The sequence below is a fragment of the Neobacillus sp. MER 74 genome (genome assembly GCF_023714155.1).
Window position 1 is genome coordinate 1 of record NZ_JAMAUV010000016.1, and the last position, 57,671, is coordinate 57,671.

General features: G+C 40.0%; 45 protein-coding genes and 1 riboswitch (1 of these 46 running past the window's edge). Of the genes, 23 read left to right on the forward strand and 22 right to left on the reverse strand.

Annotated features, from left to right (window positions below; all coding sequences use genetic code 11):
• Positions 1 to 149: 149 nt before the first annotated feature.
• Positions 150 to 665 carry a hypothetical protein gene (locus tag M3610_RS20600; protein ID WP_251462058.1) on the forward strand — a complete coding sequence of 172 codons (516 nt, stop codon included), beginning with the start codon at positions 150 to 152 and terminating at the stop codon, positions 663 to 665.
• Between the two features lie 266 nt (positions 666 to 931).
• On the opposite strand, the gene M3610_RS20605 is transcribed toward M3610_RS20600, so the two are convergent.
• The 3 genes from M3610_RS20605 to M3610_RS20615 form a co-directional block, all read right to left on the reverse strand.
• Positions 932 to 1,123, reverse strand: coding sequence for a hypothetical protein (locus M3610_RS20605; protein WP_251462062.1), 192 nt, complete (start codon positions 1,121 to 1,123; stop codon positions 932 to 934).
• Between the two features lie 192 nt (positions 1,124 to 1,315).
• Entirely contained in the window at positions 1,316 to 1,885 is a 570-nt protein-coding gene (locus M3610_RS20610) for a recombinase family protein (RefSeq protein WP_251462065.1), read from the reverse strand.
• Between the two features lie 308 nt (positions 1,886 to 2,193).
• Positions 2,194 to 3,360, reverse strand: a complete 1,167-nt coding sequence (locus M3610_RS20615; protein ID WP_251462067.1) for an ROK family protein — start codon at positions 3,358 to 3,360, stop codon at positions 2,194 to 2,196.
• 238 nt (positions 3,361 to 3,598) lie between these two features.
• On the opposite strand from M3610_RS20615, the gene xylA reads away from it, so the two are divergent.
• The 10 genes from xylA to M3610_RS20665 all read left to right on the forward strand — a co-directional run bounded on the left by xylA (position 3,599) and on the right by M3610_RS20665 (position 19,821).
• Complete coding sequence (gene xylA, locus M3610_RS20620; RefSeq protein ID WP_053363079.1) at positions 3,599 to 4,921, forward strand: xylose isomerase; 1,323 nt, start codon at positions 3,599 to 3,601, stop codon at positions 4,919 to 4,921.
• Positions 4,922 to 4,951: 30 nt separating this feature from the next.
• Entirely contained in the window at positions 4,952 to 6,451 is a 1,500-nt protein-coding gene (gene xylB, locus M3610_RS20625; protein ID WP_251462069.1) for a xylulokinase, read from the forward strand.
• Between the two features lie 131 nt (positions 6,452 to 6,582).
• Positions 6,583 to 8,652, forward strand: coding sequence for a beta-glucosidase family protein (locus M3610_RS20630; RefSeq protein WP_251462071.1), 2,070 nt, complete (start codon positions 6,583 to 6,585; stop codon positions 8,650 to 8,652).
• 199 nt (positions 8,653 to 8,851) lie between these two features.
• Entirely contained in the window at positions 8,852 to 10,240 is a 1,389-nt protein-coding gene (locus tag M3610_RS20635; RefSeq protein WP_251462073.1) for a glycoside-pentoside-hexuronide (GPH):cation symporter, read from the forward strand.
• Positions 10,241 to 10,567: 327 nt separating this feature from the next.
• Positions 10,568 to 11,593, forward strand: a complete 1,026-nt coding sequence (locus M3610_RS20640; protein ID WP_251462075.1) for an aldose 1-epimerase — start codon at positions 10,568 to 10,570, stop codon at positions 11,591 to 11,593.
• Positions 11,594 to 12,046: 453 nt separating this feature from the next.
• Entirely contained in the window at positions 12,047 to 12,361 is a 315-nt protein-coding gene (locus M3610_RS20645) for a hypothetical protein (protein ID WP_251462076.1), read from the forward strand.
• A 290-nt stretch (positions 12,362 to 12,651) separates the two neighbouring features.
• Complete coding sequence (locus M3610_RS20650) at positions 12,652 to 16,380, forward strand: S8 family serine peptidase (protein WP_251462078.1); 3,729 nt, start codon at positions 12,652 to 12,654, stop codon at positions 16,378 to 16,380.
• 333 nt (positions 16,381 to 16,713) lie between these two features.
• The gene (locus M3610_RS20655; RefSeq protein WP_251462082.1) at positions 16,714 to 17,310 is read left to right on the forward strand and encodes a DUF5317 domain-containing protein; all 597 of its coding nucleotides are present in this window, start codon (positions 16,714 to 16,716) and stop codon (positions 17,308 to 17,310) included.
• Between the two features lie 172 nt (positions 17,311 to 17,482).
• The gene (locus tag M3610_RS20660) at positions 17,483 to 19,333 is read left to right on the forward strand and encodes a diguanylate cyclase (protein WP_251462084.1); all 1,851 of its coding nucleotides are present in this window, start codon (positions 17,483 to 17,485) and stop codon (positions 19,331 to 19,333) included.
• A gap of 98 nt (positions 19,334 to 19,431) precedes the next feature.
• On the forward strand, positions 19,432 to 19,821 hold the full coding sequence (locus M3610_RS20665; RefSeq protein WP_251462087.1) for a VOC family protein: 390 nt from the start codon (positions 19,432 to 19,434) through the stop codon (positions 19,819 to 19,821).
• A 304-nt stretch (positions 19,822 to 20,125) separates the two neighbouring features.
• Here the strand turns inward: M3610_RS20665 and M3610_RS20670 are convergent, their stop codons facing one another.
• The 5 genes from M3610_RS20670 to M3610_RS20690 all read right to left on the reverse strand — a co-directional run bounded on the left by M3610_RS20670 (position 20,126) and on the right by M3610_RS20690 (position 24,492).
• The gene (locus M3610_RS20670) at positions 20,126 to 20,863 is read right to left on the reverse strand and encodes an energy-coupling factor transporter transmembrane component T family protein (protein ID WP_251462089.1); all 738 of its coding nucleotides are present in this window, start codon (positions 20,861 to 20,863) and stop codon (positions 20,126 to 20,128) included.
• Positions 20,860 to 22,431 (reverse strand): ABC transporter ATP-binding protein, encoded by a 1,572-nt coding sequence (locus M3610_RS20675; RefSeq protein WP_251462091.1) that lies wholly within the window; start codon positions 22,429 to 22,431, stop codon positions 20,860 to 20,862. Before M3610_RS20675 ends, M3610_RS20670 begins: the two co-directional genes overlap by 4 nt.
• A complete protein-coding gene (locus M3610_RS20680; RefSeq protein WP_251462093.1) occupies positions 22,409 to 23,002 on the reverse strand; it encodes an ECF transporter S component in 594 nt (197 codons plus the stop codon). Before M3610_RS20680 ends, M3610_RS20675 begins: the two co-directional genes overlap by 23 nt.
• Complete coding sequence (gene tenA / locus M3610_RS20685; RefSeq protein ID WP_251462095.1) at positions 22,999 to 23,682, reverse strand: thiaminase II; 684 nt, start codon at positions 23,680 to 23,682, stop codon at positions 22,999 to 23,001. The genes M3610_RS20680 and tenA overlap by 4 nt, the downstream gene beginning before the upstream one ends.
• Before the next feature lie 110 nt (positions 23,683 to 23,792).
• Positions 23,793 to 23,896: riboswitch (TPP riboswitch) on the reverse strand.
• Between the two features lie 119 nt (positions 23,897 to 24,015).
• Complete coding sequence (locus M3610_RS20690; protein ID WP_251462097.1) at positions 24,016 to 24,492, reverse strand: hypothetical protein; 477 nt, start codon at positions 24,490 to 24,492, stop codon at positions 24,016 to 24,018.
• A gap of 443 nt (positions 24,493 to 24,935) precedes the next feature.
• Here M3610_RS20690 and M3610_RS20695 point away from each other — a divergent pair, with 443 nt between their 5' ends.
• The gene (locus tag M3610_RS20695; protein WP_251462099.1) at positions 24,936 to 28,628 is read left to right on the forward strand and encodes a polysaccharide deacetylase family protein; all 3,693 of its coding nucleotides are present in this window, start codon (positions 24,936 to 24,938) and stop codon (positions 28,626 to 28,628) included.
• A gap of 484 nt (positions 28,629 to 29,112) precedes the next feature.
• Here the strand turns inward: M3610_RS20695 and M3610_RS20700 are convergent, their stop codons facing one another.
• The gene (locus M3610_RS20700; RefSeq protein WP_251462101.1) at positions 29,113 to 29,823 is read right to left on the reverse strand and encodes a hypothetical protein; all 711 of its coding nucleotides are present in this window, start codon (positions 29,821 to 29,823) and stop codon (positions 29,113 to 29,115) included.
• A 541-nt stretch (positions 29,824 to 30,364) separates the two neighbouring features.
• Here M3610_RS20700 and ahpC point away from each other — a divergent pair.
• Together ahpC and ahpF are read left to right on the forward strand one after the other, a co-directional pair.
• Complete coding sequence (gene ahpC, locus M3610_RS20705) at positions 30,365 to 30,928, forward strand: alkyl hydroperoxide reductase subunit C (RefSeq protein WP_098573889.1); 564 nt, start codon at positions 30,365 to 30,367, stop codon at positions 30,926 to 30,928.
• A 214-nt stretch (positions 30,929 to 31,142) separates the two neighbouring features.
• Positions 31,143 to 32,672 carry an alkyl hydroperoxide reductase subunit F gene (gene ahpF / locus M3610_RS20710; protein WP_251462108.1) on the forward strand — a complete coding sequence of 510 codons (1,530 nt, stop codon included), beginning with the start codon at positions 31,143 to 31,145 and terminating at the stop codon, positions 32,670 to 32,672.
• A 66-nt stretch (positions 32,673 to 32,738) separates the two neighbouring features.
• Here the strand turns inward: ahpF and M3610_RS20715 are convergent, their stop codons facing one another.
• Entirely contained in the window at positions 32,739 to 33,518 is a 780-nt protein-coding gene (locus M3610_RS20715) for a YhfC family intramembrane metalloprotease (protein ID WP_251462109.1), read from the reverse strand.
• Between the two features lie 194 nt (positions 33,519 to 33,712).
• A complete protein-coding gene (gene bglA, locus M3610_RS20720; RefSeq protein WP_251462111.1) occupies positions 33,713 to 35,152 on the reverse strand; it encodes a 6-phospho-beta-glucosidase BglA in 1,440 nt (479 codons plus the stop codon).
• Between the two features lie 273 nt (positions 35,153 to 35,425).
• Between bglA and M3610_RS20725 the strand changes: the two genes are divergently transcribed.
• Positions 35,426 to 36,136: a GntR family transcriptional regulator gene (locus tag M3610_RS20725; protein WP_251462112.1), complete on the forward strand. Its 711-nt coding sequence runs from the start codon at positions 35,426 to 35,428 to the stop codon at positions 36,134 to 36,136.
• A 110-nt stretch (positions 36,137 to 36,246) separates the two neighbouring features.
• Here M3610_RS20725 and M3610_RS20730 read toward each other — a convergent pair whose 3' ends face one another.
• Both M3610_RS20730 and M3610_RS20735 read right to left on the reverse strand, forming a co-directional pair.
• Positions 36,247 to 37,422, reverse strand: coding sequence for a NupC/NupG family nucleoside CNT transporter (locus tag M3610_RS20730; RefSeq protein WP_251462114.1), 1,176 nt, complete (start codon positions 37,420 to 37,422; stop codon positions 36,247 to 36,249).
• 1 nt (position 37,423) lies between these two features.
• A complete protein-coding gene (locus M3610_RS20735) occupies positions 37,424 to 38,062 on the reverse strand; it encodes an AmiS/UreI family transporter (protein ID WP_251462116.1) in 639 nt (212 codons plus the stop codon).
• Positions 38,063 to 38,542: 480 nt separating this feature from the next.
• On the opposite strand from M3610_RS20735, the gene M3610_RS20740 reads away from it, so the two are divergent.
• Both M3610_RS20740 and M3610_RS20745 read left to right on the forward strand, forming a co-directional pair.
• On the forward strand, positions 38,543 to 39,208 hold the full coding sequence (locus tag M3610_RS20740) for a hypothetical protein (protein ID WP_251462120.1): 666 nt from the start codon (positions 38,543 to 38,545) through the stop codon (positions 39,206 to 39,208).
• Positions 39,209 to 39,240: 32 nt separating this feature from the next.
• A complete protein-coding gene (locus M3610_RS20745; protein ID WP_251462123.1) occupies positions 39,241 to 40,764 on the forward strand; it encodes a glycine betaine uptake BCCT transporter in 1,524 nt (507 codons plus the stop codon).
• 312 nt (positions 40,765 to 41,076) lie between these two features.
• Here the strand turns inward: M3610_RS20745 and M3610_RS20750 are convergent, their stop codons facing one another.
• Entirely contained in the window at positions 41,077 to 41,367 is a 291-nt protein-coding gene (locus M3610_RS20750) for a hypothetical protein (protein ID WP_251462126.1), read from the reverse strand.
• 166 nt (positions 41,368 to 41,533) lie between these two features.
• On the opposite strand from M3610_RS20750, the gene M3610_RS20755 reads away from it, so the two are divergent.
• The 3 genes from M3610_RS20755 to M3610_RS20765 all read left to right on the forward strand — a co-directional run bounded on the left by M3610_RS20755 (position 41,534) and on the right by M3610_RS20765 (position 44,669).
• Positions 41,534 to 42,730, forward strand: coding sequence for an MFS transporter (locus tag M3610_RS20755; protein WP_251462129.1), 1,197 nt, complete (start codon positions 41,534 to 41,536; stop codon positions 42,728 to 42,730).
• A gap of 233 nt (positions 42,731 to 42,963) precedes the next feature.
• Positions 42,964 to 43,167 carry a DUF3311 domain-containing protein gene (locus M3610_RS20760; RefSeq protein ID WP_098573872.1) on the forward strand — a complete coding sequence of 68 codons (204 nt, stop codon included), beginning with the start codon at positions 42,964 to 42,966 and terminating at the stop codon, positions 43,165 to 43,167.
• On the forward strand, positions 43,167 to 44,669 hold the full coding sequence (locus M3610_RS20765; protein WP_098573870.1) for a sodium:solute symporter family protein: 1,503 nt from the start codon (positions 43,167 to 43,169) through the stop codon (positions 44,667 to 44,669). The genes M3610_RS20760 and M3610_RS20765 overlap by 1 nt, the downstream gene beginning before the upstream one ends.
• 61 nt (positions 44,670 to 44,730) lie before the next feature.
• Here the strand turns inward: M3610_RS20765 and nagZ are convergent, their stop codons facing one another.
• Positions 44,731 to 46,476, reverse strand: coding sequence for a beta-N-acetylhexosaminidase (gene nagZ, locus M3610_RS20770; RefSeq protein ID WP_098573868.1), 1,746 nt, complete (start codon positions 46,474 to 46,476; stop codon positions 44,731 to 44,733).
• 326 nt (positions 46,477 to 46,802) lie between these two features.
• On the opposite strand from nagZ, the gene M3610_RS20775 reads away from it, so the two are divergent.
• Entirely contained in the window at positions 46,803 to 47,993 is a 1,191-nt protein-coding gene (locus M3610_RS20775; protein ID WP_251462132.1) for an MFS transporter, read from the forward strand.
• 89 nt (positions 47,994 to 48,082) lie between these two features.
• Here the strand turns inward: M3610_RS20775 and M3610_RS20780 are convergent, their stop codons facing one another.
• Positions 48,083 to 48,430: a Na-translocating system protein MpsC family protein gene (locus M3610_RS20780; protein WP_251462135.1), complete on the reverse strand. Its 348-nt coding sequence runs from the start codon at positions 48,428 to 48,430 to the stop codon at positions 48,083 to 48,085.
• Positions 48,431 to 48,814: 384 nt separating this feature from the next.
• Here M3610_RS20780 and M3610_RS20785 point away from each other — a divergent pair, with 384 nt between their 5' ends.
• Complete coding sequence (locus M3610_RS20785) at positions 48,815 to 49,489, forward strand: trimeric intracellular cation channel family protein (protein ID WP_251462150.1); 675 nt, start codon at positions 48,815 to 48,817, stop codon at positions 49,487 to 49,489.
• A 113-nt stretch (positions 49,490 to 49,602) separates the two neighbouring features.
• On the opposite strand, the gene M3610_RS20790 is transcribed toward M3610_RS20785, so the two are convergent.
• From M3610_RS20790 to M3610_RS20810, 5 genes are all read right to left on the reverse strand, one after another.
• On the reverse strand, positions 49,603 to 51,066 hold the full coding sequence (locus M3610_RS20790; RefSeq protein WP_396953665.1) for a sodium:solute symporter family protein: 1,464 nt from the start codon (positions 51,064 to 51,066) through the stop codon (positions 49,603 to 49,605).
• Positions 51,066 to 51,254 carry a DUF3311 domain-containing protein gene (locus M3610_RS20795; RefSeq protein ID WP_251462155.1) on the reverse strand — a complete coding sequence of 63 codons (189 nt, stop codon included), beginning with the start codon at positions 51,252 to 51,254 and terminating at the stop codon, positions 51,066 to 51,068. Before M3610_RS20795 ends, M3610_RS20790 begins: the two co-directional genes overlap by 1 nt.
• Positions 51,255 to 51,566: 312 nt before the next feature.
• Positions 51,567 to 52,658, reverse strand: a complete 1,092-nt coding sequence (locus M3610_RS20800) for a tartrate dehydrogenase (protein ID WP_311315845.1) — start codon at positions 52,656 to 52,658, stop codon at positions 51,567 to 51,569.
• Positions 52,659 to 52,676: 18 nt separating this feature from the next.
• On the reverse strand, positions 52,677 to 54,128 hold the full coding sequence (locus M3610_RS20805) for an aldehyde dehydrogenase family protein (protein ID WP_251462157.1): 1,452 nt from the start codon (positions 54,126 to 54,128) through the stop codon (positions 52,677 to 52,679).
• Positions 54,121 to 55,203, reverse strand: coding sequence for an aromatic ring-hydroxylating oxygenase subunit alpha (locus M3610_RS20810; RefSeq protein ID WP_251462159.1), 1,083 nt, complete (start codon positions 55,201 to 55,203; stop codon positions 54,121 to 54,123). The genes M3610_RS20805 and M3610_RS20810 overlap by 8 nt, the downstream gene beginning before the upstream one ends.
• 285 nt (positions 55,204 to 55,488) lie before the next feature.
• Between M3610_RS20810 and M3610_RS20815 the strand changes: the two genes are divergently transcribed.
• Entirely contained in the window at positions 55,489 to 56,862 is a 1,374-nt protein-coding gene (locus tag M3610_RS20815; RefSeq protein ID WP_251462162.1) for a sigma-54 interaction domain-containing protein, read from the forward strand.
• Positions 56,863 to 56,945: 83 nt separating this feature from the next.
• Here the strand turns inward: M3610_RS20815 and M3610_RS20820 are convergent, their stop codons facing one another.
• Positions 56,946 to 57,671 carry the 3' portion of an endonuclease I family protein gene (locus M3610_RS20820; protein WP_251462165.1) on the reverse strand. The gene runs 87 nt beyond the window's last position, so only the last 726 of its 813 coding nucleotides appear in the window; its start codon lies beyond the right edge, outside the window; its stop codon occupies positions 56,946 to 56,948.

Sequence of the window (57,671 nt, forward strand, 5' to 3'; positions counted from 1 at the left end):
GATTAGGTGTTCGGTGTGGTAACCTCACTTTTAACCTAATTTCACGGGGGTGGCAAGTTTTTTGCATTTAAATCCCTTTAAATCAAGGATTATTAACTTTTTTAATATAAAAGTTTTGACAATACGATAATCCAGACAGGGAGACGTGTATGAAAGAAGTAATTTTGTCTGAATTAGGCAAATTAGTGGGATTAAAATTACAGGATGCAGGAAGAGCATCTAACCTATTTTGGGTGGGTTTTGGGGAAATAATTCAAATTATTAGGAGAGGAAAAACCCAAGAATCAGCAGAGTACGCACTACATATTCAATGTTCATGGAGAATTACCTTGAAAAACAAAATTGTTGTAGCTTCACGGGATTTCTATTCTCCAAGCTCGGAATGGGATGGAGACATTGAGGACTTCGATTGGGATATACAAGGTAACAATAGATTTGATGAACGACTTAAAATATTTATAAAGGACAAAGGACGATTAAAGGTAAAGAAAATTGAAACTGATGAGGTTGGTGGATTAAAGGTCTTTTTATCAGATGGTTATAAATTAGAGGCATTTCCTGATAGTTCAGAAGACGATGAACAAAGTGAACACTGGAGGTTTTTTAACAGAAAAGATAATAGTCCTCATTTTGTTGTTACTGGACTGGGAATTGAAAAGGTTTGAACTTCAACATTGTGAAGAAATGTACTTAAAGTAACGTGGGCGTTAGTTCAACAAAGTCAGCGATCATTATCATTATATTGATCTTCCGCAAATCGGACGCTTTTCTTGCATAAGGAAGTGTTCATTGACTCCAAACGTTTTATCAGGCATTTTGCCTCACTCTCCTATGGTTAACATATAAATACAGATATATTAATATGTTAACCATGTTAACCTAAGTTAACTAAGAAAAATATCATGTTTGCCTTAATTTTATTGTCTTGCAATCAGACAGAACAAACGATATAAATATAAAAACGACTATTAGAAGGTTCTTCACCTTTATAAAAATACCTTCCACACCATTCGCATACCGGATATTTATTGTGATTGCAATTATGACAAAACCAATCCCCGTCATCATTTCGGTCCATGTCAACATTATCACCGCAGCTTGGACAATTTGGTACGATATTCATTGTTTCACCCTCCTTTTTAGGCGTTTCTTTGTCTATTTTCGATTCCAGGGAAGCTTCCAGTATGCTGCCATTACTTTAGGGAAGCACTTCGTACAATACCAGTTATCATGCTCTTTTTTTGGTAGCTGCTGCATTTCTGATTGTGGAAACCATTAAGCACAGTAGATACACATTCGCTTTTCGACCGCCACGTTAATCGCCAATCTCTTTTGCTTTCGCATAAATGGTTGATCGTGGGACTCCTGTTTGCTTTGCAATATCATTTACACTCAATCCATTCTTATCACGTTCAGCAAATAGCTTCAATGCCCTTTTGATTTCCTTTGTATCCTGACCTTTTCTTCCTAAGTGCTTTCCTTGTTCCTTTGCCCTCTCCCTGCCTTCTTTGGTCCGTTCGTTGATTAAATCCCTCTCAAATTCTGCGATTGCGCCCAACATGGTAAACATTAATTTTCCGGCTGCTATAGAGAAGTCAATTTGTTCCTTGATGAAAACAACACCGATGCTTTTTTCTTGCAGGCCATGGACGATATTATGTAAATCTCTTGTGGATCTCGCCAGACGGTCAATCTTATAAACCACTAACTTATCACCTTCTCTTAAATACTCCAGTGCTTTCTGGAGTTCAGGCCTTCCGGTATTCTTTCCACTTTTCTTTTCGTAAAAAATCTTTGTGCATCCATACTTTTCTAGTTGTTCAACTTGTAAGGCATGATCCTGATCCAAGGTGCTGACTCTCGCGTATCCAACAAGTTCACCCATTTTTGATAACTCCCGTCTAAAAGATATATAACTTCCTGTACATTGATTATATACTAGCTTTTAGACGGAAAACAAGAAGGAAAAGAAAGAAAAAATCGATATTTTCGCAGTGTACAAAACTTACAACTTTTAGATACATAGATTTTTAGATTTATAAAGACTTTTGCCCCTTCAGGGGTACGGAAACGATTATGGATTTCAAGGGCCACTAAGGAAAACAAAATCAAATATCAAAAATTAGATGGGGGCCAGGAGAACCATCCCAGAATTAGGTTGCTGGCCACAAGATTGTGGCCAGCAACCTAATTCTAAATTTTTTTATTGAAAAAATGGGCGATTGAGAAGGATGTGGCTCCTAGGGCTGTAGAGTAATGATTTAGATTTGAATAACGGATTTCAATTTGATCCTCTTGGCCTTGATAAATCGAAAGCCTGTCCTTTAAAACATGTTCGATGGGATTGGTCATCCAACCTTGAAACATACTTATTCGATTGCCAATAATAATCACACTCGGATTAAATGTATTGATAATATTAATCAGTCCGTAGCCGATATTTTCGCCTAAGGTCGTTAGCAGTTGTAACACTTTCGGATTGCCCATTTTCGCTTCATTCAAAAGGAAGCTTAAATCCGTTTTCAAGTTCATTTGCTCTGCGGCTTCTAATAAGGCCCTTTCTGAAGCGTAAAGCTCCCAGCACCCCCGGTTGCCACAGGAACATTTCTTCCCATTCATATCAATCGTAAAATGACCCATTTCTCCCGAAACACCAGTAGAGCCCTTATAAAGGTCGTTATTAATAATGATCCCCGTTCCAATTCCAACTCCAATGCTGACATAGATCTGGTTTGCGATGCCAATCCCAGAACCGTATACTCGTTCTCCGAGGGCTCCTGCATTGGCTTCATTTTCAATTTGAACAGGGAGTTGAAATTTTTCTCCTACTATTTCTTTTAAATCAATATGTTTCCATTTTAAGTTGGGCGCAAAGGTAATGATAGTTTTTTGATTCACTAGTCCTGGAACACCTATCCCAATCCCGATAATCCCATAGGGGCTTTCAGGGGCTTTATCGATTAAGGTTTGGATCACTGTAAAAAGTTGGTCTGTTACATAGGATAATTCCGTTTCTAACAGATCCACTCTCATCTCTTCGACGATATTTCCTTTAAGGTCTGTCAGAATCCCTAACAGATAATTCACCCCTAAATCAATGCCAATGGAATAGCCTGCGTGATTATTAAAGTAAAGCAGGATTGGCTTTCGCCCGCCGCTAGATTGACCTTCACCAATCTCATATATAAACGAATCTTCCAATAGTTCGGAAACCATTGTCGACACCGTTGCTTTATTTAAACTGGTTTCTTTTGAAATTTGCGCACGGGAAATAGGAGCTTTCTCTTTAATTGTTTCAAATACAATTGATTTGTTGATTTGTTTCACAAGATATTGATCTCCAGTTCGTATTCTTTTCATTTTAATAAGCCTCACTTTTATATCGGAACCTTTTGTTCTATTTTAGCATAGATACGAAACTTTGTTTAACCTCTTTACTATCATATTCGTTATTTATGATAAAAGATTGACTGAATGGAATTGAAGATTGATGATTAAATCAGTAATTATTATGTTGACAGCGTTTTCTCTGGGGGTTAAACTAAGTTTATAGGTTAAACTAAGTTGAGGAATTTCATCTTTGAGGGGAGAATAAAAAATGACTTACTTTGCAAACGTAGACAAGATTAAATATGAGGGTCCAAAATCGAATAACCCTTTTGCTTTTAAATTCTATAATCCAGAAGAAAAAATCGGCGGCAAAACGATGGAAGAAATTTTGCGATTTGGTGTTGCCTACTGGCATACATTTACCGCTGACCTTTCAGACCCATTTGGAAGCGGTACTGCGATTCGTCCATGGGATAAATTCACTGGCATGGATCAGGCAAAAGCTCGTGTGGAGGCAGCCTTTGAATTTTTTGAAAAACTGAACGTGCCTTACTTCTGCTTCCATGATGTGGATATTGCACCAGAAGGAGCGGATTTGAGAGAATCCAATCAAAATCTGGATACAATCGTTGCGATGATTAAAGACTATATGAAGGACAGCAAAACGAAATTACTATGGAATACCGCCAATAATTTTACAAACCCGCGTTTCGTCCATGGGGCAGCATCTTCTAATAACGCCGATGTCTTCGCTTACTCAGCAACGAAGGTGAAAAAAGGCTTAGAGGTCGGGAAAGAACTAGGTGCTGAAAACTATGTTTTCTGGGGCGGCCGTGAAGGGTATGAAAGCCTATTAAATACAAACATGAAATTAGAATTAGACAATTTAGCAAGACTATTCCATATGGCTAATGATTATGCGAAGGAAATTGACTTTGATGCCCAATTTTTGATTGAGCCAAAACCAAAAGAGCCAACAAGCCATCAATATGATTTTGATGTCGCAAGTGGTTATGCTTTCCTACAGCATTATGGTCTACAAGATACATTTAAATTTAATATTGAAGCGAACCATGCAACGTTAGCTGGGCACACGTTTGAACACGAATTACGTTATGCCCGTATTCACGGTATGTTAGGTTCAGTTGATGCCAACCAAGGACATCCACTATTAGGATGGGATACAGATGAATTTCCAACAGATTTGTATTCTACAACATTAGCGATGTATGAGATTCTTAAAAATGGCGGACTTGGCCGTGGCGGATTGAATTTTGATGCAAAAGTTAGACGTGGTTCATTTGAATTAGAAGACTTATTCCATGCACATATCGCGGGAATGGACAGCTTTGCGGTGGGGCTGAAGGTAGCGCAGAAATTAATTGACGACAATGTATTAGATGGATTTGTGGAAGACCGTTATAAGAGCTTCAACGAAGGAATTGGCAAGGAGATCATGGAAGGGAAAGCCGACCTTCGTCAACTAGAAGAGTATGCACTGGGATTATCAGAAATCAAGAACGAATCTGGTAAATTAGAGCGTATTAAATCGACGATTAATCAATATATCTTACAAGCTTACGCTGAATAATAGGCAACGATGATATAGGAGATGTTTACGATGAAATATGTCATTGGGATTGACTTAGGGACGAGTGCCGTCAAAATTTTATTAGTCAATCAACATGGTGAAGTCGCTCAAGAGGTAACGAAACCCTATCCCTTAATTCAAGAGAAATCAGGCTATAGCGAACAGAATCCGCAAATCTGGGTTGATCAGACAATCTCTGGATTGTCTGATCTGCTCCAATATTTTGAAGGAGATGTTCAAAATATTGAAGGAATCAGCTTTTCGGGGCAGATGCACGGCTTGGTTTTATTGGATGAAAATAGGCAGGTCTTGCGAAATGCGATTCTATGGAATGATACAAGAACGACTGAGGAATGTCAGGAAATCTATGCGCGGGTTGGGAAGCAACGTTTATTGAAAATTACAAAAAACCTTGCGTTAGATGGTTTTACCTTACCTAAAATTCTTTGGGTGAAAAATAAGGAACCTGAAATTTTTAATCAGGCGAAAACCTTTCTCTTACCAAAAGACTATGTTCGCTATAAGTTGACTGGCAAAATTGGTATGGATTATTCAGATGCAGCAGGAACACTTTTATTAAATATAAGTGAAAAACAATGGAGTAAGGAAATATGTAATCTACTGGATATTAATGGGGATTTATGTCCTCCATTGGTGGAATCTAGTCAGGAAGTAGGGTGTTTATCGTCTGAAGTAGCGTATGCAACTGGTTTATCATCAACTACCCGGGTATTTGCAGGCGGGGCAGACAATGCTTGTGGCGCCATTGGTGCGGGGATCTTGGAAGATGGAAAAACATTAGTAAGTGTTGGTACGTCGGGTGTCGTTTTATCTTATGAAGAAACAAACAACAAAGATTTTCAAGGAAGAGTTCATTATTTTAATCATGGTGCACCGAATGCCTTTTATACAATGGGGGTCACACTGGCAGCAGGACATAGTTTGACTTGGTTTAAACAGGTTTTTGCTAAAGAGGAAGAGTTTGATGAATTGTTAAGAGATATAAATGATGTGCCTATTGGCTCAAATGGACTAATGTTTGCACCTTATATTTCAGGTGAAAGAACCCCACATGTGGATGCGGCGATACGTGGAAGTTTTATCGGGATGGATAGTTCCCATGAAAGAAAGGATTTTGTACGAGCCATATTGGAAGGGATTACATTTTCATTGCATGAATCGGTTGAAATTTTTCGGGAAAATGGCAAAAACATAGATACTATTATCTCTATCGGGGGTGGAGCAAAAAATGAAGTTTGGCTTCAAATGCAAGCAGATATCTTTAATGCTAGAATCATAAAATTGCATAGTGAACAAGGTCCAGGTATGGGAGCAGCAATGTTAGCTGCATATGGATGCGGCTGGTTTAGCACATTGAAAGAATGTGCAGATGAATTTTTAATGGCCGAAAGATCCTATTATCCTAAACCGGAAAATGTACAGAAATATAAAAGATTATATCAATTATATAAAAAGATTTATCCAGCAACAGTTCTACTAAATAATGAATTGATGGAGTTTAGAAATTAAGACATAAGGTTCCTGCCTGTAGGGTAAAATATAGTTTTTTCGATACGTTATTTCACATATGTATCACTTTAAAATATTAATTTTCTTATACAAAATAAAAGCGAATACATTATTGAATGGAGGAAAACAAAGTGTCAAAACAAAAGGTGAAAGTGAACAAACAACATCGATTATCTTATACTGAAAAGGCAAAAGCAATTGTAAAGCAAATGACTTTAGAGGAAAAAGTATATTTAATGAGTGGGAAAGTCTCCATGGAACAGATGTTAGATGATTTTGCTCAAAGGCACTATAATTGGATACCCTATCCTGCTGGTGGAAACGAAAGACAAGGAGTACCAGAAATGAAGTTTGTTGATGGACCACGCGGAGCGGTATCTGGTAATAGCACGTGTTTCCCGGTTTCTATGTCAAGAGGAGCTACATTCGATAAAGACCTTGAAAAACGGATTGGAAATGCTATTGCAAAAGAGATTCGCGCTCATGGGGGTAATTTATTTGGTGGAGTTTGTATTAATCTTCCATATAATCCAGGTTGGGGTAGGAGCCAAGAAGTATATGGAGAAGACTCATTCCAATTAGGAGCAATGGGATCATCATTAGTTAAAGGGATTCAAGAAGAAAACGTCATTGCGTGTGTAAAACATTTTGCCTTTAATAGTATGGAATTAGCACGGTTTAAAGTAAGTGTATTAGCCGATAAACGTACGGAACGTGAAGTCTATTTGCCACACTTTAAGGATTGTATTGATGCAGGTGCAGCAAGTGTCATGAGTGCTTATAACTTATACCAAGGAACACATTGTGGACATAATGATTATTTATTAAATCAGGTTTTGAAAGATGAATGGGATTTTGATGGTTTTGTCATAAGTGATTTTGCATGGGGAATAAAAGATACCGTTGAAGCTGCAAATGCAGGAATGGATATTGAAATGTGCCATACAAAATTCTTTGGTGATAAGCTAGTTGAAGCAGTGAGAAGTGGCCAAGTAAGTGAAGAAAAAATTGATGAGGCTGCAATAAGAATTGTGCGAACTTTACTCGCATTTACGAAGGCCGACAATAAGAATTACAGCAAGGATGTAATTGCAAGCAAAGAACATATTGCCTTATCCTTAGAAACTGCTGAAAAATCAATGACATTGATGAAAAATGAACATCAAGTATTGCCGTTTTCCAAAGCAGATACAAAGCGAATAGCTGTAATTGGTGATCTGGTTAATAAAGGAAATATTGGCGATCATGGCTCAAGTAGAGTTTTTCCACCATACATTGTGTCACCACTAGCGGGAATTAAAGATTTGCTTCCAAATACCGAGGTTTTCTTTGACAATGGAGAAGACGTGGAAAAAGCAAAGAATCTAGCTAAAACTGTAGACGCAGTTGTCTTTATTGTGGGATATGATCATGATGATGAAGGTGAATCTATCACGAACGAGGATGCTGATTTACAAGCTGGAGGAGACCGTAAGAATCTTGGTTTACACGATAAGGATATTGAACTAATAAAAACTGTTGGACCCGTTAATAAAAACTCTGTTGCAGTTCTCATTGGTGGAAACATGATTATGATTGAAGAATGGAAGAAAGATGTTTCCGCCATTCTAATGGCTTATTATCCTGGTATGGAAGGAGGGACTGCAATAGCCAAAACATTGTTTGGTGATGTTAATCCAGGGGGGAAATTACCGTTTATTGTACCAGTTAGCGAAAGCCATCTTCCAAAGGTGGACTGGAATGCAAATGAAATAAAATATGAATATTACCATGGTTATACCAAATTGGATAAAGAGGGAATTGAGCCTTCATTACCATTTGGGTTTGGTTTATCTTACACGAACTTTACTATATCGAATGCATCCTTTGAATTAATGAACGGTAATATTGTTGCAACTTGTGAGGTTGAAAATACAGGAGAGCTAGCAGGTGATGAAGTCGTTCAAATGTATATCGGCTTTAGTAATTCTAAGATTGATAGACCTGTAAAAGTATTACGTGGATTTGAACGTATCACACTTGAGTCAGGTCAAAAATCGACCGTTGAAATTTCATGTCCAATAGAAAAAATTAAGTGGTTCAATCCTGATACAAACCAATGGGAACTTGAAGACATAGACTATGACGTTTACATTGGAAACAGTAGTGCAGAAAAGGATTTAATTCGTGGAAGTTTTAGCTTAGTGGGGAATCAAATCTAATAATAACAATAACTAGTTTCACCACCTTACAGTATTGGATGAATGTTCTTGTCACCATTTGACATCTTTCATTTTGGTGACAAGAATTTATACTCAAAGCAAATGAAATTAAATAGTTTTACGTTTTATGATCTTAGAAAAGATACAGTAGTAAACATAACTAAAAATGAAAACATTCTCGCTATCCGGAGGGGATACTATGGCAATGAATGAAGAAACTTTAAAAAGACATACTGATTCTTCTGCCTCAAATCAAAAGTTATCATTATTAGAAAAGGTAAGTTACGGTTTAGGGGATACAGCCTCAAATTTACTATTTACGGTTGTTACGACTTATTTAACCTTTTATTTTACAGATGTATATGGAATTAAGGCTGCTGCTGTTGGGACCTTGTTATTAATTGCGAGAATTGTAGATATGTTAGATAGTCCAATTTTTGGGATATTGATAGATAAAACAAATACTAAGTGGGGAAAATCAAGACCTTGGATTCTATGGTCCTGTATTCCATTTTCAATTGTTGTCATCCTCTTATTTATGGGACCAGATTTAAGTGATTCTGGAAAATTGGCCTACGCCTACATTTTCTATATTGCGGCTAATGTATTATATACAGCAGTTAATAATCCGTTAACTACAATGCTACCAAGTTTGACTCTTGATATTCAAGAAAGAACGGTTGCTAATTCGTTCCGAATGTTTGGCGGACAATTTGGTGCATTGTTGGTTAACTTGACTTTATTACCACTTGTCGCATACTTCGGAGGTGGAGATCAACAAAAGGGTTTCTTCTATACAATGACTCTTTTCGGTGTCATAGGACTAATCATGTTCTTTATCACATTTTTAAACACAAAAGAACGTGTACAGGATATAAATGGAACGAAATCTTTAGCTTTAAAAGACAGTATCAAAGCAATTAAAGGTAATCAACCATGGATTGCTGGTGTTTTACTTGGAGTTGTATTCTTCATTCTGTATGTCATGAAATTGTCCTCAGGAATTTATTATATTACTTATAATCTTGGTAAACCTGGACTTGTTTCATTAGTAAACACACTTGGCACGTTAACACTGGTAGGGATTATCGCTGTTCCATTTTTATCTAAGAAGTTTAGTAAAAAGAAATTGATTATCATTGGAATGTTAATAAATATTATAGGCCAATTAATCATTTATTTTGGTGGACAAAGTACAGCAATCCTTCTGACTGGAGTAATCGTAGGAGCAATAGGTTTTGGATTACCGATAGGGTTATTGTTTGCATTAATAGCAGATACAGTTGACTATGGCGAATGGAAATCAGGTGTCCGTGCCCAGGGGCTACTTGCTTCAACAGCATCTGGAATTGCAATTAAATTAGGTTCAGGACTTGGTGGGGCCATCCCAGCCTGGTTACTTGCAGCCGGAGGTTACGTTGCCAATAAACCTCAAACACAATCTTCACTTCATATGATTTCACTAAATTTCATTTGGTTGCCAATTATCTTAAGTATATTGTCAATTTTAATCTTGGCTTTCTTATACAAATGGGAAAAGCCATATAATGAAATTATTGCAGAATTGGAAGTAAGAAGAGCGCAATAATAATAATTGGAGATTGAAAATTGGGAAAGGAGCTATTCCTAAAAGGAAATGGTTTCTTTTCTTAATATTAAACTTTTTAGTATTGGAAAATTCTACTTGAAATCCTTTGAGTCACGTGAATTTAAAAAAAACGTGGAACATTTAGGTAACTAGGAAAGTTTAGTCAAATCTGAGAAATTGTCTTAACAAAAATTATTTATATATTTAATTCTAAAGTGATTATTTTGCTCTTCATTCTACAGATTAATTCAAAGGAACAGTTTCATTTATGACTACTTACTTTCTTATGCAAATAGAAATTTTTAATTAAATAGGGAGAGTAATAAAATGATATATCAGAGCGATAATCGGATAACCAAAACAATATTTAATGGAATAAATGCTTATGAATTAAATGTTTATCCCTATCAGGCTATTATTTTGCCAGAATGTGGTGGAAATTTGATTGCTTTTCGAGATGTTGAAAATAATTACAGCTTCCTTCGGGAGCCAGCGGATAATCAGATGGATGATTTCAAGGAAAACCCGTTTTTATATGGAATTCCTGTCTTATTCCCGCCTAATCGAATTGAAAACGGAAGGTTTTCATTTTTGAATCATACTTATAAATTTCCAATTAATGAACCTGTAAATAAAAACCATTTACATGGATTCTTTTACAATCATTGTTGGGAAGTATCTGAAACAACTTCGTCAGAAATAGAAAGTACGATTGAACTTTCACTAAAAATTGATAAGCAATCAGATATTTATCGTTATTTTCCCCATTCTTTCAGAATATCCCTTCGTTATACACTGTCAGAAAACGAATTAGTTCAAAACGTAACCATATTAAATGAAGGCAAAGAATCTATGCCATTAATGCTAGGTTTTCACACAAGCATTAATGCTCCCTTTTCAAAAAATAGTACGATGGAAGATTATAATTTGCAATTATCCATTAAAGAAAAAATCGAATTAAATGAGCGATCACTGCCTACAGGAAAGCGGTTGGATTTGGAAATTACTGAAAAAAGGCTTTCCACAGAAGGAAATTCGCCTTTCTTTCAGCAACTTGATCACCATTATGCGGCCCAAAAAGACCAACCAAATCGAATGGTTTTAACAGATAAAAGAGAAAAAATTTCTCTCATCTATGAAACAGGTTCGAAATACCCTTTTTGGATGCTCTATAATAGAGATGCCAAAAGCGGTTTTTTTTGCCCGGAACCTCAAACCAATATGGTGAATGGACCAAATGTACCGATTCCTTTGGAGCAAACAGGTATAATTGAATTAAAAAGCGGGGAATTCTGGTCTGCCCATTCCCGTTTTTACACGATAAAGCATAAATTGAGAAACAGAAGAGCCTGATAGGGGTAGCTTCAGGAAAATACGGTTTATCTATACTATGAAAATTAGGGGTATTTAAAGTATTCGAAGAAGAAAAATCGAGTGAAAAAATACATTGAATACTTGATATCTTAACTCAGTAAACAACGTATTCAATGTAGTGATGTCTTGACACTGAGAAGGCATCAAATACCTTATCTTAGATAACAAATGCTTGAGAACGAATGTAATGTATCCCTTTGTCAAGACACAAAATTCAACTTTTTAAGATAAACTTCCCCCTTCCTGTTTCGTTTTATTTCCAGTGATTTTCCGGAAATTCATTAGCCTCCTTTTCCAAAAGATTAAAAAAATGGACAAGGGAATGGGTTCAACTGCTCGCTCAGCATCCTCCCCCTGTTACAAGTATAAAACCCTGTTTTCGGAACATACTTGTAACTGGACAAGGGAATGGGTTCAGTTGCGAAGCGATGCATGGCTCCGAACTGTTACTCATTCTTTTTTTCTTTGATAGGAAAATGCCTTTACGGCTCGGTTCTCACCGGCAAGGCCCCGACCCCTTCCAGTGCGCTGATTACCTATTTAATCAACCAGGGGCTGTCCATTATTGAAAATCATCTGTCCACAAATCGCGGAAGTAAATATCTCCAGCTCATTGCTGCTTACTATGAAGAAAAACAGGATTACGCATCGGCCAATCATTATCTTCATATTGCCAACCAGCACCTGAAGAATCAACTATTCCATATTGGGTCTCCCGTTGAATTAAAAACTGCGAGAGTACGATAGATTTACACGACAATTGCCTCGCCGCAATTGTCTTTTTTTGTCGGGTCGCTCAAATTGTCCCAAGTTGATCGATTAAATCTGATAGGATTTAAACCCATTTCTTTTAAAAATAGCATCGAAAGTCCCGTTTCTATCCCCCCATAAAAATAGGAATTTTCCCGATAAACAGTCTAGTAAAACCGCTCTATACTTTTTAACTAGAAAGACCCTTAAAAGCCCCACACCCATTTTTAAAGGAGGATTGTGAAATCTAGTAAACAAAAATTTTCAAGAAGAGGAGAATGTGAAAAATGAGGAAGCCAACCTTTAAGAAATACTTTGCAGCGATGATGACCACAGCACTGATAGCCGTTCCAACAATTCAGGCGTTTGCCGATGACACGACCAAGAGTTCCTTACCTGCAACAACTTCGGATGTACAGGCCTTGAATGTGTTAGCAAATAAGGACAAACATGTGATTACGCTGATTACCGGTGATGTGGTCACGGTGACAGGACTGGCAGATGGAAAAAGTGTCATTAGTGTGGAACCGGCTGATCCTGCACAAAGCGGAGCACGGATCTTGACCCTTGCCAAGGATACATATGTAATCCCAGATCAGGCGATGCCCTATTTAGCTTCCGGCTTTTTAGATAAAGATTTATTTAACGTCACATCCCTTATTTCAGACGGGTATGATGATGCCAGCCAAAACACATTGCCTGTCATCGTTCAATATGCACCATCGAAAACGAAGTCATTTGACTCCAAACCTGCTCCGAAAGGTTCTAAGAAAACGCATGAACTGGAGAGCATTCACGGAGCAGCACTTTCTGCTAATAAAAAGGAAGCAAAGAAGTTCTGGCAAGATATTACGAAGAATACTCAGCAAGCTAAAACTTCAAAGGCGGTGCTGGCCCCAGGCATTGAGAAAATCTGGCTCGATGGCAAAGTGGAAGCCACACTCGCACAAAGTGTTCCACAGATTGGGGCACCTGCGGCCTGGAATGCGGGGTACGATGGCAAAGGCGTTAAAGTAGCTGTCCTTGACACCGGTATCGATTCAGAGCATCCCGATGTAGCAGGCCAGTTAGAAGAAGCCGTGAGTTTCGTTCCTGGTGAAGATGCGCTCGACCATCATGCACATGGTACCCATGTTGCTTCTACTGTACTTGGAACAGGAGCAGCTTCCGGAGGTCTCAACAAAGGGGTCGCACCAGGAGCCAGTCTCCTCGTAGGGAAAGTGCTAAATAATGATGGCTTCGGTCAGGATTCCTGGATTATCGATGGAATGGAATGGGCTGCACACAAAGCCAAGATTGTCAGCATGAGTTTGGGAAGCAGTGAGTCAAGTGATGGCACGGACCCGATGGCTCAAGCTGTCAATAACCTAAGTGCAGAAACAGGTTCCCTGTTTGTTATTGCGGCTGGGAACACGGGTGCTGAAGGCATCGGCTCACCAGGTGCGGCAGATTCTGCCCTCACAGTCGGTGCGGTTGATAAATCTGATCAACTTGCTTGGTTCTCCTCTAAGGGACCACGTTTTGGCAGTTCAGGATTAAAGCCTGATCTTACCGCCCCTGGTGTAGGGATTAAAGCGGCGCGCTCTCAATATGCTGCACAAGGCAGCGGCGATTATCTGACGATGGATGGTACATCAATGGCCACACCGCATGTGGCCGGTGCAGCAGCGATTCTCTCTCAGCGTCATCCTGATTGGACTGGGGCTGAATTGAAAGATGCTCTGATGAGTACAACGAAGAAACTCGACGATATTAAACCATTTGAGGGTGGAACTGGACGCCTTGATGTGGCGGCCGCTACATTAGGTACAGTTCGTGCAACAGGATCATTGGATTTTGGCTTCTTTGATTGGCCGCATGAAGGGGATGTCCCTGTCCAGAAGACGATTACGTATACGAATGATGGCGATCAGGAAGTAACTCTGGACCTGTCAGCAGACTTTACAGATGGCAGTGGTTCAGATACCCCTGCTGGATTGCTTAAACTTTCAACAAACAAAGTAACAGTTCCAGCTCATGGGAATACGAAAGTAACTGTAACCGTTGACCCGCAGTTTGGCGCTCCTGGTGCTCGTTATCAAGGACAGATCTCTGCTAATTTAGATGGCAAAACCGTAGCGCATACCGCGTTAGGGATGATTAAAGAAGAGGAAAAATATCCTCTCACCATTAAAGCAATTGACCGAGATGGGTCCCCCGCCCTTGCTTACATTAACGTCCTTGGTCCGGATGGTGATCCGCAGTTTATAGCTGTCGACGGAACAAAGGAATTACGACTGGTGCCTGACACCTATTCCGTGATGTCCTTGATGGATGTCGATGCTGATACGGATCACGCCGGAGTGGCATTGGTCGGTGACCCTGAGGTTAAGCTGGATGGACCTAAAACCGTGGAGCTTGATGCCCGAAAGGCTAATGAAATCACAGCAAAAGTTCCAAAAGAGAATGAAGCTAATTTTAGAAAAATGGAGTATTTCCGCACGATTGACGGGAACCCGGTCAATGACATCTACCTTATGCCGGTGTGGATTGATAAAATGTACGCTGCTCCAACGAAGGCTGTAAAAGATGGCGAATTCACAATGAACACACGCTGGCGACTAACAGAGCCAGTATTGACCATTAACTTCCGCGGCCAAGAATTGGATGATATCCCTCAGGCAGGAAGCACACTTCTAAATGGTAAATACAATCTGGATGCCGTTTATGCTGGCAAAGGTACACCAGAAGATTACACTGGTCTGATTGTGAAGGATAAAGCAGTGATCGTGGAACGCAGTAACGACGTATCAGGTGCGCAACGTGCCACAGCAGCGACTGCGGCAGGTGCGAAACTGTTAATTACCGTAAACGATGGACCTAAAGAATTGAGTGAATGGTCCGGAACGGAAAATTATGAAGATGTTCCAATCGCAGTTGCAGCAATTAGCGGAACAGAAGGTGCAGAGTTGATTAAGGCTGCTCGTTCTGGAAATGCGAAACTTAACGTTAACGGAAATCCTGATAGTGACTACGTGTATGATTTGATCGACAATCACGATCATGCCATTCCAAAAGATGTAACCTATGCACCTAAGCCTAAGGATCTTGTAAAAATTAATACCCAGTATAAATCAGACCGCGAAGCACCAGGCGGGGAATTCCGTTGGGATATTCCGGCATATCGCCCAAATGGAGTAGGCTACCAAATGAAGCTATCGCTTCCATCGGTACGAACCGAATGGGTATCGGCTCAGGAAGGTACATCCTGGTACCATCAGGCAAGCGTGCTTGATGCAGAATGGGAAGTACGTCAGCCAGTGGCAAATTACAAACCTGGTCAGAATTTAGAGGAAGAATGGTTTGCTCCAGTGGTTCGGCCGCGCTTAGGTGCAGGTTTCTGGGTACCATATCGTACAAATAACAGCTTTACATTTAATATACCTGCATTTGCTGATTCTGGCTTAGGACACACGGGAGCAGACACAGAGTACCCGGGACCACAAACACTTAAGTTTTATCAGGGTGATACGCTTGTGAAGGAAGCAAAAGGACAGGCGCTTTACTCCTTTATACAGCACCCGGCTGAAAAAACTCAGTACCGATTAGTGAGTGATGTTTCCCGCGATCCGGAACGTTGGAATACTTCCGTTCGTACCCATACCGAGTGGACATTCTGGTCTAAGCAGCAAGAAGAATGGAAGACAGAATTACCTCTGCTTTCGCTAGACTATAAGGTCGATACTGACATGAACGGGGATTCGAAGGCAGGCCGAACCATTCAACTCGGCTTGAATGCCGTTCAGGTTCCGGGTGCACCAGAGAACGGCAAAGTGGATGGTGCTACTCTAGAAGTTTCTTATGATGAAGGCCAAACTTGGAAAAAGGTAGATTTGGTTCGTGATGCTAATGGCTGGACAGCCCAAGTTACACATCCAAAAACACCTGGAAGCTATGTCTCCCTCCGCTCCAGCGCCTGGGATGATGCAGGTAACACCATCAGTCAGGAAATTATTAAGGCTTATGGGTTAAAGTAATATATTTAAAGGCGTCCTATGAATTTTGATTAGGATGCCTTTTTATTTGAGGATTTGATTTGTCATGACCTTTTGGACTAAGAGTTGAGGGAAATAGTCGAAATATGCGGGATTATTTCGCAGGAAATATTCTATATTTCCTCATAATTAGATGGGTTCAGTTGAAATCCGTCCTATTTCGCCAAATATTTTCAAAAATACACAAATTATTCTAATTTCATCAAAATAACCACTTGCATTAGAATATTTTCTTTGATTATATTATTGTGGGAATATTTTTCTTTAACAAAATTTTTAAACATTTCATATTTCTAGCATAGGTGGGTAACAACGATGGTATTTGACGGCATCATCTTTTCACTTATAGTAGGTTTCCTCCGAAAAGGGAATTTAAGAGCACTCGCGCAGTTGAAGCTGAAAGGGGGATGGATCTTTCCTCTTTTATTGGTTGTTGAATTAGCCGTTTTTATGCTGCAAAACGATAGCAAATTACTAGGACAGTTCAGTGGATCTATCTATATAGTTGTTTATGTACTAGGACTGCTATTTTTATTGATGAACCGCAAAAACCCGGGATTTATACTTATTTTACTTGGTGTATTTCTCAATTTTTTAGTCATGGTAACCAATGGCGGAAGAATGCCAGTATCTTTACATGCAGCATCTATTTTAGAACCCGGTTACCTCGATATCCTTAAAGAACAATTATATGCGAAACATACATCACTAACAGAATCTACAAAATTAGGCTTTTTAGGCGATATTATTCCAATCACCGATCCATATCCTAGAACCCAAATCATTAGTATCGGTGATGTGGTTATGAATATCGGTGCCTTCCTCTTTATTCAATACTTAATGCTAAGACATCCAGCCGCAAAGAAAAAACAAGAAAGTTCACTTTCCTTAAAAGGAGGTGAAATCAAATGAGACAACAAAAGCGTGAAGGCATCAAATTAACTAGTGTTATTACAAATGCAATTATTCTTGCTTCAATGATTATTGCTTTAACATCTGGAATGAAACTAATATAATAAGAAGAATGGAGGAGTAAAATATTCATACTTCTCCATTCTAATATATTTAGATATGAGTGATTAAAGTGGACAGAATCAAGCAACCTGCGAATCTCTATTTGGTAATCGTTTCATTACTTGGAAGTTTGGGATTTTTACTGCAAAAGCCCTATGAATTCCACGATACATCAAAATTGATTATTTCCCTTACTTTAGTGGGAGCAATATTACTCCTAAATCATTACACAATCCCCATACCGCCTGATGGTAATTCCATTTCGATGGACTCTGCTATTTATCTGGCCAGTATTTATTTATATGGCTTAAAATTTACCTTGGTTGTTTTACTAATTAATTCTATTATCTATGCAATTTATAAACGAAAGATTGCCTGGTGGAAGCATCTATTCAATTTTTCTATCTATAGTATTATGATGATTTTTTCCTATTATCTCTTTGATTTTACCCATGGAAATATTGGTAACATTAATACAGGGTACTTATTTCCGTACATTCTTTCACTCAGTTCTTATTTTATTCTTAACACCATTTTAATCAGTTTATATTTCCTGCTCCAACAAAAGGAAAGTGCGCTTAATTTAATGAGTGGGATTGTGAAGGATAAGACCTTTCTAGTAAGCTATCTTAGTACATTGTTACTCTCACTTGTCCTAGGAATTCTTATCCAGTCAAGTCCCATCTTGGGTCTAGTTATGTTTGTGTGTATTGCGATCCTATTATCCGTCGCATTTAATCAACATTTTCAATTGTTCCAGGAAACCCTTGATAAAGCCAACAAAGATACATTAACCGGACTTAACAACCACGGGTACTTTAAAGAAATTTTGGAAAAAGAAGTAACTGCTTCGAAGGAAAATGATCAGCCATTGTGTGTGGTCATCATGGATATTGATGATTTTAAAAAATACAACGATCTATACGGTCATATTCAAGGGGATCATTTGCTCCAAGAATTTGGTACCCTTTTGAAATCCAGTTCCGACGCGGCACACTATATCGTTGCCCGATACGGCGGGGAAGAGTTTTCGATTATCATGCCAAATACCAATCGAAAGACTGCATATTCGTTCATGAATGAATTGCGGAAGAAAGTAAATGACACCTACTATAAAGGGGTGGAAGGTCTCCCCTACGGCTGCTTGTCCTTTTCATCGGGGATTGCAGAATGTGAAAAAGAAACCTACAGCATTTCTGAACTTCTCAACAAAGCAGACCAAGCCATGTATGCTGCGAAAAACCAAGGAAAAAATCTAGTCCAAATTTACAATGGACATTCAGAATATTCCGTACAACGCTCTCTTTCGCTTGAAAAAGAGCTAGAGGAAGCAGAATATCAATTAAAAATCTTTCTTTCCAAGGATGTTTATACCTATCGCCATAGCAAGCGTGTCTACCAATATGCGGTCGATTTCTCACGCGTACTGAATCTAAGCGTGGATGAACGCAAAACACTGATTCTCGGAGCGCTTATCCATGACATTGGAAAAATTGAAATTCCGCGTGAAATATTAAATAAAAAAGGCAGTCTCGACTCTCAAGAATGGGAAACCATGAAAAAACACGTTACCTATGGAAAAGATATCATTTCAACCAATAAGAAATTAGAAGATTTGATTCCACTCGTTGAACTCCATCACGAACGTTTTGATGGAAACGGCTACCCATATGGGCTAATCGGAAAATCGATCCCAAAACTAGCAAGAATTCTCTGCGTGATCGATTCCTTTGATGCCATGACAACAGAGCGGCCCTATCAAAAAACAAAAACCTTTCAAGAAGCAATCGCCGAGTTGCGCCGCTGCTCTGGCAAACAATTTGACCCCCAATTTATCGAACCATTCATTGCAATGATTACGGAATTCGATAACTCATGGGATGAACAGCAGAAAGAGGTTGCCGCAAGTATCGAGTATTAAGAAATGGACCTAAGCCAGGCTGTATGCCTGGTTTTTATCTCAATCCGTCCAACTCCTTGTGGTATGATGGAATAAAATTTATGAAGGAGTAATCCGCCATGATTCAATATGAATGCCTCCACCACGTGAGCCTATCCGTGACCAATTTAGAAAAGGCCAAGCATTTTTATAGCAATATCCTCTGTTTAAAAGAAATCCAGCGCCCGAATTTTGATTTCCCTGGTGCTTGGTATGATATCGAAGGACAACAGCTCCATCTCATCGTCGATCATGCCTCCCAAACCATTCGCCAAGATAAGCGCCTAAGCAGCCGTGAAGGTCATTTTGCTCTTCGGGTGAAAGATTACAATGCTGCGTTGAATTGGTTGAAAAGTAAGGATGTTGAACTATTAGAGAAACCTAAGGGCATGAGTGGCTTTGCCCAGATTTTCTGTGCCGACCCAGATGGAAATCTCATTGAACTAAACGTTGACCAAGCAGACCTTTAGTAAAGCCAAAAGGGAGAAGTGCGTATACACTTCTCCCCTTATTATTCATTGTAGATTTTCGTGTAGTTATGAGAATTCATAGGCGGAGAATTTCCGGCTAATGGATATAGACAGGGCTTAAGAAGCAATATAAGGGAAGATATTCCGATTAACTCCTCAAAATAAGACAATATCCAAAGATTTCGATAGTTTAGACGGAAAAACTTCCTTTATTATTAAGGAAATATGGGTATTTCCCAAAATAAACGGAATTTTTCCGTTTATTTTCAGACACAGTGGAATCAATATTCAGTTATAACAGAGCCTATTCAATAAAAGTCATGATCCCCCAAGCAACAATAAGTAACGAAAGCAGATAGCCGAAATCTTTCACTGCTAGTTTAGTTGTTTGATAATAGGTTCTGTCCCTTGTACCCGTAAACCCACGCGCCTCCATGGCAATCGCTATTCGTTCTGATTTTCTTATTCCCTGCGTAAACAATGGCAAAGCATACCTCATAAACGCTTTCCAATTATTTCTTTGCCGGTAACCTCTCACTTTATGTGCCGTCTTCATTTGGTTTAGTTCCGATTGGAACAACGGGATAAAGCGGAACCCCGCTAATAGCCCATACGCCCATTTGGGTGACAGTTTACATTGATGAATTAAACTCATAATAAACAAAGTGATGTCTGTGGTAGAGGTAAATAACAATCCATATGTGACAAACGCTAACATCCTTAAGGCGATGGTTAACCCATGATTTAAACTCTCCACCGTAATATGGAACCAAGCCCCTTTCCAAATTGTTTCTTCTCCCTCTCCAAAAGCAGCTATCATCCAAAATACAAGAATGAAAAAACCTAAATAAGGCAAAAGCCTTTTGACAAGATACGTCATTCTCCATCCGCCTAAAAAAATGCCAATCAATAGCGCAAGAAACCAAATCAAAAAAGTCACCGTTGGATTGGAGATGGCCATTAAAAGAAACATCACGATCAAATGAGCGAACAACTTACAAGCAGGATTGAGTGAAGCTAAGAATGAATCATTCGCCTTCATACCAAAACACCCTCCTTTCGCGCATGCATCAAACGGTAATGGAGTGGTGGAATCAACGCACTTTCACAGTAATTACTTGGCTCTGAAAATAAGCCATAGGGCGTTCCTTGATAGGATACTCGTCCCTTTTTGAATAGAAGGACTTGATCAGAAAAACGATCGACCACATCCATATCATGGGTTACCATCACAATGGTTGTTCCCTGTTCCTGTCTCTCTTTGAGACGTTTAATAAGCTCTCTCGCTGTTTTTTCATCCTGACCAAAGGTTGGTTCATCAAGCAATAGCAAAGCTTGATCGAACAATAACATTGTCGCCACACTTAACCGCCGTTTTTGTCCTAAACTCAGGGTAAAAGGGTGCGCATCCTGGTATGGTGCCAATCCAAACTCCTCTAACAATCGATTGGTTTTCGAGCGCACCTGCTCCTCCGGCCAATTTCGCTGCCGGCCGCCAAAAGCCACTTCGTCAAAAACCGTATCGGTAATGAATTGATGTTCGGGATTTTGGAAAACAAAGCCTGCCTGCTCAAATAATTCTCGGTCTGTCCATTTTTTTAGTTCCTTACCTTGAAAGTAAATTCTCCCTTTTTGAATCGGCTCCAACCGGATCAGACTTTTTAAAAAAGTGCTTTTCCCACTCCCATTTTCTCCGACAATGGAAATCCATTCCCCTCTATGGATTTTCACCTCTATATCACTGACAACGGTCTTCTTCCCATAGCCAATTTCAACATGTTCGGTGCGGAGTAAACAATCGCCTTGTACGAGCGGTTTCGTTTTTACCCTATTTATAAGTTTGATAGATAGAGGGTGCGAGGGATCTTGAACGATCTCCTCCCATTTGTGAGGAAACAACTTAGGGCGCCAAATCCCCGCATCTTTCATTTGTTGATTAAATTGGAGCAGCATCTCTTTTGGTTCCCCATCCCCAATAATCTTTCCATGCTCATCAAGGATAATGACTCGGTCCATCCATTCGATGCAGCCGTCAAGGACATGTTCTACAAAGACCATCGTATGGTTGGTTGTTTGAGCAAACCGCCTCAATAAACCAAAGATCTCATTCCGGCCAGCAGGGTCGAGTTGAGCGGTTGGTTCATCAAAGAAAAGGACGTCTGGTTCTAATGCAAGCAAACACGCTAACGCCAATCGTTGTTTCATCCCGCCTGAGAGCATTTCAATCGGTGTTTTCTTATCAACCATCAGCCCTACTTTTTCCATCAAATCCGAGATCATTTGATCCATTTCGTTACGAGGAATCGAACGGTTTTCCAGACTAAAGGCAATTTCTTCATCGACACGCAGCATACAAAACTGGGAATCAGGATCTTGAAACATCACTCCTGCATTTTTCCGGATGCATACTTCACCGCTGACCTCTGCGTCCAAATGCTCAGGGATAATCCCAGCAAGAGCAGAAATCAATGTAGATTTCCCACTCCCACTAGGTCCAAGGATTAATACCTTCTCCCCTTGATGGATGGACAAGGTAATATGATTGAGTATTTTTTCAGAGCGGTTATAAAAACGAATCGAAAGATCTTTACAACCCAGAAACATTGACATTGTCCTTTTTTCTTTTTTCCTTCATCAACTCATATTGCTCTAACACCCCTGTATTTGCGAGGGCATCCACGACAACTTTCGCTAGCCAGCCGCCAAGAATCATGCCGCTGATGACATGAATTCCTAGTGTCATCAAAAAGACTTCCAGTGTGTAATAACCGAAACCGTTGGCGATTATGTTATAAAGCATTCCAAATACGGCAGCTAGAGCACCTGATAGCATTAAAGTAAAAAGGTTATACCGTTTATATCCGAATAGGGCGAAGGCAATTTCTGAACCAATCCCTTGAAAAACACCTACTAACAGGGCCGACAGACCAAAATGACTTCCTGTTAATAACTCGACGGCAGCCGCTGCTACCTCTGCAATAAATGCTGCTCCCGGTTTTCTGATAATATACGCGACGATTGGACTGGCAATCACCCAAATACCAAACATAAAGCCTGCACCGACCGGCCCGACAATAGCAGAAATCGGAATCCACAGCGTCGACCATCCTAAATAAATCACTCCACAGGCCACCGCTAGAATCACAGCAAGAACGACTTCTTTCATCTTCCAGGTCTTCATTTCACTGCCTCCATTTTCACAGGCCATTCTTCTAGTTTATAAGCCATATCCCAGAACATATATTCCAACTGACAACTGATGAGGAAATGCTCCTTCATTTTTTCCTTTTCTTTCTCTGTTGCTATCTTAGCCCACTCATCGATCCTGGCACAAAATTTTGTCGTAATCGAATCGGTCCGGTTTCCATAAAAATGAATCCAATCATAAAAAGGATGGGAGCGATCTGGATTCACTTCCGTTAATAATCTTTTCCCAATTTCCCAATACGTCCATGGACATGGAAGCAATACCGCTAGAATTTCCCCTAATGTCCCTTCATGTGCAACCGTAAGCATATGACGCGTGTAATGAAGGGCTGAGGGTGCTAACGGATATCCCTGTAATGCCTCGTAGGGTACACCTGCTACTTGACAAAAGTTATTATGTGGATGGATTTCACTGTTTAATATAAATGAAATCTGCTGATTAAACATATCCATTTCTTCACGATTCTCACACTTAGAAACTGCGATTCCATAGATGCGAATAAAGGAATTCAAATATTCAAAGTCCTGTTTTACATAATGAACCAATTGTTCTTTTTGTAACTCCCCATCAGCGATCCCCCGGACAAACGGATGTTCAAAAATTGCCTCAAAAATCGGATTGGCTTCTCTTCTTAGTTCTGCTGAAAAACTCATATATTTCTCCCCCTTATTTGTTTTATGGGAAGACACTAAATGGAACGGCTAACGGTTCGAACACGAAAAAACCGCTCCAAAAATGGAGCGGCAGAATAATAGTATTTATCCATACACAGACTCCACTTTCCTACGCTAGTATGAACTAGATCAGGTTCAAAGGGTCCAAGATTATTCTTGTCTCAGCCGCCAAACGGCTCCCCTAGTGGTCTTCCTATAAATTTAATATTCACTCTACACCCGCTGGTTAATGTTGTCAATCAGTTAACAGCTAAAGGATAAAAATAGACCAAACGTCCTATAGAACAAGGAGACGCCTTCTCATTTTCCCCACTATACTTGCTTAACCACAGCCTTATGTTCTAATCGACGAACTAATTTATAGAACCCTAATAAGATGAGGAGGAGAAAAGGATTGATCATGATGGAGTGATACAAACTCCACCAACCATAATGGAAATAACCCCAAGGCTCTGGTAATAAGGTTAAAACCTCATAGATCACAATTCCTACATTCCAAGCTAAAAAAAAGGAGAATTGTTTCCATAATGGACTTTTTAAAGGATAGACATTTAAAAAGATAAGATTCACAGGTGGGACTAAACATAAATACACAAGCAAGGACTGCCAATCCACACCCTTAGTGAAATACCAGTACCCCTGGTATTTCAAACTGATAAATACATCAAACATCAGTTGGAATAAGGTTGTAAATAACCAAATCTGCAGCATCTCACTTCTGGTTAAACGTTTTTTTACTTTGATTGCAATTAGGTTAAATAAGATCACTGCTATAATAATCCCGACCATTTAGTTAACTCCTTAGGCATCAATATATATAAAATTTCCATTTTTAGTAAAAAACATACCTCTCCACCCCTCTAACTTCCAATTATTTACCAATAAATGTCGTAAGTCTCGTAAAACATGTCATAAGCGTCCGGAAATAGGTTATAAGGTTCAAAAAATAGGTAATAAGTCTCTGGAAATAGGTCATAAGTCTCTAAAAATAGGTACTAAGCGCAGGAATAGATGTTATCTTGGTAACTAACCAAAATATTCCCTCTACCCTCTATTACCATTTAAAAAGAATAAGAACTTTTTCTTCCTACCCCCAAAATCTCCACTTTACTATCTAAGTCTTTGAATATGGTCATTTTCTGTCGAAAAATCTGGCCCGCTATCTGCTGGACATTATGTAAAATATAAATCTATTAATATAGAACAACACTACACCTAGAGGAGGAATCTATGTGAATCGAATGTTTAGGTGGCTGGTTAGGTCACTATTTGCTCCTGTCACCGGAAATGCCGGAGCGGTGGCAAGCACACTTGGTTTTTTCTTAGGGTTTTTGCCTTTAGATAATATAAGAATACCGCTATTAGTAGTTCTGTCACTTTTGTTACGTCTGAATATCATCGCCTTATTCCTGGGAACGTTGATACCTATTTTCATTCCAAAAATGAATCATTTACCCATCCTGGATTTAAGTAGATTAGAAGATACGTGGTTCATTTCAACCTTAAAATCGAAAATACAGCTTTCACAATCGATTGCCCCAGCAATCCTAGGCGGCCTGATTGGTCTTGTTTGCTATTTTTTCTTCCATTGGTTTTACAATTTAGGGTTGAAAAAGAGAGAGCGGAATCAAGACCATGTTTTTCTTGATCCTGCCAAAAGACGCTGGTCGATTATCAAACGAATGGGTGCAGGCTTTGCCGCTTTAATGATTTTAGTGTCGACGATTTTTATCGAAAGCCTGAATAACAACCCAGAGTTTCCAGCACTGCAACTTGATAACAGCAGAGCAAAGAGCGTGATCGAACCAATTAATACAAGTTTTAGTGAAGAACAACTCGCCGCTCAGGTTCAAAAAACAACGCCTTCCCTTGCTAGTCAAAAAGAAATCGGGGAAGTGAATCAAAAACAAGAAGTTTATGGTTTTTACGTCGATTGGGACAAAAACAGCCGCACTTCTTTTAAAAAGAATATTGATTCGATTACCACATTAGTACCGGGCTGGCTGCAACTTACACATGGCCTAACCCTTGAAACCCGCACAGACAAGTCGATTGTTGATCAGGCCAAAACACATAAGATAAAGATTCTCCCCTTAGTAAATAATTTCACTAATAATAAATGGGATGGCGAAGTACTGCACCGGTTATTTATCACTCCTGGTGCAGAAGATCTTTTTATAAATAAGATGCTGGATTATGTGAGAACAAATGACTTTGACGGAATCAATATCGACTTTGAAGACATTCAGCCCAATGATAGAAATCACTTCACGCGATTTATCAGCAAAGTTAATCATGCCTTCCATCAACATGGTCTCATGGTTACACTAGATGTTCCGCCGGACAACGATAGTTTTAACTACGCTGCTCTATCAGCAAATGTAGATCGGATGATTGTCATGTTATATGACCAGCATCATTCAATGAGTAAACCTGGACCTGTGGCACCAACGGATTGGGTTGAAGAGAATTTAAACCAACTCCAAATTCCATCGGGAAAATTGATTGTGAGTTTGGGCAGCTTCGGGTACGACTGGGAGGAAAACTCCGGTCAGCCCGCCAAAACAGTTGCCTTCGGCGATATCATGGATTTAGGAATAGGCACCAACCTTCAAATCCAGTGGAATAAACAAACAAGCAACCCCTATTTACGCTACAAATTAAAAGGGAAAAATCATACCGTTTGGTTTTTAGATGGGGCTACTTTTTATAATCAGATGAAGTTATCAATGGATCATGGTTCAAAAGGTATCGCGGTTTGGCGTCTTGGTTCTGAAGATCCTTCCATCTGGAATTATCTGAATAAACCAAAGGAAATAAACGATCCAACCAATGCCCTTAAATCCTTGGTCAGCCCTAATCCTGTTCACTTTGCAGGTGAGGGTGAAGTTTTGAAAATTGCTTCTCAAACAGAACAGGGGAACAGAACAATTCGCTTGGATGCACAAGGGATGATTCAAACCGAATCGTATGTTAAATTGCCACAACCAATTGTGGTAGAACGGTATGGAAAACCGAAAAGTAAGGAAATCGTCCTTTCCTTTGATGACGGTCCAGATCCAACCTATACTCCACAAATATTAGACATTTTGAAAAGGAACCATATCAAAGCCACCTTTTTTATCCTTGGTGAGAACGCGATGCAGCATCCACAATTGGTGAAAAAGATGTATGAAGAGGGCCATGAAATTGGCAACCATACCTTTACCCATCCGAATATTGCATCGATCACACCGGAACAAACAAAAAGGGAACTCAATGCTAATCAGCGGTTGTATCAAGAAATTACAGGCCATTCGATGACCCTTTTCCGTCCTCCATATGCAGCCGATGCGGAACCAAACACGAAGAGTGAACTGGAGCCGATCTTGCGGGCACAGGAGATGGGATATACAACGGTCGGTGAATTAATCGATTCGGATGATTGGCAAGGACTTTCTAGTAAGGAGATTCTCCAGCAGGTATTGAGCCAGCTGCAAGATGGAAATGTGATATTGATGCACGATGCCGGCGGTGACCGCTCGAACACGGTAAAAGCCTTGCCGATGATTATTAAAGAGCTCAAACAGCGCGGCTACACCTTTTCCACCATTGGGGATCTGATTGGAAAAAGTGATCGTCAAATTATGCCTGAAGCTAATCCAGACAACCCTTATTTAGTCTATGACAAGGCAGTATTCAAAGTCCTCCAAGGCTGGAACTTAGGATTAAGCTTTCTCTTCTACTCAGCGATCGTGATCGGAATCCTGCGACTAGTTGTCTTCGTTTTCCTTTCAAGAAGGCAGGTCAAAAGGTATAAGGAAACGGAGATTGACCCTGACTTTACCCCGTATGTTAGTGTCGTGATTGCTGCCTATAACGAGGAAAAAGTCATTTGCAAAACCGTCGATTCGATTTTAGCGAGCGATTACCCTGCTTTTGAAATCCTGGTTATCGACGACGGTTCAAAGGATGATACGGCGGCTGTCGTGGAAGAGACTTATGCAGACCATCCACTCGTCCGATTAATTAAAAAGACCAATGGCGGGAAATCCTCCGCTGTCAATCTTGGGTTTAAAGAAGCAAATGGGGAAATCGTCGTGGCACTTGACGCGGATACACTCATCGCTGAAAATGCGATTTCCTTGCTTGTGAACCACTTTAAAAATGAGAATGTCGCAGCTGTGTCAGGGAATGTAAAGGTCGGCAATAAAGGGAACCTCCTGACAAACTGGCAGCATATCGAATATGTGACTGGCTTTAACCTCGAGAGAAGAGCCTTCGCCGCCCTCAATTGTATTACCGTTGTTCCTGGTGCCATCGGTGCCTGGAGAAAGACGGCGGTAGAAGCAGCAGGATATTTTCAAGAGGATACCCTTGCCGAGGATACGGATATTACGCTTACTCTGTTACGCCTGGGGAAAACGATTGAATTCGAAGAAAAGGCCTATGCCTACACAGAAGTGCCTGAAGATCTTAAAAGTCTGGCCAAACAGCGTTACCGTTGGGTGTATGGAACCTTACAATGCTTATGGAAGCATCGCGGGGCTTTATTCAATAAAAAACATCACTCATTAGGTTTTGTCGCGCTTCCAAACATGTGGCTGTTTCAGTATATCTATCAAACCATTTCGCCGATTGCCGATTTATTGTTCATTATCGCTCTTTTTAACCCGCATCCTGAAAAAGCGGCGATTGGATTTATCCTATTTTACTTGCTGGATTTCTGTACTTCTCTCTATGCGTTTCGATTGGAAAAAGAAAGTCCAAAGCCGCTCGCTTCATTGTTTCTACAACGAATCTTGTACAAACAGCTGATGACGTATGTGGTGGTAAAATCCATCTTCTCAGCCATCAAGGGAGTAACCGTTGGTTGGGGCAAACTAAAACGCAAAGGCAATGTAACGCAGGAGACTTCTATTGTGAAGGTTCACGAAAATATGTAAATTCGTTTAGGTCCTTCCCATTTTGGGAAGGACCTTTTTTTATTGATCGTTAAGCTGTTGATTAGGGGGGCCGTACTTATCGGTTGGGGGTCAGCTTACGTGCTTGAGCAGGTCAATAGCCGGAAAAATTCCGCCTATTTTGAAATTTTTATTAAAAAAAGCATAAATAGAAGGAGAAATTCCGCCTATTTATTCGAAAAAGGTGAAAATGGGGAATTTTTCTTGGCATAACCGGAAAATCTCCGCTTATTTCCTCCGAAACGAGCTCCATTTTACATTTAACAGGAAAATCTCCGCTTATTTTCCTTTTGCAGATTACTAGATTAAGGAGGACAAGACATCGTATTTAAAGTCCAAGCGAATCTCATTTAGAGGCATTACTAGGTGGTTGGATATTGTATTCCTAATAAAGAAACTCGCCAATTACGAATTGGCGAGTTTTACTTTTTTATATGTGGCGATCCTTTTTTAAAGAATTACATTTTCAGTTGTTTTCTTTCGAAGCCTTACGACTAGCTGCTCTTTCTTTTGCTGCTTGAGATACTTGTTGTCCATGGTTGGTTTTTGTTGTGGCTGCAGCAGCTGCCTTAGAATTCGACTTCGCGGCTGTAGAGGTTGATGGTTTTGCACTTGTCGCTGGCTTTGTTGTTGTTGCAGAATTTGTGCTTGTCGTTGGCTTTGTTGTTGTTGCAGGATTTGTGCTTGTCGCTGGCCTTGATGTTGTTGCAGGATTTGCACTTGTCGCTGGCTTTGCTGTTGTTGCAGCCTTAGTGCTTGTACTTGTTGTATTAGTTCTCGGCTTGGTTGCAGTACTCGACTTCGTGGGTGTAGTCATCGGTGCTTTCGTGCTTTTCACAGATACTGTTGTTGCCACAGGTGTTTGTGTCTCACTAGTTGTCGTTTTATAGCCGAGCTTTTTCGTATTTGATTGGACGTCTGTTGCAGCCAGATTGCTATTTTTTAAAGATACTTGGGTTACGGCATGATCATGGCCTTTCACAGTCGTTGTTGGCGTCGGATTGTTTTTTTCAGCTTGTTTCATAACAACCGCTTTTTCTCGGTCAGCAGATATCGGTAAAGCCATCTCTTTGGCTAATCGTTTAAGAGGTTGTTCGGCCAACAAAGCGTTGGCGACAGAAAACGTAACAGCTCCCGCTACTACCATGGCAAGGGCACCCTTGGATATTTTTTTCATGTTATTCCCCTCGTGTACTTTTATGTGAATTCATATCAAAATAATTCGAACGAACCCAATTGTCTTATGGGGGTAACCAGGATTTTGGAGTCTATTAAAATGGCTTTTTTATAAAAAACTAACTTTCTCGGAGATGAATAAAGTGTTAACTAGGAATCGTTACCTCTGACTACTTTTTTTCTGGGCTTATGAGCACAATTAGCTCCTATTCGTTACCTTCAGCTCCTTTTTGCCGGGCTCACGGGCATCATTAGCCTCTATTGGTTACCGCTAGCTCCTTTTTTCTTGGCTCACGGGCACCATTCGCTTCTATTGGTTACCGCTAGCTCCTTTTCCCCGGGCTCACGGGCACCATTCGCTTCTATTGGTTACCACTGGCTCCTTTTTTTCGCCCCCCCTAAACACTACCTAAAAAAAAATGATACATTCCAGTTGACAAAACAATAAATTTTATATAATAATAGTTATGTAATTAGAATTAATCTAATTTAGTAGATTATCTAAATAAAATTTTAAACCCATACTTAGGAGGAAATTCACTATGTCATTAATCGGAAAAGAAGTAAAACCATTCACAGCAAATGCGTACCATAACGGAGATTTTATCACTGTTAGCGAAGAAAACTTTAAAGGTAAATGGAGTGTTGTTTGCTTTTACCCAGCGGATTTCACATTCGTATGCCCTACTGAATTAGAAGACTTACAAAATGAATACGCAACGCTAAAAGATCTTGGCGTCGAAGTATATTCTGTTTCAACTGATACTCATTTTACACATAAAGCATGGCATGATACCTCTGAAACAATCGGTAAAATTGAATACATTATGATTGGCGACCCTTCACAAAAGATTTCTCGCAACTTCGATGTACTAGACGAAGAAGAAGGTCTTGCACAACGCGGTACGTTCATCATCGATCCAGAAGGCGTTGTACAAGCTGTTGAAATTAATGCAGACGGCATTGGCCGTGACGCAAGCACGCTTGTTAACAAAATTAAAGCAGCACAATATGTTCGCAACAATCCAGGTGAAGTTTGCCCGGCTAAATGGCAAGAAGGTTCTGCAACACTTAAACCAAGCCTTGATCTTGTAGGCAAAATCTAAGCAGCACATATAACAACATTCAAAGGGAATTGGAAGCTTCCAATTCCCTTTTTTAGTACATAATGTTTAAATCGTACAACGTCACTCTTCTTTTTATGGCCAAAAGTGATAAGTATTTTTCACTTGACTGATAATGAATTCTATATGATAATAATTATATAATTAGAATTATTATTAATAAGATCACAGGAAAAATTTAAGGAGTGAGAGATTAATGATACTAGATCAAGATATAAAAGCTCAGTTAGAACAATACCTTCAATTAATGGAGGGAAACGTACTGCTTAAAGTTAGCGCAGGAGCAGATGACGTTTCTCGTGACATGCTAGCTTTAGTAGACGAATTAGCCAATATGTCTTCTCAGATTAAAGTAGAGAAGACTGAATTAGAAAGAACACCTAGCTTTAGTGTAAATCGTATCGGCGAAGATACAGGCATAACTTTTGCTGGTATTCCTCTAGGACACGAATTTACCTCGTTAGTGTTGGCTCTATTGCAGGTAAGCGGCAGAGCCCCGAAGGTTGATCAAAAAGTCATTGATCAAATCAAAGCAATTAAAGGTGACTATCACTTTGAATCCTATATCAGTTTAACCTGCCACAATTGCCCTGACGTGGTTCAAGCATTGAACATTATGAGCGTTTTAAATCCTGGTATTTCTCACACCATGATTGACGGCGCGGCTTACAAAAAAGAAGTGGAAAGCAAAGACATCATGGCCGTACCAACAGTTTTCCTAAATGGTGAATCGTTCGGCAGCGGCCGGATGACCCTTGAAGAAATCCTTGCCAAGATGGGCAGCGGAACAAATGCAGCGGAACTTTCTGATAAGGAACCATTTGATGTCCTTGTGATCGGCGGCGGCCCTGCTGGTGCCAGTGCAGCTATCTATGCAGCACGTAAAGGAATCCGCACAGGGATTGTGGCGGAAAGATTTGGCGGACAGGTGATGGACACCATGGGTATTGAGAACTTTATCGGTACGAAATATACAGAGGGTCCTAAACTAGCAGCAAGTCTTGAAGAACATGTCAAAGAGTACAATGTTGATGTGATGAATTTACAGCGTGCAAAGCGTTTGGAGAAGAAGGATTTTATTGCCGTCGAACTCGAAAACGGAGCTATTTTAAGAAGTAAGAGCGTCATTCTATCAACAGGTGCCCGCTGGCGAAATGTTGGCGTCCCAGGTGAAGCAGAGTTCAAGAACAAAGGTGTCGCCTACTGTCCACATTGTGATGGTCCATTGTTTGCAGGAAAAGACGTTGCTGTTATTGGCGGCGGTAATTCTGGTATTGAAGCAGCTATTGACCTCGCAGGCATTGTTAATCATGTAACTGTTCTTGAGTTTGCGCCAGAGCTGAAAGCTGATTCTGTCCTGCAAGACCGTCTATACAGCCTGCCTAATGTAACGGTGATCAAGAATGCTCAAACAAAAGAAATTACCGGTACTGACAAAGTAAACGGCATTTCTTATATTGACCGTGAAACAGGCTTAGAGCATCATGTTGAACTGCAAGGTGTGTTTGTACAGATTGGTCTAGTACCGAATACAGATTGGCTAGGTGAAACACTTGAACGAACTCGCTTTGGAGAGATCATTGTGGATAAGCATGGAGCAACCACCCTACCTGGTGTGTTTGCAGCCGGCGATTGTACGGATAGTGCCTATAAACAAATCATCATTTCAATGGGATCAGGTGCTACTGCAGCTTTAGGTGCATTTGATTACCTTATCCGTAATTAATTTCTTAAACGAAGGGAATTGGCTCTAGTCCAATTCCCTTTTCTTTTGAAAAATAACTCTATCAAACTATCTTGTTGTATGAGGCAGTATACTCCTTGCCTTTTTAATAAAAACAAAGGATAATAGCCCGATGATCGCCATATAGATCTCAATGACCCATAGGTTTTTAAGATGTCCTGTTTGGTAGAATGCGAGTGGGAAGTCAATTGCTGCATGAATGAGAATCGCATAGACCACATAGGAAAATTTCTTTTTAACGACTGCTAACAATACAAATAAACTAAAGGCGATTTGCAGGAATACAGCAAAAAACCGCTCCAAACTGCCTAATAAATAAAAGGAAACTCCTTGATTTACGATCGTTTCTTTCATCCCTGCCAACTGATCAGCTGGAATACTCCCTGCTAAGGATGATTCAAAAGTCCCCGAATTAATCATAAATGCGAAGATCAGGTTTGGCACAACCGTCATCAGCACTAACAAAACCGCTTCTATACCTCCCCAGCCGATTCCAAACGAGATCCCGCCTTTGTAATCATGAAATTTTTTCAGGAGCCAAATAAATAATAGAAACCGTGCCGGTTCTTCAAATAAGCCTGCTGCCATGCCGCCGTATAATCCAAATAACCAGGGATGGTCCGCATAATTGGGAAAGTTTGTGATAACAACGACATGCAATACTTTTTCTAAAATCTGTGTTGCGATGACAAACCCAAGAGCGCCAATAACCACCGGCTTTACAGCAATCCCCGTTTTCTTTCTATAAACCAAAATCAATCCGACAAATAAACCAATGCAAACCACAATCGGGACAAACATCGAAATAATCGTTGCCGTACTTACCATTTAACTCTCCCCTTTTTTGTATCCGTTAACTTAATTATTATCATTCTTAATAATGATAATAATAAGGATGTAAATTACTGTCAATACTTTTTAGGAAATTTCTCCGTTTGTACTGGGTAATTACGTTTATGGCTCTTTGAAGGCATGATAAAAGGGTGTACCAAAACTGTATTGGAGACACCCTCGTGTAGAGATTATAATTCTTCACCGTTTGTTTCAATTACATTTTTATACCATTCAAACGAATCTTTCTTGAATCGCTTCATGGATCCGTTGCCTTCATTATCACGATCTACATAAATCATACCATAACGTTTTTTCATTTCACCTGTTGTGAATGACACAATATCGATGATGCCCCATGGCGTATAGCCGATTAAATCAACACCATCGTAAGTTACTGCTTTTTCCAATGCCTCAATATGAGATTTTAAATATTGAATTCGTTCTGGATCATGGATAGAGCCATCCTCTTCGACCGTATCGATTGCACCAAAGCCATTTTCAACGATAAATAATGAAATTTGATAACGATCATAAAAACGATTTAATGTATATCGAAGGCCAGTAGGATCAATCGCCCAGCCCCAATCACTGGATTTAATGTATGGATTTTCGACTCCATTCGGTAAACCGCCATTGACGATATCTCCCAGATTTTCTCTTACAACATCGCTTTTAACCGTTGTAGACATATAATAGCTGAAACCAAGGTAGTCAACTTTACCATTTCTTAGGATCTCATCATCGCCATCTTCAATCTTGATGTCATAGCCTGCACGTTCAAATTCTTTTAAAGCGTAGCTTGGATAATAACCGCGAACTTGTACATCAGGGAAAAAGTAGCGTTGTCTCATTTCTTCCTCAGCTAACATCACATCTTCTGGATTGGATGAAAAAGGATAGATCGGTACATGGGAAACCATGGCTCCAATTTGGAACTCTGATTTAATTTCTTTTCCTTTTGCTACCGCTAATGCACTTGCAACCAATTCATGGTGTGCTACCTGATACATTACTTCTTTAGCATCTTCGTCTTCTCCCACCATAACACCTGAGTTTGTCCATAAGAAGATAGGATTATTAACATCCATTTGGTTATTGATTTCGTTAAAAGTCATCCAGTATTTCACTTTGTCTTTGTAACGCTCAAAGCATACCTCAGCAAATTTTGCGAAGAAGTCTACTACTTTACGATTTCGGAAGCCGCCATATTCTCGTGCTAGATGTAACGGCATTTCAAAGTGGGATAATGTAATGACAGGTTCAATTCCATACTTTAATAATTCATCAAAGACATCATCATAGAATTGTAATCCTGATTCGTTCGGTTCAGCTTCATCACCTTTTGGAAAAATTCTGCTCCATCCGATCGATGTCCGTAAACATTTTAATCCCATTTCAGCAAACAAAGCGATATCTTCTTTATAGTTATGATAGAAATCAATAGCCTCATGGTTTGGGTAGAATTCATTTGCTTCGATTGTTTCAGTAATTTTTCTCGGTACACCATGTGCACCTGCTGTCATCACATCCACAACGCTTGGTCCTTTACCGCCTTGATTCCATCCACCTTCAAATTGATGGGCTGCTAAAGCACCGCCCCATAAAAAATCCGTTGGTAATTTACCCATGTTCATTTCCTCCTTATTTCACAACCGTTAATAATCCACGATTTAAAATACTTTCTTTAATATCTTCGACAATAACTTCTTTTTTTCCCGACATGCGAAATCCCCTTTTCAGTTAATTTATACGCTTACACCGAAGTATATGGTCACATTATAATTGTGCCGATACAATTTTACAATACCCAAATAAAAAAATTATCACTATATAATATTTTCAGTAACTTTATGCTATAATGCTATTATTGAATGAAGTAAATTAACTAATGAGGAATGCAAATGTTAAAGTACCAGCAAATTGCAACAGAACTTGAAAAATATATTGAAGATAACGCACTTCAACAAGGAGATAAACTGCCGGTTTTAGAAGCATTAATGGCTCAATTTGAAGTGAGTAAGAGTACGATTACGAAATCTTTGGATCTGTTGGAGAAAAAAGGGGTAGTCTTCCAAGTCAGAGGCAGCGGCATTTTTGTTAGAAGGCATAAGAGAAAGGGATATATTAGTTTGCTTTCGAATCAAGGGTTTAAAAAAGACCTGGAGGATTATCATGTCACTTCAAAAGTCATTGAATTAGACGTGCGAAATCCCACAATAGAAGCGGCTGATAATTTAAACATTGGACTCGAGGATGAAGTCTATTATGTAAAAAGGGTTCGCTATATTAACGGGCAAACATTATGCTTTGAAGAATCCTATTATAATAAATCAATCATTACCTACTTGAATAAAGAAATCGTCTCTGAATCGATATTTAATTACATTCGGGATGGATTAGGATTAAAGGTCGGCTTTTCCGATGTGTTTCTTCATGTCGATAAACTGAATGAGGAAGAAGCGGAGTATCTAGAATTGGAGGCAGGGGCCCCAAAACTCAATGTTGAAACGATTTTTCATTTAAGCAACGGCCAGCCTTTTGACTTCTCTAAAGTCACGTATAACTATGAACAATCTCAGTTCTTTATCCAAGCGAACAGTAACTTTTTGTAAGCATGTAAATCTAAGCACGGCAAGCTTTTAAAGGCAAAGGCAGCTTAAGTTACCTGATAATGACAAAAACCCCGCAAAAAAGATGCGGGGTTTTATCGTGTACTTTTTGATTACAGGAACAATCCTACAATCGTTCCAGTTAAGACGGATCCCATGGTTGCTACTAATAAAACCTTTAAACCAACCTTAGCTAACTCACTTGCCTTTTCATTATTGATAGCCTGTACCGTTCCTAAGATAATTCCAATGGAAGAGAAGTTAGCAAACGATACCAAGAATGCTGATACAATACCTACCGTCTTATGAGACATATCAGGGATCATTTTCATGAAGTCTAACATAGCGACGAACTCATTAGCCGCTACCTTCGTACCCATGACAGAGCCAGCTCGAACAATCTCACTTGAAGGAATCCCCATAATCCAAGCGATTGGCGCGAATACATATCCAAGTACACCTGTGAAAGAAATACCGAAGATGGAAGTAAAGATCCAGTTAACAGCCGCGATCAATCCTACATAAGTGATTAGCATAGCGCCTACGATTAAAGCTGTCTTTCCGCCGAGCAATGTCCAGTTGCCAATTGCTTCGAATAGCGATTTCTCAGGAATCATTCCCTTAATATCGATTTCTTCATCTTCCTCTTTCCTTACAGGACACACAATCGTTGATAGGATAAGTCCAGAGAATACGTTAATGGGTAACGCCACCAATACGTACTCCGCAGGAATCATTTGCATGTAAGCACCGAGGATTGAACAACTTACCGCAACAAGAGAAGAAGTAACAACCACAAACAGACGGTTTCCAGAAAGACTAGGTATGAATGACTTAACAGAAAGGATCGCGGACGTATCACCAAATACCATAGAATTCACCGCAACAAATGATTCAACCTTTGGAAGTCCTGTTATTTTACTTACTGCCCCGCCAATGTATTTAATCGCTAATGGTAATATTCTAGAATAAGTTAAAATACCTAGTAAAGCGGTTACGAATACAATCATCATTAGAACATTAACAAAGAATAAATCCTTTCCTGCAAGGCTGCCGAATACAAATGAGATCCCGTCATTCCCGAAAGAAAGAACTTTGTTAAAGCCATCGACGATTTTGTGCAGAACTTTTTGACCGATGGAAGTATTCAGCATAAACCAAGCGATTAACAATTGAACAGCTGCCATGATACCTACAGCACGGAAGTTAATGTTTTTCTTATCGTTTGACATTAACCAGGCAATACCTATTAGAATAAGGATTCCAACAATTCCAATGATAATTGACATATTATTTTACCTCCAAAGCATTGATTACTTGAATATTTGACTCTCTTTTATAGGAAAGCTTCCCGCTGAAAAAACTGATAATAAAATAGACGATTGCTAGAATTAACACAAAGGTCCAGATTTGATCAACCATTGGTGTATTCCAGACACCTAAAAAATAAAGGAGCGCTGGTATGGTCAACGTTACCCATGACTGAACAAATGCAACCAATCCAATATAATGGTCAATTTTCTTATGAAGTGCATTTGATAAGAAGAACAGAAACCATAAGAATGCCCACATAGCCCATGTCAGTGCATTGACAACATTTTGAAAGTGAATAATCGATGTTAAGGTATATACCACTCCAACAATTGCAACCCATAGACTAAACCAACCAAGACCGCTCCCATCAATCCCTTTCCATGAGGTGAATCCAACATATAAATAAGTTAACCCAAATAAGAAAATAGATGCATAATTGTAAAGCTCCCAATGGTTTTGGCCCGATACGACGATTAAATAACTTGGGATCATTATTTGAAGGGTTCCTACGAAAATATTAAAGAGACCCACACTCTTTCCATCCGCTTTTCCTAATAGCATCAGACTGTTTAGGAATAACACTGCGCCTGATAGAAATAAACCAACATTACTCATATTAATTGCTGTGAAAATTCCTTTTCACAACATTCCCCTCCTAACCTATTCACGGCATTTTCTTCTCTTTTTTCTAACAGGACCAATCCTCCGTGAGCGCTTTCATTAATCTTAAATTACTTTACTAATATAACACATATTATGAACAAATGTTAAATCATAATTGAACAAAATTTAAGTTTATTAATTTCCAATTTTCTTAACAATGCCCAATAATAGATAATTCTATTATTTTCGCAAAATTATTTATAAAAATTTGAAACTATGTAAAAAATATAATGAAAAAATGTAAAAACAAGACTCTCTCCCCTCCTATTTATATCATTCAGCCTTTTCTATTTTATCTAAACTGAAAAATCCTCCCACTTAAACTTCATGTTTTTCCAGAAAAAAGACATCCTAAAGATGACAGCGATGTATCCAAATTCCAAGTTGTTATGAAGAATACTGCTCCACCTATGACTGAAGGGAGACTTAGTAATGAAGCTGTATCAAGTCAGAAAAGGGCAATTTGTTTACTATAACAATGAGTTACACAAGGTGTATGGAGTAAAACCAATGTATAAACTCTCCGTTCATCTGATCAAGTTAAGGGATTCAACACAGCATATAACCAATGCAGCGAGTGTGGAAAAATACATTCCAAGGGAAAATGACAGCTTTATTTATAATCATAAGGTATATACGCTTCGGAATAACCAAAAACCAGTAGCGGGAGATTTGATTTTCATTAACAATCCGGACCCCGATACCCTGGACCACTATTCCTTAAATGAAATTGAAGTGGTGGAAACGGTTGATAAAAAAGGGGTCATTACAAGCGATTTGGATGGGATCAAGCATACCGAATATTTATTGATGGTACCTGGACGTGCTCCTGACAGTCATCCGATCGATTATAAAGACATGATAAATATGGAGGAAAACATTGATGACGTCGGCCCGCAAATTGTTCATCCATACGGTGAGTTATCCACGCAGTTGGGTGACATATATAAAAAGAAGGATAATGATGTGTTAATCGAAGCGATGGTGGTGGCGATCAAAGGACAAACCATTTATCTTGGCGGCGGTTTAGAGGTGCCGCATGAAGAGTTGATGGATACGGATACGTGGGAATTTCAATACAATCCGTTTAATAACTAGCATTAGTATTTTTCCAGTACCAGGAGGTTTCCATGGATAAAATTAAAGAAAATAGTGTCTTCATTATCTCTCTATTACTGACCCTCATATTTATTGTCTGGGGTGTTTTTTTCACAGAGAATCTTACCAAAGTCACCAACGCCGTTTATAATAGCTCCATTGATTACCTTGGCTGGGTTTATCTAGGTACTACCCTATTCTTCGTCTTTTTTTCGATATACTTATTGCTCTCAAGATATGGAAATATCCGACTCGGCAGAAAAACCGACACGCCTGATTTCTCCACTCCTTCCTGGCTGGCCATGCTGTTTGGTGCGGGTATGGGTGTAGGGATTGTATACTGGAGTGTTGCCGAACCGGTAACCCATTATACAGCTCCTCCGTACGGAAAAGCTTATACCATTGATGCAGCGAACACCGCAATGAAATATACATTTTTCCATTGGGGCCTGCACCCATGGGCAATCTACACGGTTATTGGTTTAGCCCTTGCTTTTTTTCAATATAATAAACGGCTTCCTGCTGCGATCAGTTCCGCGTTCCATCCCATTTTGGGCGACAGGATTTATGGACCGATAGGCAAAACGATTGATATTCTGTCCATTTTTGCCACAGTCTTCGGGATTGCCACCTCTTTGGGGCTTGGGGCTATGCAGGTCACTGCAGGTATGCATGACATATTCGGAATTCCTAATACGTTATTGATTCAGCTTATTGTCATTGTGGTCGCAACAATCCTTTTTATTATTTCCCTTAATACAGGCTTGGAAAAAGGAATAAAGTATTTATCCAACTCAGCCATCATCTTTTCAGTGGCGATTCTTGTACTGATTATGATTGTCGGTCCGGCGTTAACGGTTATTAAAGTGTTTTTCAATACAACAGGACTGTATCTAAGTGACTTTTTACATATGAGTTTACGGATAAGTCCTTTTGGAAAAGGGGAGAAATGGATTGCTTCCTGGACCTTGTTTTACTGGGCTTGGTGGATTGCCTGGGCACCATTCGTCGGCATGTTCATTGCCCGGGTTTCAAGAGGGCGGACAATAAAGGAGTTTGTGGTTGGAGTATTGATTGTTCCCACACTGGGAACCTGTCTTTGGATGTCCGTGTTTGGAGGTTCAGCACTGGACATTGTTCAGGATCCCGGAAACCGTGATTTGGCAAAACATATCGCCGACAATATAAACTTGTCCATATTTATATTCTTCGACCACCTTCCATTAAGCTCCCTATTAAGTATTTTAGGTTTTGCCGTGATCGCTATTTATTATATTACTGTTGCTGACACTGCGACCTTTGTCTTAGGGATGCTAAGTGAAGGCGGAACGCTAAATCCTTCTAACAAAATAAAAATGACATGGGGTATCATCCAGTCAGCCTTATCGGCCGTTTTGCTAATTGCCGGTGGCTTGGAGGTATTGCAGACCGCTTCCATCGCCGCTGCACTCCCATTTGCCATTATCATGCTCGCTATGTGCTACTCATTACTAACAGGCCTAAAAAAGGAAGTTGAATTACAAAGAGGCAATAAACGAAGCACGCAACACTATTAATTTTTTAATAAAAAACCTTCCTGATTGTGTAATTGATCAGGAAGGTTTTTGTGTAAGTAACATAAGCGGAGATTTTCCGGTTAAATGCAAAATGGGGCTCGTTTCGGGGTAAATAAGGGAAGTTTTTCCGACTATGCAGTGCAAAATCCCCCATTTTCAAGTTTTTCGAGTAAATAAGCGGAATTTCTCCGTCTATTTATGCTATTTTTAATCATAATTACTAATTAAGCGGAATTTTTCCGTTTATTTGTCTGATCGGGTGCTTAACATGATTCCCCAACCGATAAAAGCGGGTCCTCTTGCGGATTGAACCTAGCGTATTCCCACGAATCGTTTATGCTCCTTAATCACCAACTGAATAAATTTTTCCCTCTCCCATTCACTACTTTTAAGAATCTTAACATTTTCAGGCTTTTTCAAAAAACGTTTTACTTTGTTGTTGTGCCAAATGATGTAATTATAGCGAACATCTTTATCCAAATCGGCAAACCATTCTTCTTCCTTTAATTCATTGATATTTTTTTCAAGCTTTGACTTCGGAGTAGGAATCATTGCCTCTATTAGAGCGCCAATCAAATCAATTATAAAATCAGCTATCAACATTTCCACTACTCCTGTCATGAAGAAGAATTCGTTTTGCAATTAAATGATAGTATGGCAATGGTTGAAAGTAAATATTTTGGAGGACCATTCCCTATATTTGGGAAGGTTTTTCTTTCCTTTTGTAGAATCAATTAAACTCCGGGTGTTATTAAAGGGGGAATATAGATTGATCACAACGACTGATGACAGCGCGAGGACGGAGCATTCCTCCATGTCTAAAAAGTTAATTTTATTAATGTCGCTTGCCTGTGGGATGGCGGTGGCAAATCTTTATTATAATCAACCGCTCCTTGCCGACATGGGGCGAAGCTTTCATGCGACTGCCCACCAAGTCTCAAACATCGCCATGTTTACACAGATTGGATATGCTGTTGGGATGTTTATATTCGTCCCAATGGGAGATATGAAGGAACGCCGGCTGTTGATTGCCGGTTTATTGATTGCCGTTACGATTTCCCTTATAGGGATTGCCACTGCGCAAAACCTTCTCTGGATAAACCTTGCGAGTTTTGCAGTGGGAGTGACCACGGTAGTACCACAAATCATCCTTCCCCTTGCAGCACAATTGGCCGCCCCCGTGGAAAGAGGAAAAGTGATAGGCAATATCATGGGTGGGTTATTCATCGGGATTCTATTAGCAAGAACCGTCTCTGGACTGATCGGAGGAAGCCTTGGCTGGCGCACCATGTACTGGATCGCTGCGGCAATGATGTTGGCTTTAGCAATCATATTGCAGACATTTCTTCCCAAGAGCTATCCAGAATCGCGTTTATCCTTTGCCGGACTTTATAAATCCATTGGGCATTTAATTGTGACCCAGCCGGTTTTAAGAGAAGCCTCATTAATCGGTGCAATGCTGTTCGGCAGTTTTAGCATATTTTGGACATCCCTCTCGTTTTTTCTTGAAGGGGAGCCCTATCATTATGGCAGTGAAGTCGCAGGATTATTTGGCTTAATAGGAATAGTAGGCGTAATGGGTGCACCAATCGTCGGCCGTTTGGCAGACCGATTCAATGCCAAAACAATGGTTGGCCTGTTAATTGGGATTTGCCTATTTTCCTATCTATTCTTCGGTTTTTTGGGAACCTCCTTATGGGCATTATTTGTCGGAGTGGTTCTGTTAGATTTAGGTGTCCAGGGTGCCCAAGTCTCCAATCAAACCAGAATCTACAGTTTAATCCCAGAGGCACGGAGTCGGTTAAATACCGTGTACATGGTTAGTTATTTTCTCGGCGGTTCGCTTGGTTCAACACTTAGCGGCTATGCATGGAGCTGGTGGAAATGGCAAGGAGTTTGTGTGACAGGGGGCATTATGATCGTTATTGCACTAATCATCTGGGCCGCACATCGGACAAAAACTTAAATTAGAAAAGCTTAATGTAAACGACGTTAACCTAACAGCGTTTATATTAAGCTTTTTTCATTCATTTAATAGTTTGTTAATTAGAATTTTGTAAATTGTTAAAAAATTAACTTGTAATCTCTTACCAGATTTGATACGATTACGAACATAAAAAAATTATTCAACAATACTATTGGTATGACAATATTACTATTTTAATATTGCTCACCTATGATCAAACAGGAGGTTTCTACATGGGCAAAAAATTCATGAAATCATTACTAATTATACTTCCGTTACTTTCGCAATTAGTGGTACTGCCTTTGGCCAATCGAATCGATCCCATTATTTTAGGACTGCCTTTTCTTCAATTTTGGTTATTTTTATGGATCGTCTTAACACCCTTATGCACTTTAGGGATCTATCAACTTGATAAATCAGAAGGGAGTCTTGACTAATGCAACAAGGAAATTTGACAGCTTTGTTAATCACCGCATTCATTGTCTTAACCGTTGTTCTAATTGGATTTATAGCAGGACGTAATAAATCGTCGCGAAGCTCAGTAGAGGAATGGTCGGTTGGCGGCAGGCGCTTTGGAGGATTGCTGGTTTGGTTTTTAGTCGGCGCAGATTTATATACGGCTTATACCTTTTTAGGCCTGACTAGTACAGCTTATTCTGGAGGAAGTCTTGCCTTCTTTGCGATTCCTTATTGTATCATCGCTTACTTTGTTTCCTATTTCTATCTTCCTAAACTATGGAAGGTAGCAAATAAATTCAAGCTGACCACACTAGCGGATTATGCGCGAGAGCGTTTTGACAGTAAGCTCCTCTCTTCGATCATCGCTATTACCGGCGTATTGATGCTCATCCCGTATATTGATTTGCAGTTAGCCGGGATCCAAGATACGCTTCAAGTGGCTGGAACGGGCTTCATCAATGTTAAAGTAGTCGTGATTACATCCTTCCTGCTTGTTGCCCTGTTTACGTTCTTTAGCGGAATCAAAGGACCGACCTATACAGCCATCATTAAAGATGTACTCGTCTGGGCGATTATGTTATTCCTTGTGGTTTCTCTGCCGATTATTCATTTTGGCGGCTGGAGTCCAATGATTGATACCCTTGTAAAAGAATCGCCGCAGCTGCTGACGATTCCAACTTCCGGTCCAAAAGGAATCCCATGGTTCATCACCGCCTCACTTGTTTCAGCCTTGGCCTTATTTATGTGGGCTCACGGAGCAACTGGCGTATTTACCGCAAAAAGTGCGGATGCTGTTCGAAAAAATGCGATGTTCCTGCCTTTATACAATGTAGTCTTAATCTTGGTCATTTTTCTAGGCTTTGTCGCTTACCATGTCTTGCCTGCGGGAAGCGATCCGCGCTTTGCCTTTTTAAATCTGATTCAAGTTTCATACGGCGGGATCGGACAAGGGCTGGCCTATTCAACGATCGCCTTAGCATCGTTAATCCCTTGCTCGATTATGGCCATCGGTGCGTCCAACTTATTTGCCAACAACATCTACCGTGATTTAATTAATCCAAACGTAAAGGGTGCTAAATTAACACTTGTCACACGTTCGATGGTATTCGTTGTCATTGGTCTTGCTTTATTATTCGGCCTGTTATTCCCTACTGCCCTCGTATCATTACAGCTTTTAGGGGTGTCCGGAATGGTGCAAATTTTCCCAGCCATTGTTGTGAGCTTATTCTGGAAAAATCAAACGAGAGAAGCTACAACGATTGGATTGCTCGTCGGATTGGCCACAACTTTTACCGTTTACGCAACAAACAGCGCACATGGAATTTATGAAGGATTTTGGGGATTATCAGCAAACTTACTAACGATTGTTATTTTGAATCCATTCTTTGCCGCTAAAGCAAAGCATCAAACCAATTCGATAAAAGAGTTTTTGTTTAATCGATCAAAGTTTGTCCAAATAAATCATCGAAAAGGTGCATAACCAAATAAAAAAACACCGTTGGGTCTATAGTCCAAACGGTGTTTTTTGCCTGGTTGAAAGATTAATTTGAGTACTCATCCAGAAGTTTTTTTATGGATTGGTTTACTTCCTCTATATTCGCATTGTTCACTTTCTCATTATTTATTTCATATTTCTTTTTTAGCTCCAAAATTCTACTGACACTTTCATTTATTCTTTGTTCCGTAATTTCCCCTTTTTGGACAGCGCTTTTTAAAGAAGAAATGGCTTCCACTGCATTGTTATAACCATGTCCAACTAAAATAATATCACTGCCGGCCTTAACTGATTCGACTGCGGCTCTGCCAATCGAATAATGGTCGATAATCGCCCCCATGGTCATGTCATCCGTGATGACAACACCGCTATAGTCCAGCTGTTGCCTCAAGATCCCTGTTATTATATTTTTGGACATAGATGATGGAAAATCAGCATCCAGTTTTGGCAATAAGATATGGGCCACCATAACAACATCCGCACCGCTATTGATTGCCTTCTCAAACGGGATTAATTCGAGCTCTTTTAGCTGTTGCAGGCTTTTATTGACAATGGGCAGCTCCAGATGGGAGTCAACAGACGTATCTCCATGTCCTGGAAAATGCTTAATGGTAGGGATAATGTGTTGCGATTGTATTCCTTTAAAAGTTTGAATACCAAGCTTACTCACAATTTCAGCATTATTCCCGTATGAACGATCCCCTATCACCGGGTTATTTGGATTGCTGTTGATGTCCAGCACAGGAGCAAAATCAAGATTGAAACCAAATTCCTTTAACTCCTTCCCTAACATCGTCCCCACCTGATAGGAAAACTGAGAATTATTAATGGCCCCAATTTCTTTATTGGTTGGAAAATTAATCAATCCACCAGGGAGCCTGGTCACACGCCCGCCTTCTTGATCCACTCCCAAGAGAAGCGGCACCTTCTGGCCATTTTCAGACTTCACTTGATTCAATAGCTGCACCGTTTGTGATGGGTTGATTAAATTGTCTTTGTAAAAAATAATCCCGCCCACCTTGTATTTCGTTAATAAACTCTTTGTATTGGAATCCACGGTGGTGCCAGCTATACCTGCGAAGATCAATTGCCCAATTTTCTCATCTAAACTCAAGTCAGCTATGGTCTTTTGCTGGTCCGGTGGAGTAGATTGCTCGGCTTGATTTTTAACTTGTGTAAAGACGGATATATGGTCCACTTTTGGATTTGGCTCCTGATCGGTTGGTTTTGGTAAGATCCACTTTAACTCTGTTAAAGGGGTAACCTGATAAACAAGAATAATTTGGTCTTGTGTTTCATCTTTATAGTAGCGAATCTGATCAGGTTCGCCGCCTGCCTTCTTGATGTCATTTTGCCGGATTTTTTGTAATTCAGGATCATATGATCGGATATCCGAGACAATCTCACCTGTGTATCCTATAACGATATTTCGATTTTTATATTCTTCGTATCTACCACTTTCAGTGTCTGTTGTTTGGTCGGGTTCTCCCCATTTATTTTGTACTTCCTGCTTCTTAGCCTTCCCCGAAACGAAAGGGATACCGACCACTTTTCCTTCCTTCGCGAAGGAAAAAAGGTCATTAATATAGTCATGCAGCTTCTGATTATTATTTTCACCTAATTCTGGTGGAGTATTGGGTGAAGGTTCAACGACTGGTTGAGAGTTCTCCGTTGGGTTCTGCTTCCCTTCCCTGTCCTTATCCATAACATAAAAAACTACAACTAGAATAATAAAGAGCGATAGGGTGGACAAAATAAGTGGTTTCAAGATGGACTTTTTACGTTTTGACATAATAGAATCCCTTTCTTTGGCAAACTCACCATTTATATATTGCAAGTTTTACGCAATGTCTTGTTTATCCATTATACCTAAATGGAGCGTTAAAAACTTGCTGTAACATACAAATATGATTCATACCTCTGTATATTACAGCTTTTTAATGAATCCAGAAACCATGTTTTTATGATATAGAATGCCAGTGAATGAAGGAATCTAACTCCCTTTTTAATGGCTGGTAAAAAGTATGGACTATCCTAGTAAAAATGTTTTATGGTATGATGTTTTAATTGTTTACTGCCATGTTTCACATATACATTCATCAAAGAAAAGAGGTATTTATGAACTCTACTGAATTATCCAAGCGACATTGGTTGCTCATCTTTACACTTTCTTTATTAACATTTGTTCTTGGGACAAGCGAATTTGTTATCGTCGGGATCTTAACCGATATTTCCTCAGGTCTTCATATAGCGAATGAAAAAGCAGGAACACTCGTTTCTGCTTTTGCCATTACATTTGCCATTGCTACACCGCTCGTGATGAGCGCAACAAGTCATTTTCCTAAGCGTAAATGGATGTTGTTTTTAATAGGCTCGTTCATCATCCTGAATGCTTTGTGTGTGTTTTCGACGAGCTACATCATGCTTCTTGTACTTCGGATGATGACGGCGATTGTAACAGGTGTTTTAATCTCCCTTGCCATGATTGTTGCCAGTGAAGCCATTCCAAGCGCCAAACGAGGACTTGCTATATCATTTGTTTTCGGTGGTTTTACTCTTGCAAACGTGATTGGAGTACCAATTGGCACTGCGATCGCTGAATGGTACAACTGGAATGCAACTTTCCTGTTAACGACTTTTCTTGGTGGAATTGCGTTTTTGGCATCTTTCTTCGTTTTGCCTAATAAGCTCAGTCAATTTCGCAGTTCAATGCGTGATCAATTTTCTTTGTTGACACACCCACGAATCTTAATGGCGTTTTTCATTCCATCTTTAGGATTTGGAGCGACCTATGCCGTTTATACGTATCTTGTTCCGATCCTGAATGGAATGGAAGCACCGAGTAATTCCATCAGTTTGATATTATTTGGCTACGGATTCATTTCGATTTTCAGCAACATACTCGCTGGAAAAATTGCTAGCAACAATGCGATCGGGCGTCTTCGCATTGTTTTCCTTTTGCAAGCAATTGTTCTAATCAGCTTATATTGGACTACAAATAATTTATTCTATGGATTGATTAACATTGGCTTGATGTCTTTAATGGCCATCCTTTTAACCACATCTACCCAGCTTTATTTGATTGACCTTGCAGGTATTTATCAACCAAAAGCGACAGGACTCGCTGCTTCACTAATGCCAGTCGCTAGCAATATCGGTATTGCCCTGGGGTCCGCAGCAGGCGGAATGGTTTACCATCAAGGCAATTTGATGAGTGTGACATGGGTCGGCGGATTGATTGCAATACTTGCAAGTCTTCTAACTTTGCTAAGCCATCACTTGGACCAAAAACAAACAAAAACCGCATAATAAAAGAAGAAAGAAGTATCAAGAACCTTGAAGTGTTCTTTGATACTTCTTTCAAATGCCTCAAAACCAATACCTTTAAAAACAATCGGTTATAACTCAATCGTTTTTTCAAAAATAAATACAGATACAGCCATATCCTCTTCAATCTTTGCATCCGAAAATAAATGAAGCAGTTTTGAACCTACGATCTCCTCCATTCCCTCAGGTATTTTTTGCTTATATATCTCCCGAATCATTTCGGTTCGGGCACTATGAATTACTTTTTTACCCTCTTGAGATTGTGCAATAAATTTTTCTGTCGGAGTTAGAATACCATACATGGTTGTGATAGCCATATTATCCACAAAGTGAGTAAAAATTCGCTCCGGTCCCTTTCCAAAAATCTCTTTCCGCATTTTCCGTACAATATCATTAAACGCTGTTTCCTTTTTCCCCATGTCTCTCCTCCTAACAACTCGATACTATACAACAAAGTCTACAAAAAATTCAACCAGTCCTAAATTTGTCTTGCTTTTCTGGTTGAGGGGAGTATAATCAATGCCGTTGGACAAAATTTAGACAAATTTTACTGATGGAGCCCTAATAAAACTTTTTGTTAGAACTCTATTTATTATTTCCAATGGAATGATTTATTAGTAGGCAATGCTAATTGATTACTCCACCACAAACTGTCGTCTGATGAGACGATTTCTTGTGGTGGAGTTTTTTGTATAAAAATGGAAAAAATATTTTTCTTTCTTGCAAAGTATTTTCCAAAGTTCGTATTTTCGTCTAAAGAGATTAGGAAAATAAATTATTTATATCAGGAGGTTTTTAAAGGAATGTCTTGGATCGTCCTTCATTTTATCGGAATTATTTCATATGCAGCAAGCGGGGCTTTTGTAGCCCTTGAAGCAGAATATTCCTTTGTGGGGGTTTACGCATTGGGTTTAACCACAGCCTTTGGGGGAGGGATCGTACGAAATTTGATTATCGGTGTCCCTATTTCAGAGCTTTGGGACCATTCCATCATTTTAACAGTTTTAATAACGCTGACATTCATCGTATTATTGCCGCTAAAGTGGATTAATCATTGGAAGCGGTGGAGTTTATTTTTTGATTCCATTGGTCTTGCTTCCTTTGCTCTTCAAGGAGCAATGTCAGCCCAAAAGGTTTTTTCTAATGATTTGGGCGTAATGGTCTTGGCTTCGATGTTTACCGGCGTTGGAGGGGGGATGATTCGTGACATCATCGCCGCCCGAAAACCCCTTGCTTTAAAGGAAGAAATCCATGCAATTTTAACGATTTTATGTGCCATATGTATTTGGCTGGGTTGGAACACCCCCATTCAGTTGACCCTGATTGTCCTTATTGTTATGGCGTTACGCATGTCTGCTATTCGCTATCAGTGGCGGCTCCACCTGCCCTGCAATCATAAAAAGGGCAGGAAAACACAGATACGTATTTTATCAGAAAATTCTTTTAGGTCGGAGGATTTTACTATCCCTAAAAATTAGGGCCTATATAAATCTAGCTCCCGATTGATGCTACATCTATACATTCAAAAAAACCTACAAAGAACAAGCCTTTGTAGGTTAGATGGAGATCATATTAGTTTTTTTAACTAATCTTATACCGCTTTTGTATCAATCTCTCCCTCTAGTTGTACTGATGTTCTAGTAAATGCACTGACCGCGAACATGAACACAATGTTAATGACAAGGGCCGCGATACCCACATCGAGATCTTTTATATACGAAGGGGCCTTCGGAAAGAACGTCGCCATCGTCGAACTAGTTAGGGTGACATAAGCTACCATGATCACACCGGATATAATCCCTGCAGCTGCGCCTGTTTTAGTAACGGGGTTTTTCTTCCATAAACTTAAAAACAGTGGTGGGAATAATTGCAGTACAAAGCTGTAAGCCATGATCAGTAAGGCAATAATACTGTTTCCGCCGAAAAAAGTGAAAAATAAGGCGATTAAAGCCACGATAGGGACACACATACGTGTATAGCGTCCAATTTGCTCGTCGGTGGTATTCGGTTTAATCGATTTATAAATATTTTTCGTTAAGATCGTCGCTGCCGTGAGTAATAACATCGAACACGGGACCAATGCTGTTAAGATACCAGCTGCTCCTATGACTCCGACCACCCAAGGATCGAATGTTGCTTTAGCGATTTTAAAGAGGGATAAATCTGTATCCGCTCCTTGTAAATTTGGAATTTGTAAAAGGGCCGTGAAGCCAATGAATAAAATGAATACCAATATGATTTGGTACAGCGGCAAAATGGCTGCATTCTGTCGCAATGTTCTTTCATTTTTCGATGATAAACTGGCACCGAAGCATTGAGGCCACATATATTGTCCCAATCCGATCGTTAAACAGGTTGAAATATACCAGGATATACTTAAGCCCTCGTCAGGCATTAATAAGAACTCCGGCTTTGCCGCATCCAATGTTTCAAACATCGGTTGAATGCCGCCATAATAATGATATGGTAGATAGAAACCTAAAAATAGAATAACACCAAGAAGGAGAATGTCTTTTAAAATGGCCGTTGAGGCTGAACCGTGAATACCGGACAATGACACAAAAATCGTGACGGCAACTACCCCAATACATACAGCTAAATTCGGTGAAATTGCACCGTAGGAAGCCTCTGACACAATGATTTTAAGACCTTTTAACTGTAATACGATATAAGGAATCATTGAAACGACCCCGACGATAGCGACTAATAACCCGAGTGGTTTACTATCATACTTCTTTGCAAAAAAGTCAGACTGGGTAATCACTCGATGCTTTTTGGCATAACGCCAAATCGGAGGCAAAATCCAGAACGGCACAATATAACAGAAGGCGTTAAAGATATAGATGATGGGGCCGCCCATTCGGTAAGTTCCGCCTGTTCCTCCGAGAAATACATACGTTGTAAAAATTTCACCAGCCATTAACACGAACATGACGATTGGACCAAAATTACGGCCGCCTACAGCCCATTCTTCGAGTTGTTGTCCTTTGCGGGCACGAATCCCTAAATAGAAAGCCAGAAGAAAAGTACCGATGAGAATGATAATCGAGCTAATCATTTAGTTTCCTCCTGTTTATCTAATAAAATATTAGTAATCAATAAAAATACTGAAGTTAAAACTAGCCAGGCAGTCGCCCAAAAAACAATGAAGGGTAACCCAAATATGTAAGGCTCGATCCGGTTTACGACCGTGAACGCACCAATGATAGGAATGATTGCAAGGATCCAAATTACAACTTTCACTCAGAAATTCCCCCTCACGAAGTTTAGTATGAATTTTCAGACTTTATTTTTTTTGCTTATTCCGAATTCTAATAGAGTAGAGTATAGACTAGTAAAAAACAAGTGATTTTCGCATCAAATTTGAAAACGCTTTACATTTTGGTTCTGTTAAACTGGTCTGTTGATTTCCGTTCCAGGCACTTCAATCAACAGAGTGCCAAAATCAGCATTAACGTTTAACACTGCCTACATTTAAAAAAAATATATAACGGGTATTACATAAAAGGCCGGTTGAGACCTTTTATGCAATAGATCATACCTTAGATGAATCTATCAGCTATTCACCTTTTGGGAATCAACGAAAGATTCTATCAAATCTACGACACGGTTTCCTACATCAGCAGTTGAAGAAGTGCCATTCATATCCGGTGTCAAAACCTCATTTTCTACTAGAAGTTGTTCGATGGCATCCAACACGAGTTTTCCGTATGCTTCATAGCCGAAAAAGTCGAGCATTTGGCTGGCGGACCAAATAGCTGCCAGCGGATTGGCAATTTGCTGTCCAGCAATATCCGGAGCAGATCCGTGAATCGGCTCAAACATAGATGGAAAGTTTCTTTCCGGATTGATATTCGCTCCAGCAGCGAGTCCGATTCCTCCAGCAATGGCCGCTCCCAAATCCGTTAAAATATCCCCGAACAAGTTCGAAGTTACAACGACTTCAAAGCGTTTTGGATCTTTAATCATCAGCATCGCCGCTGCGTCGACAAGATATGAAGCCGTTTTGACTTCCGGATAATCTGCGCTCACTTCTTCAAATACCTGATCCCAAAATACCATCGAATAATTAAGGGCGTTTGCTTTAGAAATGCTCGTCAGTGACCTGCCTTCTTTTTTCGCTGTTTCAAACGCGTAACGAATGATTCGCTCCGTGCCTTTACGGGAAAAGACACCGTTTTGCATAACGACCTCGTGTTCCTGCCCTTTAAACAGCCAATCACCTGCGCCTGAATACTCCCCTTCCGTATTTTCACGAATGAACAGCATATCGATGTCCTCGCGTTTCACATCGACAAGTGGTAAGTGCGCCCCTTTTAGCAGGGTTACCGGCCGAATGTTCACATATTGATCGAAGCTTTTTCGGATTTTTAACAATAGATCCCACAGTGAAATATGGTCGGGGACGCCGGGAAACCCGACGGCTCCCAAATAAATCGCATCAAACTCTTTCAACTGCTCGATCCCATCATCATCCATCATTTTTCCATTTTTCGCGTAAAATTCACAGCCCCATGGAAAGTACGTGAAATCCAATTGAAAACCGGAATCAAGTGCTGCCACTTTGTTTAATACTTTGACCCCTTCATTAATGACCTCAGGGCCAATGCCGTCTCCGGCGATAACTGCAATTTTATAGTGCTTCACAATGATCTCCCTCGTTTTTTAGCCTTGGTTCCAAACGACCAATTTCAGTTCAGTCATTTCTTCCACAGCGTATTTTATTCCTTCACGACCTGTCCCACTTTCTTTTACACCGCCGTATGGCATTTGGTCAACACGATAGGTCGGTACATCATTAATAATGACACCGCCCACATGCAATTCTTTTGAAGCGAACAACGCATTTTTCACATTGTTTGTATAAATTCCAGCCTGTAAACCAAAGCGAGAATCATTCACTTGCTCAATCGCCTCTCCAACTGAACGCACTTTGTTTACAACGACAACTGGAGCAAAGGCTTCCTGACAAGAGATTTTTAAGGAATGGTCCGCATCGGTAATAATGGTTGGCTCAAGAACGCCGTCCTGCAGTTTGCCGCCCGCTGCTATCCTCGCATCGCTGCCTTTCGTTTCTTCAATCCAGCCCAGCACACGTTCTGATTCCCCTTTAGAGATTAGCGCTGAAATATACGTATCCGGATCAAGCGGGTCACCGATTTTCAACTTCTTCGCTGCTTCAGTGAACTTCGCAAAAAATTCTTCATATACATCTTCATGTGCATACACACGCTGCAAGGAAATACAAACTTGTCCTTGGTTAGAAAAAGCACCCATGATGCAGCGGTCAATAATCGAATCAATGTCAATATCCTTATCAATAATTAAGGCGGCATTTGAACCAAGTTCAAGCGTCGTCTTTTTCAAGCCTGCCTTGTTCCGAATCCCGATGCCGACGCTCGGACTACCTGTGAATGTCACCATGCTAACACGGTCGTCTTCGACAATCGCGTCCCCAACCGTGCCGCCAGGACCAGTTACAACATTCAAAGCCCCCGCTGGAAGTCCGGCTTCTTCAAAAATTTCCGCAATAAAGAGGGCAGACAGAGGTGTCTGGGATGCTGGCTTCAAAACGATCGTATTGCCAGCTGCAATTGCCGGCCCGACTTTATGAGCAACAAGGTTCATCGGGAAGTTAAATGGGGTGATCGCCCCAATGACCCCAATTGGTTCTCTTAATGTGTAACCAATTCGGCCGACGCCGCCAGCAGCTGCGTCAAAAGGAATCGTTTCTCCGTGAATTCTTTTTGCCTCTTCGGCCGCAAACTTATACGTTTCAATCGTTCTTGCCACTTCCGCTTTCGCGAACATGATGGGTTTCGCTGATTCACGAGAAATAACTTCAGCCGCTTCGTCCGCTTTCTCTTTTAAAAGCGCCACCACATTTTCTAAAATCTCCGCCCGCTGATACGCCGGCATTTTCGCCATACTTTCGCGTGCCTCGTAGGCAGCCGCAATGGCCTGTACTGTCAGATGTTTATCCGCCATCGCAATTTGAGCGATTTCTTCTCCGGAATACGGTGAATATAATGGAGCATATTTCGCTGTTTCTACTTTTTCTCCATTGATCATCAGATACTTCTTCTTCGCTTTGGCTTCATTCGCTAAATTACTCATTGAGGGCCTCCAATACCATTTCATGAAATTGTACAATTGCTTTTTCTGAAGACGAATATCTTCCTTTGTTAAATGCACGAGAACGGAAACCAATTTGTTCTAATTCGACAAGTTCCACATCCTCCAGGCGAACTTGTTCCGCAAAAGCAACTAAGTCTTTTTCTTCTTGAGTCAAATTCTCATCGCGGAAATAATAAGTATAAAGAATCAATGTTGTTTCATGATCAATCGGCACCAATTGAATCGTTGCCATATTGCCAGGACCCGGATAAATGGTCAACATTAGGTTTGGCCATAGCCAGAAGAATGATCCGCCTTTCATTTCCGCCTGATTTAAATCGACTGTTCCATAATTTTTATCCGGTTTAACAATCGATCCTTGTAGTGAATAATTTTCACAGGTAATGATTTGATAATCATCCATGTCAAGGGCTGCAACGAAGCTTGGATGTGCCACATGGCAGTGGTCACACTCTAAATAATTATCAATAAACGCTTTCCAGTTCGCTTTAATCACCCGTGAGGTTTGGTTTGTTCGTTTTAACTCACTTAAAAACGGATATTTGCTCAAGCGGTCGAAGAAATCGCCGTAAGATTCGCTAAGCGGCTTCGCGTTATCGTCCAAGTTGACAAAGATTAAAGATTCCAAGATTTCCATGCGGACTGAGCGTAAACAAGCGTCTTGTACACAAGCTGCATCTTCCCCTTTAAAGTTAGGTGCTTTGTTTAATTGCCCATCTAATTTAAAGGTCCAGCCATGGTAGGCGCATTGTAAAATTTTCTTCTTACCTGACTCATTTTTTTCAAGCTTTGTTGCACGGTGCGGGCAGACGTTATAAAAAGCACGGATGACTTCATCCTGCCCACGAGTCACGATAATTGGTTCATTCGCTACTTCAGTGGTAAAGAAAGCACCTACTTTTTCTAACTGACTAACATGCCCCACAAGCTGCCAAGATTTAGAGAAAACAAGATCCATTTCTTTTTCAAGTACTTTCGGATCTGTGTATTTGTCATAAGTCAAGGTTCTTTCAAATGTCCGATTAGTTGCATTTTCTACTGCGTTATAAGCCATAATTCATTCTCCTTCATAAATAATTGATTAGTGAGTACTTGCTGGCAAAGCCTCTCATTGAATGCTTAAAATAGTAAAACAATTAATAACATTAACAACATACTTACCTTGCTATCTGACAATTTTATATATGCAATTAGCGTGCCAACTTTTCAAAACAGTGTAAACACACAAAAAATTTTGATTTTTATAAAAAACGCTTTCATATTGAGTTATAATTAACTCAATATGGAAGCGTTTTTGTCAAAATTAACTCATCACCTTTAGAAAAGAGAGGATCATTCTATGAAAAGTCCTGATGCAACAGGCAATATTGAGATGACGCTGCAAACTCTTTTAAAAATTCTCGATCATTCCAAAGATGAAATTTTCGTCCTCGACGGCGAAAAGCGGATTCTTTATGTGAACCAGGTCTGTGAGCGCCATTATGGGCTGAAGCCGAGTGATGTCATCGGCAAATACAATGTCGAATTATTTGAAAAAGGCTACTGGAAACCATCCATTGTGCCGGAAGTGTATAAAAGAAAAAAGCCTTGCTACATGAGGCAGCAGACGTATATCGGGGCTGAACTGATGACATCGGCGATTCCAATCTTAAATGACGAGGGTGAAATCGAACTAGTCGTCATCACATCGACCGAATTGCAGACATATAAAATGGCCAAAGCGATTGGAACGAGCAGTGAGGCAAAAACCACTCAAGAGGAAGAAGAAACAGGCCAGTTCATTACGAATAGCAGCAAGATCAATCGAATCCTAGCTTTTTGCGAAAAAGTGGCGCCAACAGATTCCACGATTTTAATCCAGGGAGAATCAGGAACAGGAAAAGGGGTACTCGCCCAGTACATCCACCGGATCAGCAAGCGGAAAAGCTGCGCGTTCCTGACGATTAACTGTGCGGCCATTCCGGAAGAACTGCTCGAATCGGAACTATTCGGCTATTCAAAAGGGGCATTTACTGGCGCAAATAAAACCGGAAAACCGGGATTGATCGAAGCTGCAAACGGCGGTACAGTTTTTCTTGATGAAATTGGGGAAATGCCACTCGCCCTGCAGGCAAAACTTTTACAAGTCATCCAGGATAAACAGTTCATTCCCATCGGCAGCAGCGAAATGAAAAAAGTTGATATCCGTATCATCGCAGCAACAAACCGTGACCTAATTGATATGGTCAATGACAAACGATTCCGGGAGGATTTATTTTACCGGCTGAATGTGATCGATATCTACCTGCCGCCGCTCCGGGAGCGCAAAGAGGATATCATTCCGCTTACATATAACTTTTTGCACCAGTTCAATAAAAAATACCATGACAACAAAGTCATTTCGGAAGAATGTTTAAATCTATTAATCCATTATTCATGGCCGGGAAATGTACGCCAGCTCGAAAATTTGATTGAACGGTTAGTCGTGATTAGCGACTCCATTATCCAAGTGTCCGACTTGCCGGAAATGATCACCGACAATGTTGAACAAGTCACCCAGCTCGCACTCCCTACTTCACTCGATAAAGCGGTCGATGAAACAAAGCGGTTTCTAATCAGGAGAGCTTACCAAACGCACAAGTCGTCCAGAAAAGTAGCCAAAGAACTCGATATCAGCCAAACGAAAGCCTCAAAGCTAATCCGGGAGTATTGCGAGGATTTGATGTATAACTGAAAAGCTTGGATCGAAAAATTGAAATAAGCAAATAAAAACTCCTTTGCAATTCATTATTGCAAAGGAGTTTCCAATCTATCACTTCATTTATTAATAGTTACAATACTCTCTGCCATCTCTGGAAAATCAATAAATGGGTTCCGATTGCCTTGAAGTTCATGGATCGCTAGGTTGCGATGCTTTTCATAGATGGAGACCGGAAAGGATTGATGCCATTTTAGCAATAAAGAGACATTCTCTAGTTCTTTTTTTATGGTGTTTGGATAGCGGATTAGGAAATAGAGTGTTGCTCTGGCAACGATTCCTTTGCCGTATTCAGGTTCGAATTTACTTTCTTCCGCCTTGCCGCAGCCATCTTTGATTCCTAGAAGCCATCCTTCAGGGACATAATCGAGGAAATCATAGTAAGGATAGTTACTGCGACTGCTATTGCAGGTGGGTTCGCATGCAAATAGATGATGCAAGTCTCCTCTCATCGGTTCTTTTTTATCGAACCATGATTGAGGAACTACATGTTCACAGTTTAATAGATTTTCCGAAAAGAGACCGATTAACCCTTTTGCTTGCATTTCAAGGAGCCGAACGTCCTCCTCTATGACAGAAAGTGGATTCATCCCTTTTCCAGAATATAGGCTTTTTAATGAACCGTTTTCCTGCAAATCAACCCAAGGGTACACATAACGGTGAGGGCTGTAGTTTACCCGATTTGTATGTGTTTTTTCAAGCAATGCATGAAGGCTGTCTGACAGATTAGCATCCGTGAATGAAATGCTCTGATAGTATTGATTCCTAACTACATTATCTTTATT

Excerpts from the sequence above, each read along its gene's own strand:
- M3610_RS20600 (WP_251462058.1), top strand. The coding sequence starts at position 150 with ATGAAAGAAGTAATTTTGTCTGAATTAGGCAAATTAGTGGGATTAAAA.
- M3610_RS20605 (WP_251462062.1), bottom strand. The coding sequence starts at position 1,123 with ATGAATATCGTACCAAATTGTCCAAGCTGCGGTGATAATGTTGACATG.
- M3610_RS20610 (WP_251462065.1), bottom strand. The coding sequence starts at position 1,885 with ATGGGTGAACTTGTTGGATACGCGAGAGTCAGCACCTTGGATCAGGAT.
- M3610_RS20615 (WP_251462067.1), bottom strand. The coding sequence starts at position 3,360 with ATGAAAAGAATACGAACTGGAGATCAATATCTTGTGAAACAAATCAAC.
- xylA (WP_053363079.1), top strand. The coding sequence starts at position 3,599 with ATGACTTACTTTGCAAACGTAGACAAGATTAAATATGAGGGTCCAAAA.
- xylB (WP_251462069.1), top strand. The coding sequence starts at position 4,952 with ATGAAATATGTCATTGGGATTGACTTAGGGACGAGTGCCGTCAAAATT.
- M3610_RS20635 (WP_251462073.1), top strand. The coding sequence starts at position 8,852 with ATGGCAATGAATGAAGAAACTTTAAAAAGACATACTGATTCTTCTGCC.
- M3610_RS20640 (WP_251462075.1), top strand. The coding sequence starts at position 10,568 with ATGATATATCAGAGCGATAATCGGATAACCAAAACAATATTTAATGGA.
- M3610_RS20645 (WP_251462076.1), top strand. The coding sequence starts at position 12,047 with ATGGCTCCGAACTGTTACTCATTCTTTTTTTCTTTGATAGGAAAATGC.
- M3610_RS20650 (WP_251462078.1), top strand. The coding sequence starts at position 12,652 with ATGAGGAAGCCAACCTTTAAGAAATACTTTGCAGCGATGATGACCACA.
- M3610_RS20655 (WP_251462082.1), top strand. The coding sequence starts at position 16,714 with ATGGTATTTGACGGCATCATCTTTTCACTTATAGTAGGTTTCCTCCGA.
- M3610_RS20665 (WP_251462087.1), top strand. The coding sequence starts at position 19,432 with ATGATTCAATATGAATGCCTCCACCACGTGAGCCTATCCGTGACCAAT.
- M3610_RS20670 (WP_251462089.1), bottom strand. The coding sequence starts at position 20,863 with ATGAAGGCGAATGATTCATTCTTAGCTTCACTCAATCCTGCTTGTAAG.
- M3610_RS20675 (WP_251462091.1), bottom strand. The coding sequence starts at position 22,431 with ATGTCAATGTTTCTGGGTTGTAAAGATCTTTCGATTCGTTTTTATAAC.
- M3610_RS20680 (WP_251462093.1), bottom strand. The coding sequence starts at position 23,002 with ATGAAGACCTGGAAGATGAAAGAAGTCGTTCTTGCTGTGATTCTAGCG.
- tenA (WP_251462095.1), bottom strand. The coding sequence starts at position 23,682 with ATGAGTTTTTCAGCAGAACTAAGAAGAGAAGCCAATCCGATTTTTGAG.
- M3610_RS20690 (WP_251462097.1), bottom strand. The coding sequence starts at position 24,492 with ATGGTCGGGATTATTATAGCAGTGATCTTATTTAACCTAATTGCAATC.
- M3610_RS20700 (WP_251462101.1), bottom strand. The coding sequence starts at position 29,823 with ATGAAAAAAATATCCAAGGGTGCCCTTGCCATGGTAGTAGCGGGAGCT.
- ahpC (WP_098573889.1), top strand. The coding sequence starts at position 30,365 with ATGTCATTAATCGGAAAAGAAGTAAAACCATTCACAGCAAATGCGTAC.
- ahpF (WP_251462108.1), top strand. The coding sequence starts at position 31,143 with ATGATACTAGATCAAGATATAAAAGCTCAGTTAGAACAATACCTTCAA.
- M3610_RS20715 (WP_251462109.1), bottom strand. The coding sequence starts at position 33,518 with ATGGTAAGTACGGCAACGATTATTTCGATGTTTGTCCCGATTGTGGTT.
- bglA (WP_251462111.1), bottom strand. The coding sequence starts at position 35,152 with ATGGGTAAATTACCAACGGATTTTTTATGGGGCGGTGCTTTAGCAGCC.
- M3610_RS20725 (WP_251462112.1), top strand. The coding sequence starts at position 35,426 with ATGTTAAAGTACCAGCAAATTGCAACAGAACTTGAAAAATATATTGAA.
- M3610_RS20730 (WP_251462114.1), bottom strand. The coding sequence starts at position 37,422 with ATGTCAATTATCATTGGAATTGTTGGAATCCTTATTCTAATAGGTATT.
- M3610_RS20735 (WP_251462116.1), bottom strand. The coding sequence starts at position 38,062 with ATGAGTAATGTTGGTTTATTTCTATCAGGCGCAGTGTTATTCCTAAAC.
- M3610_RS20740 (WP_251462120.1), top strand. The coding sequence starts at position 38,543 with ATGAAGCTGTATCAAGTCAGAAAAGGGCAATTTGTTTACTATAACAAT.
- M3610_RS20745 (WP_251462123.1), top strand. The coding sequence starts at position 39,241 with ATGGATAAAATTAAAGAAAATAGTGTCTTCATTATCTCTCTATTACTG.
- M3610_RS20750 (WP_251462126.1), bottom strand. The coding sequence starts at position 41,367 with ATGTTGATAGCTGATTTTATAATTGATTTGATTGGCGCTCTAATAGAG.
- M3610_RS20760 (WP_098573872.1), top strand. The coding sequence starts at position 42,964 with ATGGGCAAAAAATTCATGAAATCATTACTAATTATACTTCCGTTACTT.
- M3610_RS20765 (WP_098573870.1), top strand. The coding sequence starts at position 43,167 with ATGCAACAAGGAAATTTGACAGCTTTGTTAATCACCGCATTCATTGTC.
- nagZ (WP_098573868.1), bottom strand. The coding sequence starts at position 46,476 with ATGTCAAAACGTAAAAAGTCCATCTTGAAACCACTTATTTTGTCCACC.
- M3610_RS20775 (WP_251462132.1), top strand. The coding sequence starts at position 46,803 with ATGAACTCTACTGAATTATCCAAGCGACATTGGTTGCTCATCTTTACA.
- M3610_RS20780 (WP_251462135.1), bottom strand. The coding sequence starts at position 48,430 with ATGGGGAAAAAGGAAACAGCGTTTAATGATATTGTACGGAAAATGCGG.
- M3610_RS20785 (WP_251462150.1), top strand. The coding sequence starts at position 48,815 with ATGTCTTGGATCGTCCTTCATTTTATCGGAATTATTTCATATGCAGCA.
- M3610_RS20805 (WP_251462157.1), bottom strand. The coding sequence starts at position 54,128 with ATGAGTAATTTAGCGAATGAAGCCAAAGCGAAGAAGAAGTATCTGATG.
- M3610_RS20810 (WP_251462159.1), bottom strand. The coding sequence starts at position 55,203 with ATGGCTTATAACGCAGTAGAAAATGCAACTAATCGGACATTTGAAAGA.
- M3610_RS20815 (WP_251462162.1), top strand. The coding sequence starts at position 55,489 with ATGAAAAGTCCTGATGCAACAGGCAATATTGAGATGACGCTGCAAACT.